Source organism: Pseudonocardia charpentierae (assembly GCF_031845345.1).
GTDB classification, from domain to species: Bacteria; Actinomycetota; Actinomycetes; order Mycobacteriales; family Pseudonocardiaceae; genus Pseudonocardia; species Pseudonocardia charpentierae.
The window spans coordinates 228,882-286,552 of the sequence record NZ_JAVREJ010000004.1 but is presented as its reverse complement, the minus strand read 5'-3'; the positions used below and the strand labels follow the sequence as shown (position 1 = coordinate 286,552).

General features: G+C 72.0%; 50 protein-coding genes (1 of these 50 only partly in view). 20 read left to right on the top strand and 30 right to left on the bottom strand.

What is annotated here, in order from left to right; all coding sequences use genetic code 11:
• From RM445_RS08970 to RM445_RS08930, 9 genes are all read right to left on the bottom strand, one after another.
• Nucleotides 1-487 carry the 5' portion of an SDR family NAD(P)-dependent oxidoreductase gene (locus tag RM445_RS08970; RefSeq protein ID WP_311555668.1) on the bottom strand. 254 nt of this gene lie to the left of the window's left edge, so 487 of the gene's 741 nt are visible here — the first part of the coding sequence; its start codon is at nucleotides 485-487; the stop codon falls past the left edge of the window.
• Between the two features lie 9 nt (nucleotides 488-496).
• Nucleotides 497-754: a DUF2530 domain-containing protein gene (locus RM445_RS08965; protein ID WP_311555667.1), complete on the bottom strand. Its 258-nt coding sequence runs from the start codon at nucleotides 752-754 to the stop codon at nucleotides 497-499.
• Between the two features lie 148 nt (nucleotides 755-902).
• The gene (locus tag RM445_RS08960; protein WP_311555666.1) at nucleotides 903-1,796 is read right to left on the bottom strand and encodes a glycoside hydrolase family 16 protein; all 894 of its coding nucleotides are present in this window, start codon (nucleotides 1,794-1,796) and stop codon (nucleotides 903-905) included.
• Between the two features lie 48 nt (nucleotides 1,797-1,844).
• Entirely contained in the window at nucleotides 1,845-2,720 is an 876-nt protein-coding gene (locus RM445_RS08955; protein WP_311555665.1) for a glycoside hydrolase family 16 protein, read from the bottom strand.
• Nucleotides 2,721-2,739: 19 nt separating this feature from the next.
• Nucleotides 2,740-3,324 carry a hypothetical protein gene (locus tag RM445_RS08950; RefSeq protein WP_311555664.1) on the bottom strand — a complete coding sequence of 195 codons (585 nt, stop codon included), beginning with the start codon at nucleotides 3,322-3,324 and terminating at the stop codon, nucleotides 2,740-2,742.
• Between the two features lie 3 nt (nucleotides 3,325-3,327).
• The gene (locus tag RM445_RS08945) at nucleotides 3,328-4,593 is read right to left on the bottom strand and encodes a hypothetical protein (RefSeq protein WP_311555663.1); all 1,266 of its coding nucleotides are present in this window, start codon (nucleotides 4,591-4,593) and stop codon (nucleotides 3,328-3,330) included.
• Nucleotides 4,590-5,306 carry a hypothetical protein gene (locus RM445_RS08940; protein ID WP_311555662.1) on the bottom strand — a complete coding sequence of 239 codons (717 nt, stop codon included), beginning with the start codon at nucleotides 5,304-5,306 and terminating at the stop codon, nucleotides 4,590-4,592. The genes RM445_RS08945 and RM445_RS08940 overlap by 4 nt, the downstream gene beginning before the upstream one ends.
• Complete coding sequence (locus tag RM445_RS08935) at nucleotides 5,303-6,118, bottom strand: hypothetical protein (protein WP_311555661.1); 816 nt, start codon at nucleotides 6,116-6,118, stop codon at nucleotides 5,303-5,305. Before RM445_RS08935 ends, RM445_RS08940 begins: the two co-directional genes overlap by 4 nt.
• 230 nt (nucleotides 6,119-6,348) lie before the next feature.
• Nucleotides 6,349-7,848: a glutamate--cysteine ligase gene (locus tag RM445_RS08930; protein WP_311555660.1), complete on the bottom strand. Its 1,500-nt coding sequence runs from the start codon at nucleotides 7,846-7,848 to the stop codon at nucleotides 6,349-6,351.
• 138 nt (nucleotides 7,849-7,986) lie between these two features.
• On the opposite strand from RM445_RS08930, the gene RM445_RS08925 reads away from it, so the two are divergent.
• Entirely contained in the window at nucleotides 7,987-8,799 is an 813-nt protein-coding gene (locus RM445_RS08925) for a TrmH family RNA methyltransferase (protein WP_311555659.1), read from the top strand.
• 4 nt (nucleotides 8,800-8,803) lie between these two features.
• Nucleotides 8,804-9,355, top strand: a complete 552-nt coding sequence (locus RM445_RS08920) for a DUF2537 domain-containing protein (protein ID WP_311555658.1) — start codon at nucleotides 8,804-8,806, stop codon at nucleotides 9,353-9,355.
• Between the two features lie 76 nt (nucleotides 9,356-9,431).
• On the opposite strand, the gene sepH is transcribed toward RM445_RS08920, so the two are convergent.
• The 3 genes from sepH to RM445_RS08905 all read right to left on the bottom strand — a co-directional run bounded on the left by sepH (nucleotide 9,432) and on the right by RM445_RS08905 (nucleotide 13,298).
• Nucleotides 9,432-10,961, bottom strand: coding sequence for a septation protein SepH (gene sepH / locus RM445_RS08915; protein ID WP_311555657.1), 1,530 nt, complete (start codon nucleotides 10,959-10,961; stop codon nucleotides 9,432-9,434).
• A gap of 209 nt (nucleotides 10,962-11,170) precedes the next feature.
• A complete protein-coding gene (gene serC / locus RM445_RS08910) occupies nucleotides 11,171-12,298 on the bottom strand; it encodes a phosphoserine transaminase (RefSeq protein ID WP_311555758.1) in 1,128 nt (375 codons plus the stop codon).
• Nucleotides 12,299-12,335: 37 nt separating this feature from the next.
• A complete protein-coding gene (locus RM445_RS08905; protein ID WP_311555656.1) occupies nucleotides 12,336-13,298 on the bottom strand; it encodes a GlxA family transcriptional regulator in 963 nt (320 codons plus the stop codon).
• Between the two features lie 145 nt (nucleotides 13,299-13,443).
• On the opposite strand from RM445_RS08905, the gene RM445_RS08900 reads away from it, so the two are divergent.
• Nucleotides 13,444-14,730, top strand: a complete 1,287-nt coding sequence (locus tag RM445_RS08900; protein ID WP_311555655.1) for an MFS transporter — start codon at nucleotides 13,444-13,446, stop codon at nucleotides 14,728-14,730.
• A gap of 81 nt (nucleotides 14,731-14,811) precedes the next feature.
• Here the strand turns inward: RM445_RS08900 and RM445_RS08895 are convergent, their stop codons facing one another.
• On the bottom strand, nucleotides 14,812-15,957 hold the full coding sequence (locus RM445_RS08895; RefSeq protein WP_311555654.1) for a citrate synthase 2: 1,146 nt from the start codon (nucleotides 15,955-15,957) through the stop codon (nucleotides 14,812-14,814).
• A gap of 205 nt (nucleotides 15,958-16,162) precedes the next feature.
• Between RM445_RS08895 and pdxH the strand changes: the two genes are divergently transcribed.
• From pdxH to RM445_RS08865, 6 genes are all read left to right on the top strand, one after another.
• The gene (gene pdxH / locus RM445_RS08890; RefSeq protein ID WP_311555653.1) at nucleotides 16,163-16,813 is read left to right on the top strand and encodes a pyridoxamine 5'-phosphate oxidase; all 651 of its coding nucleotides are present in this window, start codon (nucleotides 16,163-16,165) and stop codon (nucleotides 16,811-16,813) included.
• Nucleotides 16,814-16,881: 68 nt separating this feature from the next.
• On the top strand, nucleotides 16,882-18,231 hold the full coding sequence (locus tag RM445_RS08885; RefSeq protein WP_397469264.1) for an MFS transporter: 1,350 nt from the start codon (nucleotides 16,882-16,884) through the stop codon (nucleotides 18,229-18,231).
• A 63-nt stretch (nucleotides 18,232-18,294) separates the two neighbouring features.
• Nucleotides 18,295-19,674, top strand: a complete 1,380-nt coding sequence (locus tag RM445_RS08880; RefSeq protein WP_311555651.1) for an APC family permease — start codon at nucleotides 18,295-18,297, stop codon at nucleotides 19,672-19,674.
• Between the two features lie 129 nt (nucleotides 19,675-19,803).
• The gene (locus RM445_RS08875; protein WP_311555650.1) at nucleotides 19,804-21,105 is read left to right on the top strand and encodes a citrate synthase; all 1,302 of its coding nucleotides are present in this window, start codon (nucleotides 19,804-19,806) and stop codon (nucleotides 21,103-21,105) included.
• Between the two features lie 146 nt (nucleotides 21,106-21,251).
• Nucleotides 21,252-22,664, top strand: coding sequence for a cryptochrome/photolyase family protein (locus RM445_RS08870; protein ID WP_311555649.1), 1,413 nt, complete (start codon nucleotides 21,252-21,254; stop codon nucleotides 22,662-22,664).
• Nucleotides 22,665-22,723: 59 nt separating this feature from the next.
• Nucleotides 22,724-23,269, top strand: coding sequence for a sunset domain-containing protein (locus tag RM445_RS08865; RefSeq protein WP_311555648.1), 546 nt, complete (start codon nucleotides 22,724-22,726; stop codon nucleotides 23,267-23,269).
• Nucleotides 23,270-23,280: 11 nt separating this feature from the next.
• On the opposite strand, the gene RM445_RS08860 is transcribed toward RM445_RS08865, so the two are convergent.
• Nucleotides 23,281-25,137: a sigma-54-dependent Fis family transcriptional regulator gene (locus RM445_RS08860; protein WP_311555647.1), complete on the bottom strand. Its 1,857-nt coding sequence runs from the start codon at nucleotides 25,135-25,137 to the stop codon at nucleotides 23,281-23,283.
• Between the two features lie 265 nt (nucleotides 25,138-25,402).
• Here RM445_RS08860 and RM445_RS08855 point away from each other — a divergent pair, with 265 nt between their 5' ends.
• From RM445_RS08855 to groL, 5 genes are all read left to right on the top strand, one after another.
• The gene (locus RM445_RS08855) at nucleotides 25,403-27,040 is read left to right on the top strand and encodes a ferritin family protein (protein ID WP_311555757.1); all 1,638 of its coding nucleotides are present in this window, start codon (nucleotides 25,403-25,405) and stop codon (nucleotides 27,038-27,040) included.
• 97 nt (nucleotides 27,041-27,137) lie between these two features.
• Entirely contained in the window at nucleotides 27,138-28,181 is a 1,044-nt protein-coding gene (locus tag RM445_RS08850; RefSeq protein ID WP_311555646.1) for an FAD-binding oxidoreductase, read from the top strand.
• A gap of 27 nt (nucleotides 28,182-28,208) precedes the next feature.
• Nucleotides 28,209-29,396 carry a ferritin family protein gene (locus RM445_RS08845; RefSeq protein ID WP_311555645.1) on the top strand — a complete coding sequence of 396 codons (1,188 nt, stop codon included), beginning with the start codon at nucleotides 28,209-28,211 and terminating at the stop codon, nucleotides 29,394-29,396.
• The gene (gene mimD / locus RM445_RS08840) at nucleotides 29,393-29,803 is read left to right on the top strand and encodes a propane 2-monooxygenase effector subunit MimD (protein WP_311555644.1); all 411 of its coding nucleotides are present in this window, start codon (nucleotides 29,393-29,395) and stop codon (nucleotides 29,801-29,803) included. The genes RM445_RS08845 and mimD overlap by 4 nt, the downstream gene beginning before the upstream one ends.
• 111 nt (nucleotides 29,804-29,914) lie before the next feature.
• Entirely contained in the window at nucleotides 29,915-31,603 is a 1,689-nt protein-coding gene (groL, locus tag RM445_RS08835) for a chaperonin GroEL (RefSeq protein WP_311555643.1), read from the top strand.
• A gap of 102 nt (nucleotides 31,604-31,705) precedes the next feature.
• On the opposite strand, the gene RM445_RS08830 is transcribed toward groL, so the two are convergent.
• The 9 genes from RM445_RS08830 to RM445_RS08790 all read right to left on the bottom strand — a co-directional run bounded on the left by RM445_RS08830 (nucleotide 31,706) and on the right by RM445_RS08790 (nucleotide 40,673).
• Nucleotides 31,706-32,671, bottom strand: coding sequence for a hypothetical protein (locus RM445_RS08830; protein ID WP_311555642.1), 966 nt, complete (start codon nucleotides 32,669-32,671; stop codon nucleotides 31,706-31,708).
• A 137-nt stretch (nucleotides 32,672-32,808) separates the two neighbouring features.
• Nucleotides 32,809-34,047 (bottom strand): Nramp family divalent metal transporter, encoded by a 1,239-nt coding sequence (locus tag RM445_RS08825; RefSeq protein ID WP_397469263.1) that lies wholly within the window; start codon nucleotides 34,045-34,047, stop codon nucleotides 32,809-32,811.
• Nucleotides 34,047-34,751: a metal-dependent transcriptional regulator gene (locus tag RM445_RS08820; RefSeq protein ID WP_311555640.1), complete on the bottom strand. Its 705-nt coding sequence runs from the start codon at nucleotides 34,749-34,751 to the stop codon at nucleotides 34,047-34,049. The genes RM445_RS08825 and RM445_RS08820 overlap by 1 nt, the downstream gene beginning before the upstream one ends.
• A 140-nt stretch (nucleotides 34,752-34,891) precedes the next feature.
• Nucleotides 34,892-35,590, bottom strand: a complete 699-nt coding sequence (locus RM445_RS08815; RefSeq protein WP_311555639.1) for an iron-sulfur cluster assembly protein — start codon at nucleotides 35,588-35,590, stop codon at nucleotides 34,892-34,894.
• The gene (locus tag RM445_RS08810) at nucleotides 35,587-36,669 is read right to left on the bottom strand and encodes an amidohydrolase family protein (RefSeq protein ID WP_311555638.1); all 1,083 of its coding nucleotides are present in this window, start codon (nucleotides 36,667-36,669) and stop codon (nucleotides 35,587-35,589) included. The genes RM445_RS08815 and RM445_RS08810 overlap by 4 nt, the downstream gene beginning before the upstream one ends.
• 61 nt (nucleotides 36,670-36,730) lie before the next feature.
• On the bottom strand, nucleotides 36,731-37,759 hold the full coding sequence (locus tag RM445_RS08805) for an NAD(P)-dependent alcohol dehydrogenase (RefSeq protein WP_311555637.1): 1,029 nt from the start codon (nucleotides 37,757-37,759) through the stop codon (nucleotides 36,731-36,733).
• A gap of 89 nt (nucleotides 37,760-37,848) precedes the next feature.
• Nucleotides 37,849-38,907 (bottom strand): gamma-glutamylcyclotransferase, encoded by a 1,059-nt coding sequence (locus RM445_RS08800; RefSeq protein ID WP_311555636.1) that lies wholly within the window; start codon nucleotides 38,905-38,907, stop codon nucleotides 37,849-37,851.
• A gap of 54 nt (nucleotides 38,908-38,961) precedes the next feature.
• Nucleotides 38,962-39,588 carry an MBL fold metallo-hydrolase gene (locus tag RM445_RS08795; protein ID WP_311555635.1) on the bottom strand — a complete coding sequence of 209 codons (627 nt, stop codon included), beginning with the start codon at nucleotides 39,586-39,588 and terminating at the stop codon, nucleotides 38,962-38,964.
• Nucleotides 39,588-40,673, bottom strand: coding sequence for an S-(hydroxymethyl)mycothiol dehydrogenase (locus tag RM445_RS08790; RefSeq protein ID WP_311555634.1), 1,086 nt, complete (start codon nucleotides 40,671-40,673; stop codon nucleotides 39,588-39,590). The genes RM445_RS08795 and RM445_RS08790 overlap by 1 nt, the downstream gene beginning before the upstream one ends.
• Before the next feature lie 138 nt (nucleotides 40,674-40,811).
• Between RM445_RS08790 and RM445_RS08785 the strand changes: the two genes are divergently transcribed.
• The 3 genes from RM445_RS08785 to RM445_RS08775 are packed head-to-tail and all read left to right on the top strand — an operon-like array spanning nucleotide 40,812 to nucleotide 44,879.
• Entirely contained in the window at nucleotides 40,812-42,044 is a 1,233-nt protein-coding gene (locus RM445_RS08785; RefSeq protein WP_311555633.1) for an acetyl-CoA C-acetyltransferase, read from the top strand.
• Entirely contained in the window at nucleotides 42,041-44,206 is a 2,166-nt protein-coding gene (locus tag RM445_RS08780; RefSeq protein WP_311555632.1) for a 3-hydroxyacyl-CoA dehydrogenase NAD-binding domain-containing protein, read from the top strand. Before RM445_RS08785 ends, RM445_RS08780 begins: the two co-directional genes overlap by 4 nt.
• A gap of 43 nt (nucleotides 44,207-44,249) precedes the next feature.
• Complete coding sequence (locus tag RM445_RS08775) at nucleotides 44,250-44,879, top strand: DedA family protein (protein ID WP_311555631.1); 630 nt, start codon at nucleotides 44,250-44,252, stop codon at nucleotides 44,877-44,879.
• Here RM445_RS08775 and RM445_RS08770 read toward each other — a convergent pair.
• From RM445_RS08770 to RM445_RS08760, 3 genes are all read right to left on the bottom strand, one after another.
• A complete protein-coding gene (locus RM445_RS08770; RefSeq protein WP_311555630.1) occupies nucleotides 44,862-45,947 on the bottom strand; it encodes a glutamate--cysteine ligase in 1,086 nt (361 codons plus the stop codon). The genes RM445_RS08775 and RM445_RS08770 overlap by 18 nt on opposite strands.
• A gap of 37 nt (nucleotides 45,948-45,984) precedes the next feature.
• Nucleotides 45,985-46,107 (bottom strand): hypothetical protein, encoded by a 123-nt coding sequence (locus tag RM445_RS08765; RefSeq protein ID WP_311555629.1) that lies wholly within the window; start codon nucleotides 46,105-46,107, stop codon nucleotides 45,985-45,987.
• Between the two features lie 193 nt (nucleotides 46,108-46,300).
• Nucleotides 46,301-47,596, bottom strand: a complete 1,296-nt coding sequence (locus RM445_RS08760; RefSeq protein ID WP_311555628.1) for a lipopolysaccharide biosynthesis protein — start codon at nucleotides 47,594-47,596, stop codon at nucleotides 46,301-46,303.
• 43 nt (nucleotides 47,597-47,639) lie between these two features.
• On the opposite strand from RM445_RS08760, the gene RM445_RS08755 reads away from it, so the two are divergent.
• Entirely contained in the window at nucleotides 47,640-50,015 is a 2,376-nt protein-coding gene (locus RM445_RS08755; protein ID WP_311555627.1) for a glycoside hydrolase family 31 protein, read from the top strand.
• A gap of 3 nt (nucleotides 50,016-50,018) precedes the next feature.
• On the opposite strand, the gene argS is transcribed toward RM445_RS08755, so the two are convergent.
• On the bottom strand, nucleotides 50,019-51,821 hold the full coding sequence (gene argS / locus RM445_RS08750) for an arginine--tRNA ligase (RefSeq protein WP_311555626.1): 1,803 nt from the start codon (nucleotides 51,819-51,821) through the stop codon (nucleotides 50,019-50,021).
• Between the two features lie 5 nt (nucleotides 51,822-51,826).
• Nucleotides 51,827-52,945, bottom strand: a complete 1,119-nt coding sequence (locus RM445_RS08745; protein ID WP_311555625.1) for a glycosyltransferase family 4 protein — start codon at nucleotides 52,943-52,945, stop codon at nucleotides 51,827-51,829.
• Nucleotides 52,946-52,978: 33 nt separating this feature from the next.
• Between RM445_RS08745 and RM445_RS08740 the strand changes: the two genes are divergently transcribed.
• Nucleotides 52,979-53,740 (top strand): SDR family NAD(P)-dependent oxidoreductase, encoded by a 762-nt coding sequence (locus RM445_RS08740; protein ID WP_311555624.1) that lies wholly within the window; start codon nucleotides 52,979-52,981, stop codon nucleotides 53,738-53,740.
• On the opposite strand, the gene RM445_RS08735 is transcribed toward RM445_RS08740, so the two are convergent.
• Nucleotides 53,703-54,263, bottom strand: coding sequence for a phosphatase PAP2 family protein (locus RM445_RS08735; RefSeq protein ID WP_311555756.1), 561 nt, complete (start codon nucleotides 54,261-54,263; stop codon nucleotides 53,703-53,705). The two genes, RM445_RS08740 and RM445_RS08735, sit on opposite strands and share 38 nt — an antisense overlap.
• 16 nt (nucleotides 54,264-54,279) lie before the next feature.
• A complete protein-coding gene (locus RM445_RS08730) occupies nucleotides 54,280-55,437 on the bottom strand; it encodes a serine hydrolase domain-containing protein (RefSeq protein ID WP_311555623.1) in 1,158 nt (385 codons plus the stop codon).
• 281 nt (nucleotides 55,438-55,718) lie between these two features.
• Between RM445_RS08730 and RM445_RS08725 the strand changes: the two genes are divergently transcribed.
• Entirely contained in the window at nucleotides 55,719-57,521 is a 1,803-nt protein-coding gene (locus tag RM445_RS08725; protein WP_311555622.1) for an HlyD family efflux transporter periplasmic adaptor subunit, read from the top strand.
• Nucleotides 57,522-57,671: the final 150 nt, after the last annotated feature.

Below are 57,671 nucleotides of genomic sequence, written 5' to 3'. Positions count from 1 at the left end.
GCTCTCCGCGCAGGGTCCGGTGCAGCGCCGACTGGGCGTGCTTCGCGCCGCAGTAGCCCGCGCCGTTGTCGTAGACCTCGGTCGCGGCGACGGAGGTGACGGTGACGACGTGCCCGTCGCCGGAGGCGACCAGCGCCGGGAGCAGCGCCTTGGTCATGCGCAGCGTGCCGAGCACGTTCGTCTCGAACATCCAGCGCCACGCCTCGACGTCGGCCTCGGCGACCGGCTCGAGGCCGTGCGCCCCGCCCGCGTTGTTCACCAGAAGGCGGCAGTCGGGGACGGCGGCGGCGAAGGCGTCGACCGACTCCTGGTCGGTGACGTCGAGCCGGACGGCGATGCCGTCGATCTCCGCGGCGATGTGGGCGCAACGGTCCACCCGGCGCGCGCCCAGGACGACGGCGAAGCCGGCCGCCGCGAGAGCGCGGGCGGTGGTGGCACCGATGCCGGAGCTGGCTCCGGTGACGACGGCGACAGGACGGTCGGTCATCCGCCGAGCTTAGAGATCCACACCCTCCTGCGCCGTGCGGCTGCCCCGCCGCACGGCGGCGCGCTGCCAGGAGAAGATGCCGATGCCGAGCCCGCCGAGCACCATGCCGCAGACGCAGGTCACGAACCAGACATCGAAGGGCCGGCCCGCGACCAGATGAGCGACGAGAAGCGCCAGTGCGCCGAGCAGCCACAGCGCGGATCCGACGCCGACGACGGTGTGCACATCGGTGAACCGCGGAGGCAGTGGCGGCGGGGATTCGGGCACGGAACCAGGGTAACGGGCGAGGCTTGCGCCCTGAGGAGAAGTTAGGCTAACCTCATCTCGTCGCTTCGTGGTGGGAGCGGCGCGTCAGTTCGGGAACACGTCGGGCCCTGCCGATCGGCAGGGCCCGACGTGTTGACGGGGGAACTCCTCAGGCGGCGTAGATGCGCACCCAGTCGACCTCGAAGGTGCACGTCTCCGGCGTCGAGTCGTCGGGGGCCGGGATCCAGTCGTCCCCGTAGGGCCCGATGTCCTGCTGCATGGCGAAGTGCATCGGCCCCGGCGGGTTCGCGTCCTTGTCCTCGTTGCGGTAGACCTCGACGCCGTCCAGGTAGCCGGCGATGTGGTCGGGTGTCCACTCGACCGCGAAGATGTGCCACTGGGTGAAGTCGCCGGTCATCGTCTTGCTGTCCTGCTTGTTGTCTTCGCTCCAGTGCAACGTGAAGTGCGCCCTCGTCCGGTCGCCCTTCGGGATCTCCATGATGTCGATCTCACCGTCTTCGGGCCAGTCTTCGGAGTCCGGCCAGAGCAGCAGGACCGGTCCGTAGCCGGTGCCCTGCTGGGACCGGACCCGCGCCTCCCAGCGGCCGTACTTCTGCCCGTCGTCCCAGGCCATCCCGGCCGAGGTGTCGCCGCGGCTGGTGAGCTTCAACGTGCCGTCGGAGACGCTGAGGTTGTCCGGGTCGTGCTGCCCCACGTCGTCGGTGGTGCGGCCCTTGTAGGGCGACCAGATCTTCTCGTCGAGCTTGTCGCCGTCGAACTCGTCGTGCGCGCTCAGCGTCCAGCCGTTGCGGACTGCGGCCTCGGTGTCGAGCCGCTGCGAGGGGTCCAGCTCGGTGCCCGACTTCGACTGGTTGCTGCTCCCGGCGGACGACGTGCTGCCACCGCTGCCCGAGCTGCTCGTGCCGCCGCGCAGGGAGACGACCAGCACGGAGACGAGAGCGGCGATGGCGATGCAGGCCAGGACGAGGAGCGCGACCCGGCGACGGCGTGGTCTCCCGGGGGGACCTTCCGGGACGGCGGCGCGCTCGTGGAGATCGGACACCGGGACGACAGTAGGCCCAGTCGGCTGAACCGGCGCTGAGAGACTGGATCATCGGCCGCCGTCGTCGCTGCTCACGCCGTATTCGCGGACCCAGTCGACCTGCATCGTCGACTGCTTCACCGTGCCGCCTCTCGGGAACCAGTCGAGCTGGATGCACAGGTGCATCGGGCCGGGTGGTTGCACGGCTCGGTCCGTGGTGCCGTACCACTTCCGGCCGTCGAGGAAGGTCGTCACGGACGTGGGAGTCCACTCCACCGCCCAGTTGTGCCACCGGGTGGCGTCGACCTGCGCCTGCCCGTGTTCCTGCTCGTCGTCCGGTCCGTGGTGCAGGAAGACGTCGACCTTCTGCCGGGCGGGGTCGCCGATCTCCATGAAGTCGATCTCGCCGCCCTCGGGTCCGTTCTCGGCGTCGGGCCACAGGAGCAGCACCGCGTGGTATGACGGGTCGGCCGCCGAGGCCCGGACCCGCGCCTCCCACCGGCCGTAGCGGCGTCCGTGCCCCCACGACATGCCCGCGGTGGTGCCCGAGGAGTCGCCGGTGACCGTGAGGACGCCGTCGCGCACGGCGACCGCGTCGGGCGAGCGCCTGCCGTTGCCGCCGTGTCCCGGGCCGTCGTAGATGCTCCACTGCCCGGTGCCGGCGTCGAACTCGTCGGCGCGTACGGGCGTACCCCAGCCGAGCGTCGCGGCGGCCGTCGCGGTCGCCGGTGCAGGTTGCACGGTGGCGACCGCCGAGGCCGTCGCCGTGGTGCGGCTGGTGGCGGTGGCAGGGGCGGTGGCCGTCGTGCCCGGCCTGTTCCCGGCGTCGGTCCCCGCGCCCGTTCCTGCGCCCGTCCCCGGCGCGAGGACGACGACCACCACGGCCGCGCCGGTCGCGACGGCCCGCTTGACGATCTGTTCGAGCTGATCGATATCGATGGTCATGCCGTCCGCCCCGGGCGCATCAGTCGTCGCCCTCCCCGAGGTCGGGAGCGTCGGCGACGACCAGCCAGCGCCCGTCCGGTTGCCGGGCGAGCACCACGTACGCCGATGCGGGAACGGTGGAGGCGACGGCACCCGGCGGTCCGGTCGCCGTGGCGACCGTCGCCCGGTAGCCACGCCGCCGGTCGTCGTCCGCCACCGCGACGAGCTCGAGTGCCGTGACGGAGGCCGTACGGATCTGCCCGGGCGGTGGCGGGTCGAGCACCACCACGCCCACCGAGCCGGGCGGGCTCTCCGGCGCCGCGTAGGCCGCGGCCCGCAGGCGGGTACGGCCGTGGTCGTCCGGCGTCGCCGACCGTGCCCCGGCGAGGTAGGCACGGGCGACGGCCGTGGGGTCGGCGAGGTCGACGGCCGGGTCGGCAACCGGCGGGTCGGTACCGCGACGGACCGGCACGGCACCGAGCACCCGCCGGTCGGCGTCGTCGAGCACTGCCCCGAGCGGCGGGCCCAGTCCGCGGTCGTGGCCGCTCCGGACGAGGAACGCGGTGGCGACGAGCAGTACCACGACTGTCAGTGCGGCGGCGGCGATGATCGTAGGTCGGCGCACGGGTCACTCCCGGAAGCTGATGTGGACATGGTCGTAGTGGCCGCCGGTGGCGTCGCGCACGTCGTAGACACCGGCTCCGGAGTAGCGCCGGCCCCAGCCGTCCTGGTCGGCGACGCGCGGGTCCCAGTAGCGGCCCTGCCAGATGACGTACTTGACCTGCAACGGCTCCGCGTGCCCGCGGACCCAGCGCGCCACCCGCCAGCCCTCGGCGAGCTCGGCCCCGCCGGCGAAGCGGCCGGGCCTGGTCGCGAACAGGTCGCAGGCCCGGCCCTGCGGGTGGTCGCTCCTCGGGTTCCAGGCGTGCCGGTCCCAACAGCCTGCCGACCTGATGACCGGCCCGTCCTGCCACCCGTCGAAGGCCGCCGACACCTCGTCGAGCCCGTGCCGCGTTGCGCCGGTGACGCAACGGCCCCCGGTCGGATCGGGTAGGGAGCAGCCGGTCGCACCACCGGTCCAGGCGCGGGGATCGAGCAGCCCGGCAGGCGCGCCGGTACCCGGGCCCCGGGTTCTCGGTACCCCGGTGGTCGGTGTGGGTCTCGGGCTGCGGGACGAAGACGGCGTGGGCCGGCCCACCGACGGCCGTGCGCCGGCGGACGGCTGAGCACCGCTCGACGGCCGTGGAGACGGAACCTCGGCTGTGGTCTCCGGGCCGACGACGGCGTACCGGCGAACGAGCCCGTGGACGGCGTCCACGAAGCGGGCCACCAGGGCGGCGCAGCGCTCGTCGCATCCGGCCTCGCCCGCCTGCGGCACCCCGGAGGCGCTGCCGGCGACCCGGCTGCAGCCCGCGACGTGGCAGACGAGCATCGCGTCGAGCGCGGCGGTGGGCTTACCGGTGTCGCTCAGGTGGCCCGTGACGGCCCGCAACGTGCTGCACAACCAGGGCACCGCGATCCGCAGGTGGGCTCGGGGGTCGAGTACCGGGTCGCCGCGCTGCGGGGTCCGGGCCGACCACGGCGCACCGCCCGCCGCCATCCACGTGAGCTGGTCGAACTGCAGCAGGCCGCCGACGCCGTCGCCGGTCGCCGCCGGGTCCCAGCCGGACTCGGCCTCGACCTGGGCGACCACCCACAGCGGCGGGAGTTCCGGGCACTGCCGGGCGGTGAGGTCGGTGACCAGCGGCAGGTACCGGCGGGCGTCGGCCGGGATGCGGGCGGTGTCGACCCCGGACGACGGCGCCGTGACGTCGCCACCGGGAACCAGCCCGAGCGTCAACCCGAGCACCGCGAGGAGCGGGCCGCGCAGGACCTTCGGCACGTGCACGCTCACCCGACTCGCTCGGTCGTGATCCGCGCATGGGCGGGCGACACGGCGGTCGCCCGCGGGCCGTCCGGCGGCACGATCTGTACCCCGCGCAGTCGCGGTGCTCGTTCCGGCGCGATCGGATCCGGCACGCGCTGGGCGGGCGGTGGGGGTCCCGGCGGCGTGGCCAACGGGAATCGGGCCGAACGCGCCGGTCCCACGCCGTCCCGACGAACGGCGTGCTCGTCGGAATCCGTTCGGCGGGCATACCGCTCGTGGGGCCGCGCGTCGAGCCGGCCCGACGACGCCACCGCCTCGACGAGCTCCCGCAGCGCCGCGGTGTACGCCCGCAGCGGCCGGGGCAGCCGCTCGGCCGGGTCCGCCAGCAGCCGGGTGGTCTCGGCCAGCGGGTCCGCGAGCGTGCCCCATCGCCTCACGTGCGGTAGCAGCACGAGTGCGCCGGCGTCCGCCTCGAGGAGCTCCAGGCGCGCCCGCAGCGGTCCGCGGAGCATCCGGGCCCCGTCGAGGGTCACCGCCACCACGGGTACCGGCTCCGGACCGGCGTCGTCGAGGACGGCCGCGGCCCGCCGCAACGAGTCGAACGTTCCGCGGCAGACGAGGATGTCCGGCAACCGGCCGGCCATCCGACCGGCGTCGTGCGCCCGCAACGCCGCCGCCACGGTGGTGGTGCCGACCCCTCCGCCGACGCCCGCCACGACCGGGACCCGCATGCCCTTCACCAGGCACCGTCCGGTTCGGGCTCGTGATCCGCGACCCCCGGCCGCGACGGTGCCGGTGTGTCGAGGAGATCGGACCGCGGATCGTCGTCGGCCCCCTGTCTCTCGTCGGCCAGGGCCTCCTCGCCGGCGTCGACCACCAGCCGGCCGTCGTCGCGCACCACGGGCACGATCAGCCGGACCCAGTACGACGCGCAGCCCTGCCAGCCGGCCACGGCGGGCGCGGGCGCGGCGGCGGGCACGCCCGGCACGTCCGGCTCCGAGCCGGGCTCGTCGGCCGTGCGCTCGCCCACGACGCGGTAGGGCGTCACCCGTACCCGGACGTCCACCAGCACCCGGTCGTCGCCGTCCGGGCGGACCGCGCCGGGCAGCACGATCTCCGCCCGTTGCCGGCCCACTCCGGTCCAACCGAGCAGGGCCGGATCACCGGCGGCCGCGCCCAGGTGGTCGGCCAGTGCCCGCCCGCGCCGCCCCGCGTCGTCTTCGTCCCACGACAGGTAGTCGGCGGCGAAGGCCCCGGCGAGGGCCGCGGCCTCCTGTGCATCCGGCGGAGGCCCGCACGAGCCCTTCGGCGGCGCCGACCAGGAGGGCGGCAGCCCGGAAGGGATCGGGGGGAATCCGTACGGGTCGGTCGGCGGGTCCGGCAGGTCGCGTGGTGCGGAGCGGACGTCGAGGCCGACCGGCCGGGCATGCCGCGTGGCCGGCGCCGGATCGCTCGCCCATGCTCCGGGCGCCCAGTTGACGGAGCCGGTGTCGGCGAACGCGCCGACCGGCTCGGACTCCGGCGTGGGACCGAAGAGGCGGAAGGGTGACATGGCGATCACCAGTCGCGGTTGGTGTCGGGCACGGTGGTTCTCCGTCCGTGAGCGCGCAGCACCGACACCCGTGCCGGCGACACGGGTCCGGAGCGGTGCGGGATCGGCCGCGGAGATCGGGCTCCGGCGGCGTCTCCGACACTAGGAGCGGGTCGGTCGCACCGAGGCCGAACGGCAGAACCGTTTGCACCTGCGAACATCCGGCTGCGCGCGCACCGCCGGAGGGAGCGTCAGGACGGCAGGGGCCAGCTGTGCACGGGCTCGTTCGCGGCCGAGTGCTCCAGGTACTCCCCGAACATGCCGTGCAGCGCGGCGGTGCGGGTCGCGCCCCGGTTCTCCAGCGCCTCCACCGCGGCGACCTGCCACGCCGCGCCCGTCCGCCTGGTCAGGCACCGCTGCTCGACGACCGGCAGATACCGGTCGCACACCTCGGCCGCCACCCCCCAGCGGGCCAGACCCTCGGCGGCCATCGGGAGCAGCTTGCGCAGCACCAGCTCGTCGGGCTGGATCCAGCCGGTGCCCGGCCAGTACAGGGTGGCGTCCATGCCGTTGCGCGCCGCGCTGACGAAGTTCTCGTGGGCCGCGTCGAAGGACATGTAGCTCCAGAGCGGCCGCTCCGCCTCCACCATCACCCGCAGCAGTCCGTAGAAGAACAGCGCGTTCGCCACCATGTCGACCGCCGTCGGGCCGGCCGGCAACACCCGGTTCTCGAGGCGGACGTGCGGGAGCCCGTTGGCGATGTCGTACACCGGGCGGTTCCAGCGCCAGACCGTGCCGTTGTGCAGCTTCAGTTCGGACAGCTCGGGGATCCGGCCCGCCTTCAGCTCACCGATCGGGTCGACGTCGTCAGTACGGGGGATCAGGCCGGGGAAGTAGCGGCTGTTCTCGGCGAACAGGTCGAGCACCGACGAGATCCACCGCTCGCCGAACCACACCCGGGGCCGCACACCCTGGTTGCGCAGCTCCGGCGGACGGACGTCGCACGACTGCTCGAACAGCGGGATCCGGGTCTCCGCCCACAGCCGCGAACCCAGCAGGAACGGCGAGTTCGCGCCGACGGCGAGCTGCACGCCGGCGAGGCACTGCGCGGCGTTCCAGTAGGCGGGGAACACCTCCGGCGCCACCTGCAGGTGCAGCTGCATCGACGTGCACGCCGCCTCGGGGGCGATCGAGTCGAAGTCGGCCAGCAGGTGCTCGGGCGCGGACGCGAGCGGGTCGCCGCCGGTGATGTCGAGCCGGATGGGCTCACCCCGGTCGCTGAGCATCTGCTCGTTGAGCAGCAGGTATCGATCGTCGGGGGAGATCGCCTCCTCGACGAGGTGCCGGGCGGCGAGCGTCGGCAGGATCCCGATCACGGCCAGCTGGGCCCGGTGGTCCTGGGCCTTGGCGCGGGCCATCGCGAGCTCATCGAGAAGCTGCTGCTCGAAGTGGCGCCACTGCTCGCCCGGCAGCGGCCGCGGCGGCAGGTTGAGCTCGAGGTTCCACCGGCCCAGCTCCGTCTGGAACTCCGCCGAGCCGAGCGAGTCGAGCACCGCCTTCGCCACCAGCGCGGGCTCCAGGTCGTCGCCCACCAGGTTCAGCTCGACCTCGATGCCGGTCATCGGCTCGTCGCGGGCGAACGGATGGTCGCGCAGCATGGTGGTGAGCGCGTCGACACATCGCTGGACGTTCGAGCGGTACTGCTGCCGGTCGTGTCGACTGAACGTGGTCCGGTCGACCTCCTGGCCCATGCCCTTGCCGTTCCCTTCACCTCGCCGCCCGGCGGCCCACAACGGTTGCACACGGCCCAACCGACCGCGACCGCCGTACGGATGACGCGTCGTAACCCGCCTGACCTGCGGCGATGTCGCACTGCGACGATCGTCTCCGTGGCCACACTGATCGAGGTCGGCGACGCCGGCGACCCCCGTCTCGACGACTACCGCGACCTCACCACCGCGGATCGCCGTCCCGATCGCCCAGGTGGGCGCGGGTTGGTGATCGCCGAGGGTGTCGTGGTCGTCCGCCGATTGATCGATTCACCGTACCCCGTCCGGTCCATTCTCGGCGTTCCTCGACGGCTCGCCGAGCTAGCGGCCGACCTCGCCGGTCTCGACGTGCCCGCGTACGCCGTCGACGCCGACACGATGGCCGCCGCCGTCGGCTTCCACCTCAACCGCGGCGTGCTCGCCGTCGCGGACCGGGCCCGACCACCAGAGGTGCGCGCACTCGCGGCGGGTGCGCAGGTGCTGGCCGTCGCGGAGGGCGTCAACGACCACGAGAATCTCGGCAGCCTGTTCCGCAACGCCGCGGCCCTGGGCGTCGACGGGGTGCTGCTCGGACCGCGCTGCGCGGATCCGCTGTACCGGCGCAGCGTTCGCGTCTCGATGGGGCACGTGCTGCGGGTGCCGTTCGCGGAGCTGCCGGGGGAGTGGCCGAACTCACTGCACGTGCTGCGGGCGGCCGGGCTGCGCGTGGCGGCGCTGACCCCCGCACCGGACGCGCTGCCGCTCGCCGCGGCCGGCCTGGCGGGCGTGCGCACCGCGCTGCTGCTGGGTGCGGAGGGCCCTGGTCTCACCCCCGAGGCACTCGCTGCCGCCGACCTCCGGGTACGGATCCCGATGGCCACGGGGGTCGACTCTCTCAATGTCGCAACGGCTGCCGCAGTGGCCTTCCACGAGGTGATGCGGTCCGTACGCTGAGATCGTGCTGCACCTCGGGGGAAGTGCACTGTTGCAGGAGAGCGACGTCGGCGACGTCCGGCTGACCGACGACCTGCGCGACGCGCTGCGCGAGTGGGTGACGGTCGCGGAGACCGTGCGCCGTTCGGGGGATGCGCACGAACTGGATCTGCTGAGCCGGCGCGGCCGGCAACTCGCCCTGCGCGTCGCGGACGCGTTGGGCAGGCCGGTGGAGTTCGTCGACCCCGTCTCGGGGGAGGTGGAGTCGATCCGCATCGAGGCAGCCGCGCGGTTGACCCCGGTCCGCGAGTCGCCGTCGTCGACGCCCTGGGGTACCGGTCTCGCGGTGGCGGCGTTCTTCGCCGTGCTCGTCACGGTCGCCGACGTCGTGCTGGCCCGGGCGTTCGCGGGTGCGTTCGGGCTGCTGTGGATACCGGCGAACCTGCTGGTGACGGCCGGGACGGCGCCGTCGCTGTGGATGGCGCGCGAGGTGCCGTTCTGGCGGTGGCCGGCGCTCGGTGCCGCGGCCGGCGTGGTCGTCGCGTGGGTCGTGATGCTGCTGGGGCTGCTCGGCTGAGCTCGAAGATCGACGAAAAGGGGACATGAGGCTCGTATGCGAGCCTCATGTCCCCGAATCGCTGATCAGTAGGGGCTCAGCGCGGTCCGCGGACCCCCAGGAGCACCTCGTCCCACGACGGCATCACCGGCTTGCCCTTGCGGGTGCGCTTCGACGCGGCGGGCGCCTTCTGCTCCGCCGGCTCGGTGGGCTCGGCGGCCGGAGCCGCCTCGGCCTCGGCGGGCTCGGCTGCGGTCGCCGGCTCGTCCGCCGCCGGTTCGCTCGGGGCCGCCGTGCTCTCCGCGGCGACCGCCGTGTCGGGGACGTCCGCTTCCGCGGCGGCCTGCTCCGGCTCCGGCGCGGCCGGAGCCGCTGCCGAGGTGATCCGGGCAGCTGCTGCGGACGCCGCTTCGAGCTCCGACGCGATCGGTGATTCCGTGGCCGGGGTGGGCTCCTCAGCAGGAGCGGCCGCGCCAGCCGTCTCCGCGGGCGCCGTGTCGTCGGCGACCGTGACCTCGTCGGTCGCAGCAGCGGGCGTCGGCACGGCGGTCCGTGCCGCGGGCACGGTGACCTGGTCGCCAGGTGCTGATGTGGTCGACGGCGCGGGTGCGGTCGACACCCCCGACCGGTTCACGCCGCGTTCCCAGGGGGCCCATTCCGCCGTCGTCCGGTCTGCGCGCCGCTCCGTCGTGGTCGGCGGGACGGCGTCCGACCGGGGGGCCGCCGGACGGGGGTCGGCGAGAGGTTCGGCCGACCGGTAGGGGTCGGGCCGCACCGCGGGACGGGGATCGGGGGTCGGCTCCGTCGGCCGGTAGGTACCGGCACGTTCGACCGGGGCCTCGGTCTGCCGCTGCGGTGGCGGCGTGGGGCGCCACGGCTCCGACGGGGTGCGGCTCGCGGTCCGTGCCGGGTCGGGGCCGAACGGCATCCGCTCGCGGTAGCTGTCGGACGCGGCCGCGCGCCACTGCTCCACCGGCGACGGCGTGGGCGGCGGCTCCTCCTCCGGCCGGGTCATGTCGACCACCGCACCGACCGTCCGCAGCGGCCGCGCCGGCAGTCCCTCGACCAGGTCGCTCGCGTGCTCGTCCAGCGCGGTGACCGTGCCGCCGTGCGCCCCCGGCTGGAACACCCAGTGCGCCCGGTTGTCCGAGCGTCCCGCGCGCCAGCTCAGGGCGACCACCCAGCGGCCGTCTTCGCCCTTCCACGAGTCCCACTTGGCGCCCTCGTAGGTCTGGCCGCGCAGCCCGAGCGTGTGCGCGACGACCTCGGCGAGGGTGCGGTTGTCCGGGCCGTCGGCGCGCATCGGGTGGGCGCGCTGTGCGTTGTCCGCGGTCCGGAAGCGTTCGGTCAGCACCGGATAGGCGAAGCGTTCGATCTTCTGCTCCGGCACCCCCGCTGCCGTGGCCACCTGCTCCACGGACGCTCCGGCGCGGATCCGGGCCTGGATCTCTCGTGGTCGCAACTGGCTCTCCAACTCGATCGCAATCTGGCCGAGACGGGAGAGATCGCCCCGCGCGGCAGCGCGCAGCCGCTCGTCGGCCGGCACTGTGTAGCGCTCGAGCCGAACCGGGTCTTCGAGGACGACCTCACCGTCCTCGGTGAGCCCGACGACCCGCAACGCCCGCATGGGTCGCTCTCCCCCCGCTCGTCGTCCCCGTGTGGGTGACCGTAGATGCCGAATTGCAACCTGCGGCGGAGGCGCGCCGAGTGCAGGTCGCACGCACTATCGGCCCCTACCGCAGTGATCTTGTCCAGGTTTGCACACCTGCGGGGGGAATATGATCACGAGAAGGGTGTGGTCGCCGAACGGTCAGCGTGTCGCGCGCCACGCCCCCGTCAGGAGAGGTGCTCGACCACCCAGTCGACGCACGCCGTGAGGGCGGAGACGTCGTCCGGGTCGACCGCCGGGAACATGCCGACCCGCAGCTGGTTGCGGCCGAGCTTGCGGTAGGGCTCGGTGTCGACGATCCCGTTCGCCCGCAGCACCTTCGCGACGGCCGCGGCGTCCACCGCGTCGTCGAAGTCGACCGTGCCGACCACCTGGGAGCGGTGGGCGGGCTCCTGGACGAACGGCGTGGCGTACGCCGACTTCTCGGCCCAGCCGTAGAGCCGCTCCGCCGAGTCGGCGGTGCGGGCGGTGCATCCGTCGAGGCCGCCGAGCCCGAGCATCCAGTCGATCTGCTCGGCGAGCAGGTAGAGGGTGGCGACCGCGGGCGTGTTGTAGGTCTGGTCTTTGCCGGAGTTGTCGACGGCGGTGGCCAGCGACAGGAACGGGGGGATCCAGCGGTCCGACGCGGCGAGCTCGGCGACGCGCTCCAGCGCGGCCGGGCTCAGCAGAGCGATGAAGAGGCCGCCGTCGGCGGCGAAGCTCTTCTGCGGCGCGAAGTAGTAGGCGTCGGCCTGCGCGACGTCGACGGGCAGGCCGCCCGCGCCCGACGTCGCGTCGATCACCACGAGCTGGTCCGCCGTCGCACCCTCGGGCCGCACGACCGGCACCATCACACCCGTCGACGTCTCGTTGTGCGCCCAGGCGAGGACGTCGCAGGCCGGGTCCGTCCGCGGCGCCGGTGCGGACCCGGCGTCCGCCTTGACGATCACTGGGTCGGCCAGGAACGGCGCGCCCGCGGTCGACTCGGCGAACTTCGCGGAGAACTCGCCGTAGGTGAGGTGCAGCGAGCGCTCGCGGACCAGGCCGAACGCCGCGGCGTCCCAGAAGGCGGTGGAACCGCCGTTGCCCAGCACGACCTGGTAGCCCGCGGGCAGGGAGAACAGCTCGGCGAGCCCCGCACGGACCCGGCCGACCAGCGACTTCACCGGCTTCTGCCGGTGGCTCGTGCCCATGAACGCCGCGCCGGGACCCGCCAGCGCCGCGAGCTGCTCCGGGCGCACCTTCGACGGTCCGCAGCCGAAGCGCCCGTCGGCGGGCTTGAGGTCTGCGGGGATCTTCAGCTCGGCACTGGTCACGGCGGTCACGGATTCCAGTGTCCCAGCCGGTGCGGCGTCAGCCTTGTGGCCCCCGGTACATCCGCCGATAGGCCCCGGGCGAGACCCCGATCGCGGCCCGCAGGTGCTGGCGCAGTGATGTGGCGGTGCCGAACCCGGCGTCGGCGGCGATCCGCTCGACAGGGAGGTCGCTCGTCTCCAGCAGCCGGCGGGCCAGCGCGACCCGCTGTGCGGCGAGCCACGTGTGCGGGCTCTGGCCGGTCTCGTCGCGGAAGCGGCGGGTGAACGTGCGCACGCTCATCGCTGCGTGCCCGGCGAGCCGGGTCAGGGGGAGCGGCTCGGCGAGGCGTTCGAGCGCGAAGGTGCGCGCCGCACGGATGCTCGGCCCCGCTTCTGCAGGAGGCGCCTCGACGCTGAACTGCGACTGCCCGCCGTCGCGCCACGGTGCGACGACGTTGCGCCGCGCCACCCGGTTCGCGACCTCCGTGCCGTGGTCGCGCCGGACGAGGTGCAGCAGCAGGTCGATCCCCGCGGCGTTGCCCGCGGAGGTGAGCACGTCGCCGTCGTCGACGTAGAGGACGTCGGGATCGAGGCGCACCGAGGGGAAGAAGGAGTGGAACGGCTCCGTGCGCATCCAGTGCGTGGTGGCGGGACGCCCGTCGAGCACGCCGGCGGCGGCGAGCACGAACGCGCCGGTGCAGATCGACACCAGCCGCGCGTTGGGCTGCCGCGTGGCGAGCGCGGCCGCCAGCGCAGGCTCGAGCCGACCCTCGGCGACCGGCGGCCCGCCCACGATGCCCGGGACGACGATCGTCGCCGCCGTGCGCAGGATCGACGCGTCGTGGTCCGGCAGCACCGAGTAGTGCGCCGACGTGCGGACGGGGCCGCCGTCGACCGTGCACGTCCGCACGCGGTAGAGCGGGCGGCCGTCGTCGTCCACCGCGCCGCCGAGGAACCGGTGGGGTAGGCCGAGCTCGAAGGCGACGACGTGGGGCAGGGCGAGGACGGCGACCTCCGTCACCGGGGGTACGAGATCGGGGGACTTCGCATGATCCGTCCGATCGGCCGGAACGCCCCGATCTCGTACCCCCGTCATGGCCGGATCTTTTCACATGTTGGCTTTCGGGCCACTGTCTGAGGCCGACGAAGTTTGCGAATGTGGAGCCGTGACGCAGACCGCCGCGCCGGCTCCGACCACCCGCCGCATCCATCCCGCCTGGTGGGCGGCCGCCGCGACCTTCCTGGCGCTCCTCGGCGCCGCAGCCTTCCGGGCCACGCCCAGCGTGATGATCGAGCCGTTGCGGGCGGAGTTCGGCTGGTCGATCGGCACGATCTCGGCGGCGCTGTCGGTCAACCTGGCCCTGTTCGGGATCACGGCGCCGTTCGCCGCCGCGCTGATGGAGCGCTTCGGTGTGCGGCGGGTCGTGTCGATCGCGCTGCTGATGGTCGCTACCGGCAGCGGGCTGACCGTGTTCATGACGGCGTCGTGGCAGCTCGTGATGCTGTGGGGCGTCATCGTCGGGCTCGGCACGGGCTCGATGGCCATGGCATTGGTTGCGACGGTGGTCGGGCGGTGGTTCGTCGCCCGGCGTGGCCTCGTCTCCGGCATCCTCACCGCCGCCAGCGCCACCGGGCAGCTGATCTTCCTCCCGACGATCGCGCGCATCGTGCTCGCCGACGGCTGGCGCGCGGCGTCGCTGACGATCAGCGTGTGCGCGCTCGCCGTCATCCCGGTCGTGCTGCTGTTCCTGCGCGAGCGGCCGGCGGACCTGGGCGAGCTGCCCTACGGCGGCACGCCTGCGGACGTCGTCCCGCCGATGCGCACCGGAGCGGCGCGGCTGGCGGTCGGGACGCTGGCGCACGCCGCCCGCGTCCGAACGTTCTGGCTGCTCGCGGGCGGCTTCTTCGTCTGCGGCGCCACGACGACGGGGCTGGTCCAGCAGCACTTCATGCCGGCGGCGCACGACCACGGCATGCCGGTGACGACGGCGGCCACCCTGCTCGCGCTGGTTGGGGTCTTCGACCTCGTCGGCACGATCGGGTCGGGCTGGCTGACCGACCGGTTCGACCCGCGGATCCTGCTCGGGGCCTACTACGGCCTGCGCGGGGTGTCGCTGGCGCTACTGGTGCCCCTGTTCGGCGCCGACCTCAACGCGAGCGTGCTCGCCTTCGTCATCTTCTACGGACTCGACTGGGTCGCGACCGTGCCGCCGACCTTGGCGCTGACCCGCGAGGCGTTCGGAGCTGCGTCGCCGATCGTGTTCGGCTGGATCTTCGCCTCGCACCAGCTCGGTGCGGCGTGCGCGGCGCTGGTCGCCGGCATCACGCGCGACGCGCTGGGCAGCTACGACGCGGCCTGGTACGGCGGGGCGGTGCTGTGCGTAGTGGGCGCGGCGCTGTCGCTGTCGATCCGGCGGAACCGCCCGGTCGCCCTCGTCGCGCCCCTGGCGTGAGCGCCCGCCCCGTTGCCAGGAAGGCCACCTTCATGACGTGTGGTGCCCTGAAGGTGGCCTTCCTGACATCCCCGGTGCGGCTCAGGAGTGGGTGATCTCCGCCCAGCCCTCGACCTCCGTCGGTGTGCGCGGCGCCGGGCCGATGTACTGCGCCGACGGGCGCACCAGCTTGCTCTCCTGCTTCTGCTCGAGGATGTGCGCCGACCAGCCCGCGGTGCGCGCCGCGGTGAACATCGACGGCATCATCTGCGGTGGCACCTGCGCGAAGTCGAGGATCACCGCGGCCCAGAACTCGACGTTCGTCTCGATCGCCCGGTCCGGGCGCCGCTCGCGCAGAACCGTCAGCGCCGCCTGCTCCAGCGCCGCCGCGGCCTCGTAGCGGGGCGCGTCGAGCTCGCGGCAGGTGCGCCGGAGCACCCGGGCCCGAGGGTCCTCGGCCCGGTACACCCGGTGCCCGAAGCCCATCAACCGTTCCCCGCGGTCGAGGATGCCGGCGACCAGGCCGGCCGGGTCGCCCGACCGCTCCACCTCCTCGATCATCGGCAGCACCCGCGCCGGAGCCCCGCCGTGCAGGGGCCCCGACATCGCGCCGATCGCTCCCGACAGCGCCGCCGCCGCGTCCGCGCCGGTCGAGGCGATCACGCGGGCGGTGAACGTCGAGGCGTTGAGCCCGTGCTCCGCGGCCGACACCCAGTACGCGTCGACGGCCCGCACGTGTGCGGGGTCGGGCTCGCCCCGCCAGCGCGTCATGAACCGCTCGGTGATCGTCGCGCACTCGTCGATCCGCCGCTGCGGGACGGCGGGCACCCCGATCCCGCGCGCCGACTGCGCGACGTACGACAGCGCCATCACCGACGCCCGCGCCAGATTCTCCCGCGCCTCGTCGTCGGTGACGTCGAGCAGCGGCTTGTAGCCCCAGTACGGGGCGAGCATCGCGAGGCCGGCCTGGACGTCGACGCGCACGTCGCCGCTGTGCACCGGGATCGGGAAGGGCTCGGCGGGCGGCAGCCCCGGACCGAAGCGCCCGTCGACGAGCAGGGCCCAGACGTTCCCGAACGTCACTCGCCCGGCGAGGTCCTCGACGTCGACGCCGCGGTAGCGCAGGGCCCCGCCGTCACGGTCCGGCTCGGCGATCCGGGTGCGGAAGGCGACATGCCCCTCCAGTCCGGGGCGGAACCCGGCGGGCGGTGGTGGAGTGGTGGAGACCGGGGAATTCGTCGGGGACATCGTTGGCCCTCCTCGTTGGTCCGGGGCGATCGCCGACCCGTACGGCTGACGCCGCTGCCCTCGCCGGGTGACGGCGCGGACGTGCAAGAACGGTCCCTCCGCCACACGGGTACAGGCAATGGCCGTGTGGGTGGTATAGGTCACCGTGCTAGCTATCCCAATCGGGTACCTCTAGCGTCGGATCACACGACGACGTGGAGGTGCCATGGAAGCCCAGCTCGCCCAGATGCGTGTCGACTACCGCCGGGACGAGCTGGACGTCGGCGATCTCGCCGACACCTGGTACGAGCAACTGGCCCGCTGGCTCGACGACGCCACCGCGGACGGGGTCGTCGAGCCGAACGCGATGGTGCTCGCCACCACGTCCGACGACTGCATACCCAGCACTCGCACCGTGCTCTGCAAGGACGTCGACGAGCGGGGGGTGGTGTTCTACACCAACTACACCTCGGCGAAGAGCCACGACCTGCGCACGATGCGCCGCGCCGCCGCGACCTTTCCCTGGTACGCGCAGCAGCGGCAGGTGAGCCTGCGCGGTGAGGTCGAGCGGGTCAGCAACGAGGAGACCCGCGCCTACTGGGCGACCCGCCCGCGCGGGTCGCAGCTCGGCGCGTGGGCGTCGGCGCAGTCGGCCTACGTGCGCGACCGCGACGCGCTCGACGCCGCGCTGGCGGTCACCGAGCGCCGGTTCCCCGAGACCGCCGAGGTGCCGGTGCCGCCGCACTGGGGCGGATGGCGGATCGTCCCGGACCGCGTCGAGTTCTGGCAGGGCCGGGCGAACCGGATGCACGACCGGCTGCGGTTCGAGCAGAACGCGGTCGACCGGTCGTGGCAGGTGCGCCGGCTCGCGCCCTGACCATTCGGGCGTACCGGGCAGCGGCCCGGCGACGCACCGGAGCCGGTGGTAGTCCTGGACGGGTGACGATGCGCGACGAGGACCCGACCCGGCCCGTTCCGGAGGGTCGCGACGATGGTCCGACGCGTCCGTTGCGCAAGGGGCCGGACGCGCCCACCCGCCGGTTCTCGACGGCCGTGCGGGGGGCGCTCGCCGACACCCGCCCCCTGCGCACGCCGGCCTACCGGCGGCTGTGGACGGCCGGGATCGTGACGGTCGTCGGCGCGCAGCTCACGGTCGTCGCGGTGCCCACGCAGATCTACCTGCTCACCGGCTCGTCGGCGTACGTCGGCCTGACCGGCATCTTCGGGCTCGTCCCGCTCGTGTTCTTCGGCCTGTGGGGCGGCGCGATCGCCGACGCCGTCGACCGGCGGGTGCTGCTCCTGCTGACCGGCGCCGGGATCGCCGCCATGTCGCTGGTGCTGTGGGTGACGGCGGCGACCGGGGTCGGCGGGGTCTGGCTGGTGCTGTGCCTGTTCGCGGTGCAGACGGCGTTCCTGGCGGTCAACCAGCCGACCCGCAGCGCGGTGATCCCACGCCTGCTGCCCGCCGAGCAACTACCGGCGGCGAACGCGCTGAACATGACGGTCGTGCAGGCCGGGGCCGTGGCGGGCCCGCTGCTGGCCGGGGTGCTGATCCCGGTGATCGGCCTGCCGACCCTCTACCTGCTCGACGCCGTCGCGCTGCTCGCCACGCTCTGGGCGACCTGGCGCCTGCCCCCGGTGCCGCCCGCCGCCCCCGAAGGGCGTCGGCAGCGGGCCGGACTCCAGGAGATCGTCGACGGGTTCCGCTACCTCGCCCTGCACAAGGTGCTGCTGGTGTCGTTCCTCATCGACATCGTGGCGATGGGTTTCGGCATGCCACGTGTGGTCTTCCCCGAGATGGCGGAGCGGACCTTCGGCGACCCGCGGGGCGGCGGAATCGCGCTGGGCCTGCTGTTCGCCGCGATCCCGATCGGCATGGTCGCGGCCGGGCTGTTCTCCGGCTGGCTGCACCGGGTGAGCAGGCAGGGTGTCGCGGTGACAGTGGCGATCTGCATCTGGGGAGCGGGGGTGGCCCTCTTCGGGCTGACGCACTCGCTCTGGCTCGCCGTGCTGTTCCTCGCCGTGGCCGGTGCGGGCGACCTGGTCAGCTCGGTCTACCGGTCGTCGATGTTGCAGACCGTCGCCACGGACGAGATGCGCGGCCGGATGCAGGGCGTCTTCATCGTGGTCGTCGCCGGCGGGCCCCGGATCGCCGACCTGTGGCACGGCCCGGCCGCCGCGGGCTTCGGCCCGGGGACGGCGGCGACGGTCGGCGGAGTGGCGGTGATCGTCGCTGCGCTCGCGGTGGTGGCCCGCTACCCGCAGTTCTGGCGTTACCGGGGAGCTACCGCGTGACGAGCCTGTACCGAAATCCCGCGAGGCCGTGACGTCGGGACCGCCGGGCAGGACCATTCCGACATGGCGGACGCAGTGGCGGATCAGGATATCGAGTCCACTTCGGGGCAACCGGAGCTGAAGCGGGCGATCGGCCCGGGGTTGCTGCTGTTCTTCGTGATCGGCGACATCCTCGGCACCGGCATCTACGCGCTCACCGGCTCGGTGGCCGGCGTCATCGGCGGTGCGCTCTGGTTGCCGTTCCTGCTCGCCTTCGCGGTCGCCTTCATCACGGCCTTCAGCTACCTGGAGCTGGTCGGCAAGTACCCCCGAGCAGCCGGGGCCGCGCTCTACACGCACAAGGCGTTCGGGATCAACTTCCTGACGTTCATGGTCACCTTCACCGTGATGGCGTCGGGGGTGACCTCGGCCGCCACGGCGGCGAAGGCGTTCGGCGACACGTACCTGCGGCAGTTCGTCACGCTGCCGACCTGGGCCGTCGCCACCGTCTTCGTCATCGGGCTCGCAGTGATCAACTTCCGCGGGGTGGGGGAGTCGGTCAAGGCCAACGTGGTGTTGACCTGCATCGAGCTCTCCGGCCTGCTGCTGATCATCGGGGTCGGGGTGTACGCGGTGATGCAGGGCCGGGGGGACGCCTCGCGCCTCGTCGAGATCAACACGGGCGACACCTCGGCGTTCCTCGCGATCACGGCGGCGACGTCGCTGGCGTTCTTCGCGATGGTCGGGTTCGAGGACTCGGTGAACATGGCCGAGGAGTGCCACAACCCGCCGCGGATCTTCCCGCGGGCCATGCTGCTCGGCATGGGCGTCGCTGCGGCGATCTACGTGATCGTCGCGGTGCTCTCGTCGATGCTGGTGCCCGCGGACGTGCTCGCCGCCGCGAAGAGCGACGCCCTGTTCAAGGTGCTCGACGCGGGTGCGCCCGGCTTCCCGCTGGCCGTGTTCGCGGCGATCGGGCTCTTCGCCGTCGTCAACTCCGCCCTGATCAACATGCTGATGGCCAGCCGGCTGCTCTACGGCATGGCCAACGAGCGGATCATCCCGCGCCCGTTCGGCCGCGTGCACCAGAACCGCCGAACGCCGTGGGTCTCGATCGTGTTCACCAGCGCCGTCGCGATCGTCCTCGTGATCTCGGCGGACATCACGCTGCTGGGCGGCACGACCGCGTTGCTGCTGCTGGCGGTCTTCACGATCGTCAACGTGGCGGTGCTCGTCCTGCGCAGGCGCGACCCCGTCGACCGCCCGCACTTCCGCGCGCCCGGCTGGGCGCCGTACGCGGGCATCGTGCTCTGCGGGTTCCTCGCGACGCCCCTGTCCGGGCGACCGTTGCAGCAGTTCCTGGTGGCTGGGATCCTGTTGGCGGTCGGTGTCGTCCTCTGGGTAATCAACCGGCTCGTCGTCGGGCGTGTCGACGTGGACCCGACCCATCTGACGAAGGGGTGACACCCGACCGGTGTGACCCATGTCAACGAGTGGCGTTCGAGCCACCCGAACGGAGCCGCGGCGGATTAGCGTTGCGACCGGGAGCACGACTCAGACGGAGTTCGACTCATCGGTGAGAGGGACCGACACATGGCCGACGAGCCTGGCAAGACCGCCACCCTGCACACCTCGGGTGGCGAGCTCGAGATGACGATCCGGCCCGCCACCGAGGGCGCATCGGCGTTCGAGATCGGCAAGTTGCTGTCGACCACCGGCCTGACGACCTACGACCCCGGCTACGGCAACACGGCTCCGGTGTCGTCGGCGATCACCTACATCGACGGCGACGCAGGGATCCTGCGCTACCGCGGCTACCCGATCGACCAGCTGGCGGAGAAGTCGACGTTCCTGGAGACCAGCTACCTGCTGATCTACGGGGAGCTGCCGACCAAGGACGAGCTGGACGCGTTCACCAAGAAGATCAGCCGGCACACGCTGCTGCACGAGGACCTCAAGGCGTTCTTCTCCGGTTTCCCGCGCGACGCGCACCCGATGCCGGTGCTGTCGTCCGCGGTGTCGGCGCTCTCGACGTTCTACCAGGACGCGCTGGACCCGTTCGACGAGGACGCGGTCGAGCTGTCCACGGTGCGGCTGCTGGCCAAGCTGCCCACGATCGCGGCGTACGCCTACAAGAAGTCGATCGGCCAGCCGTTCCTCTACCCGGACAACTCGCTGGGTCTGATCGAGAACTTCCTGCGGATGACCTTCGGCTTCCCGGCGGAGCCCTACGAGGTGGACCCGGAGTTCGTCAAGGCGCTGGACCTGCTGCTGATCCTGCACGCCGACCACGAGCAGAACTGTTCGACCTCGACGGTGCGCCTGGTGGGTTCGGCCCAGGCGAACCTGTTCGCGTCGGTGTCGGCGGGGATCAACGCGTTGTTCGGGCCGCTGCACGGCGGGGCGAACGAGGCGGTGCTGTCGATGCTGGGGCGGATCCGCGATGTCGAAGAGGGCAACGTCGATGCGTTCGTCGAGCGGGTCAAGCAGAAGGAGAAGGGCGCGAAGCTGATGGGCTTCGGGCACCGGGTGTACAAGAACTACGACCCGCGCGCGAAGATCGTGAAGGCGAGCGCGGACGAGGTGCTCAAGAAGCTCGGGGTGACCGACCCGCTGCTCGACATCGCCAAGGCGTTGGAGGAGCGGGCGCTGGCCGACGACTACTTCATCGAGCGCAAGCTCTACCCGAACGTCGACTTCTACACCGGCGTGATCTACCGGGCGATGGGCTTCCCGACGAAGATGTTCACGGTGCTGTTCGCGCTCGGCCGGCTGCCGGGGTGGATCTCGCACTGGCGGGAGATGATCCAGGACCCCGAGAACCGGATCGGCCGCCCGCGCCAGCTCTACGTCGGCCCGACGGAGCGCAGCTACGTCTCGATGCCGGAGCGCTGACCCGGCCCCTGACGAGGTGGACCCGGCCGCGAGGTTCGCAGCATGGTGGCTTTGCTGCACTCCCACCGCAGCAAAGCCACCATGCTGAGTTCCCGACGGGCCCCGGTCGGCGCGCGCGGGCACGCCGGGGTCGCTAGCGTCGCGGCATGAGCGCCGTCGACGACCCTGCGCCCTACGGCACGGCCGTCGTCTGGTTCCGCCGCGACCTGCGCGTGCGCGACCAGCCGACGTTCCTCGCCGCCGCCGACGGTGCCGCTCGCGCCCTCGCGCTGTTCGTGCTCGATCCCGCGCTGCTCGACCCGTCGGGGGCGCCCCGGCGTACGGTGCTCTACCGCTGCCTGCGCGAGCTCGACGAGAAACTCGGCGGGCGGCTGCTCGTCGTCCGCGGCGACCCGGCTGACGTCGTGCCCCACGTCGCTGCGGCTGTCGACGCGCGGCAGGTGCACGCCGCCGCGGACTTCGGGCCCTACGGGCGCACCCGTGACGAGGCCGTCGAGAAGGCGCTCGCCGAGCACGGGCGCGAGTTCGTGCGCTCCGGGTCGCCGTACGCGGTCGCGCCCGGACGGGTGACCAAGCCCGACGGCACGCCGTACAAGGTGTTCACCCCGTTCCGTCGGGCCTGGCAGCAGCACGGCTGGCGGCGGCCCGCCGACACCGATGCCCGCACGGTCGAGTGGCTCGATCCCGACGACAAGCACGGCGGTCCCCGCCGCACCCGGATCCCGGACGACGACCGCGTCGAGGCCGAGCTCCCGCCCGCGGGCGAGCAGGTGGCGCTGGCGCGGTGGCAGGAGTTCCTCGACGACGGCGCGACCGCCTACAAGCGCACCCGAGACCGTCCGGACCGGCCTGGCACGTCGCGGATGTCGGTGCACCTCAAGTACGGCACGGTGCACCCACGCACGCTGCTGGCCGACCTCGCCGGCCGTAGTGGGGACGGCGTGGAGAGCGTGCGCTCCGAGCTGGCTTGGCGGGAGTTCTACGCGGACGTCCTGTGGCACCGCCCCGATTCCGCCCGGAAGAACTTCGACCGCCGGTTCGACGCCCTGCCCTCGGACTCGGGGCCCGCCGCGGACGAGCATTTCGCCGCGTGGGCGGAGGGCCGCACCGGGTTTCCGATCGTCGACGCCGGGATGCGCCAGCTGCGTGAGATGGCGTGGGTGCACAACCGGGTGCGGATGATCGTGGCGAGCTTCCTCGTCAAGGACCTGCACCTGCCGTGGCAGCGCGGCGCCCGGCACTTCATGCACTACCTCGCCGACGGCGACCTGGCGTCGAACAACCACGGCTGGCAGTGGGTCGCTGGCACGGGCACCGACGCCGCGCCGTTCTTCCGAGTGTTCAACCCGGTGGTGCAGGGGGAGAAGTTCGACCCGGAGGGCGACTACGTGCGGCGCTTCGTCCCGGAACTGCGCGACGTGCCCGGCAAGGCGGTGCACCGGCCGTGGGAGCTGCCCGGCGGGCCGCCGAATGGCTACCCCCGTCCCATCGTGGACCACGCGGAGGAGCGTCGAGCGGCGTTGGACCGGTACGAGCAGGTCAGGGGCGGCTCGGCCTGACCGCCGACGGTCTTGTCGGTGCGGTCCCCTACCCTTTCGGCGCAACGGGGAGGTGCTGCATGACCGAGAAGCAGACCCGGCGCCGGCGCGCAGTCCTGGTGCCGCTGCTGGCAGTCGGAGTAGCCGCCTGGGCCGTCCGGTCCCGGCTCACCGAGCGTCGCACGCTGCACGACAGCTGGCAGGCGCTCCCGCCGCGCCCGGTTCCGGCCGCGGAGCCCGTCCTGGCGGCAGCGCCCGTCGCCGTTGACGAGCCCGCCGAGCCGGACGCGCAGCTGGAGCTCATGGTGTCCGAGCCGGTCGTGGAGCCGGTGTCCGAGCCGGAGCCCGTCCTCGCCCGGGCGCGAGCCGTTCCCGCCGCCTCCGCCGTCGCGTCCGTGACCGCGCCTGCGCTGCCCGACACGCCGTTCGGTCCCGGCTCCGTGCGCGCGTCCGCCGACGGCTCGTCGCCGGACGCCGACCACGTCGTCAAGGGCAAGTCCGCCACGCGGGTGTTCTACGCACCCGGCAGCCCGTACTACGCGCGCACCCGCGCCGACGTGTGGTTCCGCACCGCGGACGACGCCCGCGCCGCAGGCTTCACCCCCCGGGCGCCCCGCCGATCGTAGGGCCGCGCGGTCTACGCGGTCTCGAACGGGATCGTGAGGCCGTACCCCCGGATCTTGCGGTAGATCGTCGCCCGCGACATCCCGAGCTGGCGGGCGGCCTCGGCCTTGTTGCCGTCGGTGTCCAGGAGCGCGTCGACGATCGCGTCGCACTCGATCGCCTCCAGCGGTGTGAGCACCCTGCGGGTGGTCGCGCGGCACTCCGGGGGCAGGTCGGACAGCTCGATCGTGCCGGACCGGCGGCGGGCCACCGTCGTCCGCAGCACCTGGTAGAGCTGCTCGACGTTGCCGGGCCACAGGTTGCGCATGAGCACCCGCATCACCGCGGGTGAGACCGACAGGCACCCGCCCCGGGTCAATCGGGTCAGCAGGTGCGGGACGAGCTCCGCGACGTCTTCGACATGGTGGCGCAGCGGCGGCACCTCGACGGTGCGCGGGAACAACGTCAGCAGGTTCGCGAGGTCGCCGTCGCGGTCGCCCCGCTGCCTGCCGGTGGTGACCACCACCCAGTGCCCGTCGACGTCGGTCGACTCGCGGTAGGGCTCGAGCACGTCGGCGAGCACGGCCATGGCCTCCGGCGGCAGCGTGTCGACGTGGGTCAGCAGCAGCGTCCCCCCGCCGGTGGCCAGTTCGTCGATGACGTCCGCGATCCAGCGCGGCCCGTACTCCGCGGCGTCGAGCACCCGCAGGTGGGCCGCCGGTGTGCGGCTCTGGTGGACCGCGCGGGCCAACGTGGCCTTCCCCGCGCCGGGCTCACCCTCGAGCACCAGCCACTCAGGCGTCCGGAAGGCCCGGTCGACGGCCTGGCGGCACTTCGCCCACAGCGGTCCCGACCCCACCGCGGCCGGGAGCGCGGGCGGCAGCGTCGAGCGGGAACTGGTCACGGCGGTCTGGCCGATCACCTGAACGAGGGCGACGCCGCCGAAGCGGGCTCCCTCGATGAAGCTCGGCTTGCACTGCACCCGGGCGATCAGGCCGCTCGGCAGGTCGACCAGCAACTGCTGGCGACGCCCCGTCCCCAGCGCCTCGGCGATCTCGGCGAGCAGCGGCCCCTGGTCGGCGGGGGCGAGCAGTTCGCGTGCGCGGTCGTTGAGCATCAACAGGTCGTCGCCGACGGCGAGCACGGCGTCGCGGTTGCGCCGGCAGGCGGTGAGGTAGTCGTGCAGCAGCGTGTGCTCCCGACGCCCGGACTGCTCCAGCAGCATCGCCTCGATGCGCCGGGCCAGGGCCGTCACGGCCGCCGCCATCATCGGGCCGGCCTCGCGACGCCAGCAGGTGAGGTCGACGACGCCGAGGACCTTGCGCGTGACCGGGTGCCGGACCGGCACCCCGGCGCAGGCGAACTCCTCCAGGTGCTCGACGTAGTGCTCGTGGCCGAACACCCGCGCCGGGCCGCCGCCCTCCAGCGCCGTCCCGATGCCGTTCGTGCCGACGTGCTCTTCGGAGTAGCTGAAGCCGGGGGCCAGCCACACCCGGTCCAGGCTCCTCTCGAGCCGTGTGTCGCCGGTGTCGCGGGTGAGCACGATGCCGTTGGCGTCGCAGAGGATGACGCTGACGGGCTCGGAGGCGAACTGCTCGGCGGCCTCGGCCAGCACGGGCCGTGCGGCGCGCAGCAGGGTGGTCTCACCGTCCAGGTCGGACTCGAACGGGACGTCGAGGTGGTCGAGCGGGACGCGCCAGAGCCGCGACCGGGTCCACGACGCCAGGATCGGCTCCCGGACGACGTCGCGCGGCGCGGCGCCGTCGGAGAGGAACGAGGCACGGGCGAGCGCCAGGCGGGCCGAACCGGGGTCTTCCGGGGCCAGGAGTGCCTGCGCACCTCCCGCCGGCGTTCCCGGTACGGGATGTCCGTCGTGCGTCGCTTCGGCCAAGCCGACCTCCTCGGAGCTGCAACGGTCCGTGGTCGAGCGCGATCTGTGACCCCCGTCTCGGTCCACGATAGGCAGACGCACGAACCCACGAGTCTCATATTGAGACCTCGGCCTCGCCACGGGAAGGGTGTGATCCGAGCCACGAGGCCACACCGGTTCCCGCGACCGGTGCGGCCCCGGACCGCTGTCGGAGTCGACGACGCCCGCGTCCGTCGTGACTCACGGCCATCCACCACCGTGAGGAGTCCACGTGAGTCGGCAGAGTCTGGCGAAGGCTCATCAGAAGATCCAGGAGCTCGCCTGGGAGCCGCAGTACCACGAGCCGTACATGAAGTACGGCACCGACTACACCTTCCGGAAAGCCGCGAAGAAGGACCCGCTCAAGCAGGTTCTTCGGTCCTACTTCCCGATGGAGGAGGAGAAGGACAATCGCGTCTACGGCGCTCAGGACGGCGCCATCCGCGGGAACATGTTCCGCCAGGTGCAGGAGCGCTGGCTGGAGTGGCAGAAGCTCTTCCTCTCGATCATCCCGTTGCCCGAGATCTCGGCGGCGCGCTCGATGCCGATGCTGTTCCACGTGGTTCCGAACCCGGAGCTGCACAACGGCCAGGCGATCCAGATGATCGACGAGGTCCGCCACTCGACGATCCAGCAGAACCTCAAGCGCCTGTACATGAACAACTACATCGACCCCGCAGGCTTCAACAACAGCCTGCGGAACTTCCAGAGCGACTACTGCGGCACCATCGGCCGCCAGTTCGCCGAGGGGTTCATCACCGGTGACGCGATCACGGCAGCCAGCATCTACCTGACGATCGTCGCCGAGACGGCGTTCACGAACACCCTGTTCGTGGCCATGCCGGCCGAGGCCGCGGCGAACGGCGACTACCTGCTGCCGACGGTGTTCCACTCGGTCCAGTCCGACGAGTCGCGGCACATCTCCAACGGTTACGCCACCCTGCTGATGGCGCTGTCGGACGAGGACAACCGCCAGCTGCTCGAGCGCGACCTGCGCTACGCGTGGTGGAACAACCACCGCGTGGTCGACGCCGCGATCGGCACGTTCATCGAGTACGGCACGAAGGACCGCCGCAAGGACCGCGAGTCGTACGCCGAGATGTGGCGTCGCTGGATCTACGACGACTACTACCGCGCCTACCTGGTGCCGCTCGAGAAGTACGGCCTGACGATCCCGCACGACCTCGTCGAGGAGTCGTGGAAGCAGATCTGGGAGAAGGGCTACGTCCACGAGGTCGCCCAGTTCTTCGCCACCGGTTGGCTCGCCAACTACTGGCGTATCGACGGGATGACCGACGAGGACTTCGAGTGGTTCGAGTACAAGTACCCCGGGTGGTACGACAAGTACGGCAAGTGGTGGGAGAACTACTCGCGCCTGGCCAAGCCCAACGGGCACAACGCGATCGTGGCCGAGGACGTCGACTACGTGTACCCGCACCGCTGCTGGACCTGCATGGTGCCGTGTCTGGTCCGTGAGGACATGGTCATGGCCGAGGTCGACGGCCAGTGGCGCACGTACTGCCACGAGGTGTGCCGCTGGACCGACGTCGAGGCGTTCCGGCCCACGTACCAGGGCCGGGAGACCCCGAACATGGGCCGGCTCGTCGGCCACCGTGAGTGGGAGACGCTCTACCACGGGTGGAACTGGGCCGACGTGATCACGGACATGGGCTTCGTCCGTGACGACGGGAAGACGATGACGGCGCAGCCGCATCTCGACCTCGACCCCAAGAAGATGTGGACGCTGGACCACATGCGGCGGATGGGCCCGCTGCTGAGCCCCAACGTGATCCTCAACGAGATGAGCGACACGGAGCGGGATGCGTTCCACGCCGACTACATCCGCCAGGGACCGGCCGGACGACCGGCACCTACCGACGCCTGAGCGCGGGTCAGGCGAGGGGGGAGGGCCGGCCCGACCGGCCCTCCCCTTGCCCAACCCTGCCCGGGTCCACCCGACGACCACATGAGGACGGGTTTCCGTGGGTGACAAGCACGTCGTCCGGTTCGAGCCGGTCGGTATCGAGATCGAGGTCGACGAGAACCAGACCATCCTGCGCGCGGCCGCCGAGCAGGGCGTGCAGCTCATGCACGGCTGCAAGGAGGGTCAGTGCGCCGCCTGCAAGTCCTTCGTCCTCGAGGGTGAGGACATCGAGCTCGACAGCTACTCGACGTTCGCCCTGCCGGACTACGAGAAGGAGGAGGGCTCGACCCTGCTCTGCCGGGCGCACGCCTACGAGGACCTGGTGATCGAGCTCCTCAACTACGACGAGGAGATCATCCGGGGCGGGCTGCCGCTGCGCACCGGCGTCGTCGAGGTCGTGTCGAACGAGCCGGTCACCCACGATCTCCGCCACCTGGTCGTGAAGCTCATCGAGCCCGAGGAGATCAAGTTCTTCCCGGGCCAGTACATGGACTTCGTCGTGCCCGGCACGGAGGAGACCCGGTCGTTCTCGATGGCGAACACGCCGAACAGGGACGGCCACTTCGAGTTCGTCATCAAGATCTACCCCGGTGGGCTGTTCTCGGAGTTCCTGGCCGAGAAGGTGCAGCTCGGCGACCAGTTGAAGGTGGAGGCGCCGTTCGGCACCTTCACCCTGCGCGAGAGCCGCACGTCGGACCTGCTGTTCCTCGGCGGCGGCGCCGGTATGGCCCCCATGCTCGGCCTGCTGCGGTCCATGGCCGAGCGCGGGGTCGACCGCAAGGTCAGCTTCTACTACGGCGCGCGCACGCAGCAGGACCTGTGCTTCATCGGGGAGCTTGCGGAGCTGTCGGAGCGGCTGTCCGAGTTCACCTACATTCCCGCGTTGTCGCACGCCCCGGACGACGACCCCTGGGACGGAGAGCGGGGAATGATCACCGATGTCGTCCGCCGCTGCGAGTCGGGGCTGGCCGGGGTGGACGCCTACGTCTGCGGTCCGCCCCCGATGGTCGACGCGGCCATCGAGACGCTGACCGCGCTGGGAGTCAAAGAGAACAACATCTTCTACGACAAGTTCACCACCACCGGTGAGCCGGAGGCCTGACCCCGACCGGAGAGGCGGAACTGCTCCATGTCCACCACGGAACGTCCCGAACGCAGCGTCCCGAAACCCGTCTTCACCGATGCCGAGGCGGGTGCGCGCGAATTCCCTGACTCGGGCGCGAGCGCCCGCCGGTACAACTACTTCACCCCGGCCAAGCGCAAGCAGACCCACTACGAAGACGTCACCGTCGACGTCCAGCCCGACCCGCGGCACTACCTCTCCCAGGGCTGGATCTACGGCTTCGCCAACGGCGAGGCCGGATATCCGCTGCACTGGACCAAGCTGAAGGCCTGGGGCGTCGACGAGCCCGAGCCGGCACGCGGAATCGGCAGCGGCGGGTTGCACGTGAAGAACTGGCCGGCGCACGGCTGGCACGAGTTCCGCGACCCGAACGAGGAGTGGGAGCAGACCCTCTACCGCTACAACGCCAATGTCGTGCGGCAGACGAACCAGAACGTCGAGAACGCCCGAAACTCCAAGGCGTTCGACTTCTGGTCGCCGAACTGGGTGCATTTCGTCGAACGGCACGTCGGCGCCTGGATGCACATCGAGCACATCCTCGGGCTGTACGTGTTCGGCTCGAGCGAGCGCTCCGCGCCGACGAACATGCACAACACGGCGCTGGCGGCCAACAGCACCCGCAAGATCCGGTTCGCCCAGGACCTCGCCCTCTACAACCTCACCCTGAGCGAGGAGATCGAGGGATTCGACGGCGCCGCGCACGTCGAGGCCTGGAACTCCGACGCCGAGTGGCAGGGTGCACGCAGGCTGACCGAGGCGCTCACGGCGATCGAGGACGACTGGGCGGAGTCGGTGTTCGCCACGAACGTCGTGTTCGAGCCGCTGGTCGGCGAGCTGTTCCGGAGCAACCTGGTCATGCAGACCGCCGCGCCGCACGGTGACTTCATCACCCCGACGGTGATCGGCGCCGGTGAGAACGACTACGCCCAGCGCGACCTGCGCTGGACCGTCGCCTGCTTCGCCCCGCTCGTGTCGGACAAGGAGTTCGCCGACCACAACCGGCAGCTCATGAGCGCGTGGCTGGCGAAATGGGTGCCGCAGGCGCTGGAGGCCGCCCGGACGATGCAGCCCCTGTGGTCGGCGGCCGACCACAAGCCTCCGCGTTTCGAGGACAGCCTCGACAAGGCGAAGAACCGGTTCTCCGGGATCTGCCGCGATCTCGGTCTCGACACCCCCGAGGAGCTGAAGCAGTGACCTCCGCCAGGACCTCCTTCAAGACCGCCGAGAGCCCGTACAAGGCGGACAACACCGCGTCGGGCAAAGCCGGTGTGACGCTGATGAACAGCCAGGTCGGCGTTGTCGTCGCCGACGTCATGAACCGGCAGGACAACGTGACTGTCACGTACCTGCCGTCCATGATCCGGGTGGACTGCGTGGGCCGGATGGACTTCGTCTACGCCGAGATCTCCGAAGCACTCGGCGAGGAGGAGGGCTTCTACACGGCCGCCGAGTTCGAGGAGAACATGTCCACGCACTACGGGAAAATGATCCACATGGACGACCGGACCGTCATGTTCGGAAATCTCGAGGAGGCGGCCGAGTTCATCGGCGACATGCTCCCGCCCGAGGTGGCGAAGAACGCCATCGAGGAAATTCAGTAGTTCGCTCGGTACGGGTCGCCGTCCGCGCACGCCCGTGCGGGCGGCGGCCCGTTCTCGTTGATTTGCACCCGCGCCGCAGACCAACGCTCGTCTTAACAGGAGGTCCCGTCAATGGCGAAGGAACTGAGATTCGGCGAGGAGGGCCGCCGGCTGCTCCAGGCCGGCGTCGACCAGCTCGCCGAAGCCGTGAAGAGCACTCTCGGCCCGAAGGGCCGCAACGTCATCCTGGAGAAGATCACCGGGTCGCCCGAGGTGACCAACGACGGCGTGACCATCGCCCGGGAGATCCATCTCCGCGATCCCTTCGAGAACATGGGTGCCCAGCTCGTCAAGGAAGCGGCGGTCAAGACCAACGACACCGTCGGCGACGGGACCACCACCGCCACCGTGCTGGCCCAGGCGATCGTCAACCAGGGCATGCTCGCGGTGCACTCGGGCGGCAACCCCGTGCTGGTCAAGCGGGGCATCGACATCGCCGTGAACACGGTGGTCGAGCATCTCGCGAGCGTCGCGCACCCCGTGTCGTCCGAGGAGGACTACGCGCGCGTCGCGGCGATCTCGGCCAACGACGACTACGCGATCGGGCGCGTGGTGGCCAAGGCCCTGCACACCGTCGGCGACGACGGCACGGTGACCGTGGAGGACTCCTCGCAGCTCGGGATCTCACTCGGCTTCGTCGAGGACTTCGAGTTCGACAACGGCTACCTGACCCCCTACATGGTCACCGACCCCGGCCGGCTCGAGGCCGTCCTCGACGACCCGTACCTCCTCTTCTCCGCGGAGAAGATCAAGGACGTGCAGCAGCTCATGCCGGTGCTCGACAAGATCATGCGTGGTGACCGGCGCCCGCTGGTGATCGTCGCGGAGACCGTCGAGGGCACCGCCCTGCAGATGCTCGTGCACAACCACGTCAACCGGGTCTTCCAGACCGTCGCGATCAAGGCGCCCGGCTTCGGGCAGAAGCGCATCCACCTGCTGGAGGACATGGCGGCGCTGTGCGGCGGCAAGGTGCACAGCAAGAGCTCGTCGTTCGCGCTGGAGCAGATGACGACCGAGCACCTCGGCCGCGCCCGGCAGGTCCGGGTGACCGGCGACAACACGACGATCATCGGCGGCGGTGGGGACCGCGAGGCGCTGGAGCTGCGGCTCACCCAGCTGCGCGCCGAGCTCAACCGCGCCACGATCGGGACGGACGAGGACTTCTTCGGCGACCGCATCGCCCGCCTCTCGGGCAAGGCCGCGATCATCGGGGTGGGGGCGCCGACCAACGCCGAGTCCAAGGAGATCCGCCACCGCGTCGACGACTCGCTCCAGGCCACCCGGGCCGCCATCGCCGAGGGCATCGTCGCAGGTGGCGGGGCCGCGCTGCTGCACGCGGAGGTGTCGCTGGACGCGCTCGACGTCGCCGGTGACTACCGGATCGGCGTCGAGATCGTCCGCTCGGCGTTGAGCGAGCCGGTGCACCTCATCGCGGCCAACGCGGGCTACGACGGCGACGACGTGGTCAAGCAGGTCTCCGCCGCGGGGGTGGACGAGGGCTTCGACGCGCTGGAGGGCCGGTTCGGCAACATGGTCGAGATGGGGATCATCGACCCGCTGCGGGTGGTGCGGTCTGCGCTGCAGAACGGGGCGTCGGTGGCGGGGCTGATCCTCACCACGAACTCGTTGGTGGCGGAGGAGGTCACGCCCTGGAACAAGTCGCTGATGACGGAGTTCGGGCAGCTGGACGAGGGGATCCCGCAGCCGAGCCCGGACTCCTCGACACCGCAGTCCATGGGCCTGGGCCCGTCGATGGGCTGATCTCCGTTCGACGCGCGGCTCGGGTGGGCGGCCGGATGTAGCGAAAGCGGCGTTGGGTGCACTGAACGCACCGAACGCCGCTTTCGCTACATGAGGGAGGGCTCAGTCGACGGTGCGTATGGCCCGCACCGGGGGCCGCGGTCGCCGTGCCGCCGCCGCGTAGGTGGCGACGAGCGTCGCCATCGACCCGGCCGGGTCGCGGTGGAGCGCGGTCGGCAGCACCGGAAGCACCATGACGTTCGCGGCCGTCATGTCGGCGGTGCGCGTGATCTCCCGCGCGTACGACTCGGGGTGCAGGTGCCAGGCGTAGGAGTTGATCTCCCAGTTCAACGCGACCTCGTCGAACCACGCGTCCGCTATCCCGAGCAGCCGGCCACGGTCGTCGTACACAGGCACGTTCCACCATGGGGCGGGCAGCCCACTGCGCGCCACCAGGCGCTTGGCGTCGCGTTCGGCCGTCGATCTGACGCCCTCTGAGACGTCGACGAGAACGCGGCGTGGTGTCGCCGACCCGCGCTGGCTGCCCTCTCGCAGCTCAGCCGCCAGCTGCGCCGGGGTGCACAGGCGGCGCTGGACCGTGTCGGCTATCAGTTCGGTGATCTCGGCAGCGGAGTGGAGGCGCCGTGCGCCATCCAGGCAGGCGCGGACCACGGGGGTCAGCGGCACGCCGTCGCGCACGATCGCCGGCGGGAGCCGCGTGGTCCGCTCGACGACCACGAACTCCGACCCCTTGAGCTGCCGCTCCTCGGGCACGAGCAGGTGGACCTTCCGCGGCGGCTCGGGCCCGCGGCGCACACCGTATCGACGGCAGGCCTCCAGGCCGGTCACGAGCGCGTCGGGGCCGCCGTACATCAGCGCGGCGGTGATCTCCTGCTGCCGTGTGGCCGGTCCGCTGCCGAGCAGGACGATGCCGGGCAGCAGGCGTCGCCACGGCCCGCCGTCTTGGCATCGGCGGGCGACGGTGGGCCCCGGCACGCCGAGACCGACGAGCGCCGCCACGGGGATCACGCGGTCGCGTGCCGAGCGCCGCAGCGCCTCGGGGTCGCTGGCCCAACGTCCACGTCGCATGGCCCGGATCGTGACCTGCCGGTGGTGGTCCACGGGGCCGTTCGGGAGAACGCGTGCAGCGAAAGCGGCGTTCGGTGCACTCAACGCACTGAAAGCCGCTTTCGCTACATCGGGGCCGCGCCGGGGCGGAGCGGGGCTCAGGCGAACGTGTGCCAGAGGAGCACGGCGTTCAGGGCGATGATCACCGCCGCCGCCAGCGAGGCCACCGCCGTCGTGAGCCGCCGGTTCACCAGCTCGCCCATCAGCCCGCGCCTCCGGGTGAGCAGCACCAGCGGCACCAGGGCGAACGGGATGCCGAACGCCAGCACCACCTGCGAGAACACCAGGGCCGCGGTCGGGTCGACGCCCAGTGAGAGCACCACGAGCGCCGGCGCCAGGGTCAGTGCGCGGCGCGCGAGCAGGGGGATCCGCCGCTGTACGAAGCCCTGCATCACCACTTGCCCCGCGTAGGTCCCCACGCCCGACGACGCGAAGCCGGACGCCAGCAGGGCCAGCGCGAACATCGTCGCCGCCGGGGCGTCGAGGGCCCGGGCCAGGCCGGCGTGCACACCCTCGAGGGTGTCCGTGTCCGGGATCGAGGACCCGTGGAACAGCGCCGCCGCGACCACGAGCATGGCTGCGTTGACCACTCCGGCCAACCCCATCGCCACGAGTACGCCCCGCCGGTGCGCCCGAAGCAGGCGGTGGCGCAGCTTCGCCGTGTGCCGGGGATCGCGTCGGCTCGTCAGCGCCGAGTGCAGGTAGATGACGTGCGGCATCACCGTCGCGCCCAGAATGCCGGTCGCCAGCAGCAGGCTCTCGGAGCCGGCGAAGGCCGGCACGAGGCCCGCGGCCAGCGGCCCGACCTCGACCGGCACGCGCAGCAGCGTGACGACGAAGCCGACGACGATCACGGCGAAGAGCCCCGCGACCGCGCGCTCGAACGGCCGGTGTCCGCGTTCCTGCAGCGCCAGCAGCCCGAACGCGACCACCCCCGTCACGAGGCCGCCGATCGGCAGGGGGAGCCCGAAGAGCAGGTAGAGCGCCACCGCGCCGCCGATGACCTCGGCCAGGTCGGTGGCGATCGCGACGAACTCCGCCTGCACCCAGAGTCCGATGTTGACCCGGCGCGGGAAGGTGTCGCGGCAGACCTCGGGCAGGTTGCGGCCCGTCGCGAGGCCGAGCTTGGCTGACAACGACTGGATCAGCATCGCGGTGATGTTGGCCGCGACGATCACCCAGAGCAGCAGGTAGCCGTACTCGGAGCCTGCGGCGAAGTTGGTGGCGAAGTTGCCGGGGTCGACGTAGGCGATCGCGGCGACGAACGCCGGCCCGAGAAGGGGGGCGGTGCGCAGCATCCGGGCCGGGCGGGCGGCGGCGGTGCGCATGGCGCTCATCATGCGAGCACGTCCACGTGCACCTCACGCCCGTGCACCAGGCGGGTCAGCGATTCGCCCAGGGCATGGTCACGACCGTCGAACCGCACCCAGAGCGGGCCGCCGGGTCCGCGTTCGAGCACGACCAGGGTCAGGCCGGGGACGACGCCGAGGTCGTCGAGGTGCGCCAGCGCGGCGGCGTCCCAGTCCTGCACCCGCTCGACCCGGAACTCCCCGCCGACCGCGGCGTCGGCGAGCCGGGTGCCCCAGCCCTCGACGTGGGCGTCGCCAGACCGCGGGATCGGGTCGCCGTGCGGGTCGTGCGTGGGGCGGTCGAGCAGGGCGTCGATGCGGTCGAGCAGCCGGTCCGACACGGCGTGCTCCAGGGCGTCCGCCTCGTCGTGCACCTCGTGCGGCGCGAGCCCGACGACGCGGACGAGGAAGGTCTCGAGCAGTCGGTGCCTACGGACGACGTGCCGGGCGTGCCCGGCGCCGTGCGGCGTCAGCGTGGCGCGGTGGTCCGTGCGCTCGACGAGCCCGTGCTCGGCGAGCCGCTTGAGCATGATCGACACGGTGGGTGGGGAGACGCCCAGGTGCCGGGCCAGGACCGACGTGCTCACCTCGTCGCCGCGACCCGTCAGCACGAAGATGGTCCGCAGCGCGTCTTCGGTCGGGGCGGTGGGCACGAGCCCGCAGCAGGCTCGTGACGAGCGCAGATCCTCCATCGGGCAACCTCTCACACCGGTGTTAGAGCGGTCTAATACCCCGAACCTAGGAGCGCACACCGGCAGTGGATGTCTCATCGCGAGACGGACATGCCACGGCCCCGCCGGCGACGCTGCCGACGGGGCCGTGGACGAACTCTTCAGGACGTGGCGGCGTACCGCTTGGCGAGCAGGTCGCGGCACGTGCCGCCGTTCGCCTCGATGCTCACGCCTGTGAGCCGCGCCCGCCGCAGATGCAGTGGGACCTGCGCGGCCGTGACGGGCTCGCCCTCCGGATGCAGCAGCAACGGCGCGTCGTCGCCGCACGGCAGCCCGACCTCGGCCCGCCGCGCCCGCAGCCGGTCGAGGTCCTGTGACGGCGGGACCTGCCCGAGCCGCAGCGCAGCCAGCTCGTCGGGGCCCATTCCGGAGTTGACCAGCGGCCGCGCCACCCGCTCCTGGCCGGCGAGCGCGGCCTTGCGGAAGAACGTGGCACGCAGGTCGTCGAGCTCCGCGACGGCCTCACCCGGGAACGCGGCGACGAATCCCGCCCGTGCCGCGACGCCCTGGTTGATCACCTCGGAGACGAAGTGGTCTTCCAGCGCGACGTCCACCCGCGTGATCCCTGGGACCGCCGACACCGCGTCGTGCGCGTCGGCGACCATCAGCCACGAGAAGTTCGGCGAGCAGAAGAACGTCGGGAGCCGCAGTCGGACGACAGCGACTGCGCCAGATCCGTCCGGGTCTTCGGACACGGTGCACGACGTCACGAACTCGAGCGAGGTGATCGGCTCGTCGAGCTCGGGGTCGAGCACCGTGTCCAGCGCGGCCCAGACGGCGTCCCGGAGGACACCGCTCATGCCTGCGACCCCGCGGCCAGCCCGGCGTCGATCAGCAGCTCCTCACCGGGCTGCTTCTGCTCGTCCGCGGTCGTGCCCGGAGCGGGCAGCTGGCACTCGGCGGGCACCTCGATGTCGTAGAGCTTCGCCGAGTTCAGGCCCATGATCTTCTTCTTTGCCGCGGTGGTGAGGCGCGGGTAGTCGGAGAACGCCTCGTCGTCCGGCATCTGCCAGTCGATGAAGCCCTCGACCTGCCACTTCGGCTCCCAGATGCCGTAGTCGCTGCCGAAGACGATGCGGTCTTCACCCACCCAGAACAGCAGTTCGCCCATGACCTTCGCGAAGAACTTCGGACGGGCGTACATGTGGGCGCCGATCACGACGGACAGCCCCGCGTACACGTTCGGCTCCTGCACCGCCGTGTAGCAGAAGTCCTCGATCCGCGGCAGGCCGACGTGCTCGACGATGAAGTTCATCTCGGGGAAGTCGGTGGCGGCGTGGTCGACGTCCTCGATGTTGAACGCGTCCTTGTCCAGGGGCCAGATCGTGGGGCCCTTGTGCAGGTGGACGTTCTTGATGCCGAGGTCCTGGGTCCGCTTCAGGAAGTCGCGAGCCTCGGGCTGGTCGATCTTGTAGCCGCGCGAGTCGCCGATCCACTCGGCCGTGTAGACCTTGACGCCCTTGAAGTTGTACTTCTTGTGGTCAGCTTCGAACTGGCGCCAGCCCTCCTCACCCTCGCGCGGGTCCCAGCGCCCGTTCACGATGACCTTCTCCGGGAAGGCGTCGGCGATCTGCCGGTTGCGCTCGACGGTGTTGAAGCCCTCCTTGTACCAGTACTTCAGGTAGGTCGACTGGAGGACGGCCACGTCGACGTGGCCCTCGTCGAAGACGTCGTGCTTGTAGTCGTCGACGGTCCAGCGCTGGTACTTCTCCATGTCCCAGTGGGTCTCGGGCGGGCCGAGCTGGTGGTACCCGTAGAAACAGTCGATCCAGCCCTTGGCGAGGTTCTCCCGGCCCTCGACCCAGTTGTCGGGCCGGGCGTTCCAGAAGTGCTGGTGCTCGTCGACGATGAAGTACTTCTCGCCGTCCTTCTCGTACATGGTGGTGGTCCTTCGCGTCTGTGGTGGTGGGCGCGTCAGTTCGGGCGTGCAGGTGGACGGGTCAGGGGACGAGGATCGCCCGGCCCCGGACCCGCCCGGCGTCGAGGTCGTGCAGGGCGTCCAGGGCGGCATCGAGCGGGTACTGCTTCGTGTGCAGCGTGACCTTGCCCGCCTGGGCGAGGACCATCAGTTCGGCGAGGTCGTTGTAGGTGCCGACGATGTTGCCGATCACGTTCTTCTCGCCGCCGACGAAGTCGAGCGTCGGGGCCGTGAACTGGCCGCCGTACCCGATGACGTACATCGAGCCGGCAGGGGCGGTCATCGCCCAGGCGTCGAGCTCGGCGCCCTGCTCCGCGACGAAGTCGAACACGACGTTGCCGCCCCTGCCGCCGGTCAGGTCTTTGACGGCGTCGACGTGACTGCCGTCGGCGACCACCGTCTCGTCCGCACCGATCTGCTTGGCCAGCGCGAGGGCGTCGGGGTTGCGGTCGACGACGATGATCCGGGTGCCGGTGATCGCGGCGAGGGCCTGGATGCCGATGTGGCCCAACCCGCCGGCGCCCTGCACCACTGCGGTCGTGCCGGGGTAGAGCGCGGGGACGGCCTTGCGGACGGCGTGGTACGCGGTGATCCCGGCGTCGGCGAGCGCGGCGACGTCGGCGGGCTTGGTGTCGGGGTTGAGCTTGACGCAGGCCCGCGCGGTGGTCCGGAGGTACTCGGCCATACCGCCGTCGTTGTTGCTCAGGCCCGGGAAGAACGCGTTCTCGCACTGCATGTCGCGGCCGGCGCGACAGGCCAGGCACAGACCGCACGAGGGCTGCGGGTGCAGGATCACGGTGTCGCCGACGGCGACGTTCGTGACGCCCTCGCCGATCTCGTGCACCCAGCCGGCGTTCTCGTGCCCGATGACGTAGGGCAGGTCCGGGTTCTGGATCTCCGCCCAGTCGCCGTTGACGATGTGCAGGTCGGTGCGGCACACCCCGGCGCCGCCGATCTTGACGATGACGTCGAGCGGGCCCTGGAGCGTGGGCTCCGGGATGTCGTCGATCCGCGGATCGCTGTGGTACTCGTGCACCCGTACTGCCTTCACGCAGTGACCTCCTCGTCGATTCCGCGGTCAACCGATCCGACGCTACGTAGCACCTATGGTGACCGGAGTCTCATGTTGAGACACTTCGATCACCTTGTCCACCCTGCCGGAAGCGCTTGCAGTGATCCCTCGTCCGCCGCCCACGCGTACGTCCAGCAGGCCGTCCCCGGTCCGCTACCCGAGGTCGCCGCGACGCGGATGCGCCGGTACTCCGGGCCCTCGTAGCGGTCGAGATCGCCGAGCGCGGAGACGGGATCACGCATGGTGACGACCCATCCGGGCGCACGCGACGACCCGTCGGGAAGCAGCGCCGGATAGCCGAAGCCGGTGTCCCATACCTGCCCGGCCACAGTGGCGCGCCGGGGCCGTCCGACGGAGTGCTCCGCCAGCAACGGCCAGGCCCGGTGGCCCGGCTGCAGCGTCCCGTAGACGAACACCGCCGACGGCCACGCGTCGGGGTCCGGCGCACCATGCACGGTGGTGGCCGACAGCCCGTCGTCCGGGGCCGGCACGCCGTCGAGCGCGAAGGCCGCGGCCTGGTCGAGGTCGGCGCAGCGCACCGGGCTCCCGTTCACCAGCAGTGGGCGGCGGATGGCCGACAGCCCGAGGTAGCACCACGGTGCCTCGATGCGCAGGCCGTCGTCGGTGTGGACCGCGCCGGTGCCCAGCCGGGCCAGCCGGTAGCGGTCGTCGCGGCCCTCGCAGCGGTCGAGCACGGCGACCTGCTCGGGCGTGGCCAGCCAGACGGCGTGCTTCTCGGTCGCCCCCGGTGCGGCGCCGAGCACGGAGGTCCGCTGCCCGTCGCGGGCCCGGAACCCGCTGGCCCACACCGCCGCCAGATTCTCGGTCCGGGCCCGCAGCACCACGACCGGCCCGGTCAGCCCCAGCGACCGGCGCAGCCACGTGATCTTGCTCGGGTTGCGGTTCGAGCCGTAGGAGAGCAGGGGGATGCGCGCCGCGAGCGGGGGAGCCCCGTGCCCCGCCAGCCACAGATCCAGCTCGGCGCCACCCGCTTCACCGACGCGCCAGCAGACGTCGAAGGTCAGCGGGTGGCTGCACTCGTCGAGGTGGACGAAGGAGAAGGGCGGGACGGCGCCGGGGTAGGGGTCGGCGGGGAAGTCGGCGTCCGGGTAGGCGCGGCTCGGCACGTTCCTACGGTAGGCATCGGCCAGGTAGCACCTCAGGTGCTACCTGGCGGTGACTCAGTGACCCCGGACGATCCACTCCTCCAGGTGCGGCAGCTCCGTGCCGATCGACGTCGAGTCGCCGTGGCCCGTGCGGACCGTGGTGTCGCCGGGCAGCGTGAGCAGGCGGTGGCGGATCGAGTCGATGATCGTGTCGAACGACGAGAACGACCGCCCCGTCGCACCCGGGCCGCCCTGGAACAGGGTGTCGCCGGTGAACACCGTGGATAGTTCGGGGACGTGGAGGCACGTCGAACCGGGGGAGTGCCCGGGTGTGGTGATCGCGTGCAGCTCGATCCCGCCCGCGGTGAGCACGTCGCCGTCGCACAGGTCGTGGTCCGGCTTGCGGTCCGGGTGCGCCATCGCCCAGAGGGGCGCCTCGGCGGGGTGTACGTAGACCGGGGCGTCGAAGCGGTCGGACAGGGCAGGTGCCTGGTTGACGTGGTCGTCGTGGGCGTGCGTGCACACGATCGCCACCACGCGCCTGCCGCCGATCGCGGTCGCGATCTTCTCCAGGTCGTGCGCGGCGTCGACGACGATGACCTCGTTCTCGTCGCCGACGAGCCACACGTTGTTGTCGACGTCCCAGGTGCCGCCGTCGAGGGAGAACGTGCCGGAAGTGACCACGTGGTCGACCGGGCCCATCAGAACACCACCACCGAGCGGAGGACCTCGCCCTTGTGCATCTTGTGGAACGCCGCCTCGACGTCGTCGAGCCCGATGGTCTCGGACACGAACTTCTCCAGCGGCAGCCGGCCCTGCAGGTGCAGGTCGATCAGCATGGGGAAGTCGCGCGAGGGCAGGCAGTCGCCGTACCAGGACGACTTGGTGGCCCCGCCGCGGCCGAAGACGTCGAGCAGCGGCAGTTCGACGCGCATGTCCGGGGTGGGGACGCCGACCAGGACGACGGTGCCGGCGAGGTCGCGGGCGTAGAAGGCCTGGGTGAAGGTCTCCGGGCGGCCCACGGCGTCGACGACGACGTTCGCGCCGTTGCCGTCGGTGAGCGCCTGGACCCCCTCGACCGCGTCCTGCTCGCGGGAGTTGATGGTGTGGGTGGCGCCGAAATCCTTCGCCCACGCCAGTTTCGTGTCGTCGATGTCGACGGCGATGATCGTCGACGCGCCGGCGAGGCGGGCGCCGGCGATGGCGGCGTTGCCGACTCCGCCGCAGCCGATGACGGCGATGGAGTCGCCCCGGCCGACCTTGCCGGTGTTGATCGCCGCGCCGATGCCGGCCATGACCCCGCAGCCGAGCAGCCCGGCGACCTCGGGCTTGGCGGCGGGGTTGACCTTGGTGCACTGCCCGGCGTGGACGAGGGTCTTCTCGACGAACGCGCCGATGCCCAGGGCGGCGGAGAGCTCCTGGCCCGAGGTCAGGGTCATCTTCTGTGCGGCGTTGTGGGTGGTGAAGCAGTACCAGGGCTCGCCGCGGCGGCAGGCGCGGCAGTTCCCGCAGACCGCGCGCCAGTTGAGGATGACGAAATCGCCGGGGGCGACGTCGGTGACGCCCTCGCCGACGGCTTCGACGATCCCGGCGGCCTCGTGGCCGAGCAGGAACGGGAACTCGTCGTTGATGCCGCCCTCGCGGTAGTGCAGGTCGGTGTGGCACACCCCGCAGGCCTGGACCGCGACCACGGCCTCACCCGGCCCCGGGTCCGGGATCACGATCGTCTCCACCGACACCGGGTCGCCCTTCTTGTGCGCGACGACCCCGCGGACCTCCTGCGGCATGGCTGCTCGCCTCCTCCTTCTCGACTCATGCGCAGCCTGCCATGCACCCCCGACAGTCGTCGTGGGCAGGACGGTGGGTGAAGTGCCGGAATCGTCGGCCGGCTGGGGTATGAAGGAGCGGAGAGACGGAGGGCGGCCATGGCGGCATCCACGACACCGATTCCCGAGGCCTACATCTACGAGGCGATCCGCACACCACGCGGGCGGGGCAAGGCCTCCGGCTCGCTGTACGAGGTCAAACCGATCGCGCTGGTCGTCGGCCTGATCCACGAGCTGCGCAGACGGTTCCCGACGCTCGATCCGGCGGCGATCGACGACGTCGTGCTGGGCGTCGTCACCCCGGTCGGCGACCAGGGCGGCGACATCGCCCGGGCCGCGGCGCTGGCCGCGGGGCTGCCCGACACCGTCGCCGGGGTGCAGCTCAACCGGTTCTGCGCATCGGGGCTGGAGGCGGTCAACACCGCCGCCATGAAGATCCGCTCCGGTATGGAGGACCTGGTCCTCGCGGGCGGCGTCGAGTCGATGTCGCGGGTGCCGATGGGTTCCGACGGCGGTGCCTGGGCGATGGACCCGGAGACCGCCTACGACACGGGCTTCGTCCCCCAGGGCATCGGCGCGGATCTGATCGCCACCCTCGACGGGTACTCGCGCACGGACGTCGACACGTACGCCGTCGAGTCGCAGACGCGCGCCGCGAAGGCGTGGGCGAACGGCTGGTTCGCCCGGTCGGTCGTGCCGGTGCGCGACCGCAACGGGCTCACGGTCCTCGAGCGCGACGAGCACCTGCGTCCCGGCGCCACGCTGGACGCCCTCGCCGGGCTGACGCCGTCGTTCGCCTCGATCGGCGAGGCGGGCGGGTTCGACGCCGTCGCCTTGCAGCGCTACCACTGGGTCGAGCGCATCGAGCACGTGCACCACGCCGGCAACGCCTCGGGCATCGTCGACGGTGCGGCGCTCGTGCTGGTGGGCAACGAGGTGGCAGGATCGGCGGCCGGGCTGGCGCCTCGCGCCCGCATCGTCTCCGTCGGGCTCTCCGGGTCGGACCCGACGATCATGCTCACGGGGCCCACCCCGGCCAGCCGCAAGGCGCTGGCCAAGGCCGGCCTCACCGTCGACGACATTGATCTCTTCGAGGTCAACGAGGCGTTCGCGGCCGTGCCCATGCGGTTCATGCGCGAGATGGGCGTGCCGCACGAGAAGGTCAACGTCAACGGCGGCGCCATCGCCATGGGTCACCCGCTCGGCGCCACCGGGGCGATGATCCTCGGCACGCTGCTGGACGAGCTGGAACGCCGCGAGCTGCGCTACGGGCTGGCGACCCTCTGCGTCGGCGGCGGCATGGGAATCGCGACGATCGTGGAGCGGGTATGACGAGCACCGGGAGCGCCGAGGAGAAGGCCGTCCGCTGGGAGCGCGGCGACGGGGCACTGGACGGGATCGCCGTCGTCGTCCTGGACGACCCCGCCCGAAGCGCGAACACGATGAACGAGGCCTACCTCGCCGGGATGGCGCAGGTCCTCGACGAGCTGTCGGCGGCCCGGAGCGAGCTGCGCGGCGTGATCGTGACCTCGGCCAAGAAGACGTTCTTCGCCGGCGGCGACCTGGAGACCCTGATCGGGTACGGCCCGGACGACGCCCCGGCCGTGTTCGAGCACGTCACCCGGCTCAAGGGGCAGTTGCGCCGGCTCGAGACCCTCGGTCTGCCCGTGGTCGCCGCCCTGACGGGCAGCGCGCTCGGCGGCGGCCTGGAGATCGCGCTGGCCTGCCACCGCCGCATCGCGGTCGACGCTCCGGGCGTGGTCTTCGGGCTGCCCGAGGTGACGCTGGGCCTGCTCCCCGGCGCGGGTGGCGTCACCCGGATCACCCGCATGCTGGGCATCGCGGACGGCTTCATGAAGGTGCTGGCCCAGGGGCAGCGCCACAAACCCGCGGCGGCGCTGGAGATCGGCATCGTCGACGAGCTGGTGGCGGGCCGCGAGGAGGCGCTGGAGAGGGCCCGCGCGTGGATCGGCGAGCATCCGGAGGCGCGGCAGCCCTGGGATTCACCCGGCTACCGCATCCCGGGCGGCACCCCGTCGACGCCGAAGCTCGCGGCGGTGCTGCCGGCGTTCCCCGCCAACCTGCGCAAGCAGCTCAAGGGCGCACCGCTTCCTGCGCCGCGCAACATCCTGGCGGCGGCGGTCGAAGGCGCGCAGGTCGATGTCGACACCGCGCTGCGCATCGAGACCCGGTACTTCGTCGAACTGGCCACCGGGCAGGTGGCCAAGAACATGACCAAGGCGTTCTTCTTCGACATGCAGGCGATCAGCGGCGGCGCCTCGCGCCCCTCCGAGTACGACCGGTGGACGCCCACCCGGGTCGCCGTCCTCGGCGCCGGGATGATGGGCGCGGGCATTGCCTACTCGTGTGCGCTGGCCGGCTGGGAGGTCGTGCTCAAGGACGTCGACCGCGACGCTGCGGCAAAGGGCAAGGCGTACTCCGAGGGCTTGGTCGCGAAGGGCGTGCAGCGCGGGCGGACGACACCCGAGAAGGGCGCGGCCCTGCTCGACCGGATCACCCCGACCGACGACTACGCGGCCCTCGCCGGGTGTGACCTCGTGATCGAGGCCGTCTTCGAGTCGGTGTCGCTGAAGAAGGAGGTCTACGCCGAGGTCGCGAAGGTCGTCGCGGCGGACGCCCTGCTGTGCTCGAACACCTCGACCCTGCCGATCACCTCGCTCGCCGAGGGTGTCGACCGGCCTGCCGACTTCATCGGGCTGCACTTCTTCTCCCCGGTCGACAAGATGCCGCTCATCGAGATCATCCGCGGTCGCGGGACCTCGGACGCGACGCTCGCCAGGGCGTTCGACGTGGCGGTCGGCCTGCGGAAGACTCCCATCGTCGTCAACGACAGCCGCGGCTTCTTCACCAGCCGGGTGATCAGCACCTTCCTCAACGAGGGCGTCGCGATGCTCGCCGAAGGCATCGACCCGCAGACCGTCGAGCAGGCCGCCGCGCAGGCCGGCTATCCGGCGCCGGTCCTGCAGTTGATGGACGAGCTCACCCTCACGCTGCCGCTCAAGATCCGCGACGAGGCCCGTACGGCGGCAGGCGACGCGTACGTCCCGCATCCGGCGGAGGCCGTGCTGGACCGGCTCGTGGAGGAGTTCGGCCGGAAGGGCCGCAGCAGCGGGTCCGGGTTCTACGACTACGAGAACGGCCGTCGCACGCGGCTCTGGCCGGGCCTGCGCACGGAGCTGGGTGCGACGAACCACGACGTCGACCTGCGCGAGCTGGCCGAGCGCATGCTGGTCGTCGAGGCGATCGAGACCCAGCGCTGCCTCGACGAGGGAGTGCTCACCAGCGTGGCCGACGCGAACGTGGGCTCGGTCCTGGGCATCGGATTCCCGCCGTGGACGGGCGGGGTCGTGCAGTACGTCGAGGGCTTCCCGGGCGGGGTGGCCGGGTTCGTGGCCCGGGCGGACGCCCTCGCGGAGCGGTACGGCGAGCGGTTCGGCGTTCCCACGTCGCTGCGTTCTCGAGCCGCCGCCTGAGGCCGCTGGGTGGATCTTCGGACGAATCGGGCACTCTGGAGGGGTGGTGGCGGAGTGGGTGTTCTCGATCGTCGACAAGCTGGGCGAGATCGGCGTCGGTCTTCTGATCCTCCTGGAGAATCTGATCCCTCCCATCCCGTCCGAGGCGATCCTCCCTCTGGCCGGCTTCCGCGCCCGCACCGGCGCCCTCAATGTCTGGTTGGTCTGGCCTGCGGCGACGCTCGGCTCCGTGCTCGGCGCGCTCGCGCTCTACGGCATCGGTGCGTGGCTCGGCTACGACCGGCTGCGCACGCTGGCGGGCAAGCGCTGGTTCTTCATCACGAGCCAGAAGGACCTCGACCGCGGCGAAAAGATCTTCACGCGGCACGGCGGCAAGATGGTGCTGTTCGGCCGCTGCGTCCCGCTGATCCGCAGCGTCGTCTCGATCCCGGCCGGTATCGACCGGATGCCGCTACCCCGCTTCCTACTGCTCACGGCGATCGGCAGCGGCGTCTGGAACGCGATCTTCATCGCGCTGGGCTGGATCCTCGGCGACAACTGGGACCGCGTGCAGGGCTGGCTCGGCCCGGTCAGCTACGTGGTGCTCGGGCTCGTCGTCGTCGGGCTCATCTGGCTCGCGGTCCGCAAGATGCGCGAGCGGTCCGGGAAGCAGACCTCAGCCGGCGTCCCCTGAGGTCCGGCGCACGGCCAGCGCCACCGCCTCCTGCGGGTCCGCGGCTCCGCGCTGCGCCCGCGCCCCCGTGCCGCGGCGCAGCACCGCGGTGAGCCGCTCGCGCACCTCGTCGAGGTCGCCCGCATCCTCCAGCGCGGGGGTGACGTGCGTGACCAGCCGCCCGAGCACGTCCGCGGCCGGGGCCGGGCGCCACGTGCAGGGATCGAGCAGCGTGTCGTCGACGCCCGAACGGGCCGCTCGCCATGCCGCCAGCCGCAGCAGTTCCAGCCGCACGGGGTCCGCCGGCGCTCCGGTCCGCCAGGCCTGCGCGGCCGTCTCCACCAGCGCCCGGACCAGTGCGGCGAGCAGCACCGCGTCGTCGACGTCGAGGCACACGTCGCCGACGCGGACCTCCAGGGTGGGGTGCTGCACCGAGAGCCGGGCGTCGAAGTAGATCATCCCGCGGTCGAGCAGCGTCTCGGTGTCGATCATCGCCTGCACGGTGTCGTGGTAGACGGCCGGCGAGCCGAAGGGTGCGTACGGTCCCGCTGACGGCCATCGCTGCCACACCTGGGTGCGGTAGCTCGCGTACCCGGAGTCGGCACCCTGCCAGAAGGGCGAGTTCGCGGTGAGCGCGAGCAGGGATGCGAGCCACGGCCGGATCCGGTCGAGCGCACCGACGCCCTCCTCGTCGGAGTCGACCGCGACGTGCACGTGGCACCCGCAGGTGAGCTCCTCGGACACCGTCAGGCCGAACCGCCGCCCCATCTCGCGGTAGCGCTCGCTTGACGACAGCGTCGGCTCGACGGCCAGCGGGGAGGTGCCGAGCGCCGCCAACCGCGACCCGGCGGCCGCCGCCGCCCGCGCCGCCACCGAGCGGGCCCGGCGCAGCTCGCGATCGACCTCGGCGAGGGTCGTGCACGGACGTGTTGCGCTCTCCACCTGCTCGCGCTGCAGCTCACCGGTCAGCCCAATGGTGGATTCAGCCGCGGGGTCGGCGGCCAGCGCCACGTGGGAAACGGCCCGCGGGTGCCCGGTGTCCGGGTCGACCAACAGGTACTCCTCTTCGACCCCGACCGTGCGCGTCACTGCAGGAGTATCGCGGTGTAGGCGGGCCGCGAGTCGATCAGCCCCGCCGGCGCTCCGCCAGAACCGTCTTGATGTGCAGGCCGACGCGGTCGCCGAGCATGACGCCGCCGATGCCGGCGAGCGCTGCGGGGACGATCAGGAGGAGGTCGGCGAACACCACGGTGGTCTCCTTCGCACCCGGTCCGGGGATCCGGGTTGCCTCGTGGAGCCGCGCCGTCGGGGTCGGGCGTGCTCCTGCGCGTGTGCGTCGTGCCCGACGCATTGATTGACGGTTACTGTGCGGCACCGGCACTCGATCGTGAACTGGATCGTGTGCGACATCACGTTTGAACAACGGCACAGTAGCGTACTGGTCACGGTGACTCGGCTGTGGCGCGTCCGCTGCGCAGCCAGCGGACGACGGACGGTCCGAGCAGCAGTGCCGGTAGCCCCTCCGCCACGAGCGCCGACCAGCCCACCGCGGTGAGCCCGACGGGGCCGGCCAGGAGCGCCGTCCCGCCGACCAGCACCACGGCCTGCAGCGACTGCAGGACCGCGATCCGGCCGGTGCGGTTCTGCAGGCGGCTCCGCGTGTTGAACAGCGAGGTCACCACCTTGGGGAAGACGGTGAGCATGAGCAGCTGCAGCAGGAACGTCGCGTTCTCCCGGTACTCCGCCCCGAACAGCATGAGCAGCCACGGCGCACCGACGGCGACCACGACCGCGGCGGGCCAGACGGTCACGGCGATCCGCCGCAGCATCGCCGCCGCGTAGTGCGATGCCCGCTCCTCGTCCTTAGCGGCCTCCACCACGAGCGACGACACGATGGCCGAGGAGAGCAGCGTCATCGCCGCGAACGCCGTCTGCGCCGGCAGGAAGAAGCCGCCCTGGGCCGAGCCGAGCAGCTGCACGACCAGGACCGGCAGGAACGTCGACGACATCTGCCCGGCCAGATGCCCGACGTACCCGCCCGCGAGGTACCGCGTCAGCACCGTGCGCGTGGGCACGTACGGATCGACAGTCGACGCCGCGTGCCGAGGTATGAGCCGCCGGAACAGCAGGAGGTTCACCGGCACCAGGAGCGCGAGCACCGGCAGCGTCCAGGAGGTGAACACCCCGTCGGAGAGCGACGTCCGGGCCACGACCACGAGCAGTCCGAGCTTGACGACCCCGTACACGGCGTTCTCGAGCGGGATCCACATCGACGCGCGCAGGCCCGTGAGTGCCGAGTCCTGGAGGTTGAACACCGACCACGCCACCGTCGACACCACGAACCAGCAGGCGAACGGCAGCGACACGTGCAGCGGGTCCGAGGCGTCGAGCAGGAGGTGGCACCAGGCCATCGCCAGCGTCGCACCGAGCACGGCGAGCCCGACCGCGACGCCGTACGACACCATTACCAGCCGCCGCGTCCCGCCACCGGCACGCGGGAGGAACCGGATCAGTGCCTGGCCGAAGTCGGCCTGGGTGAGGATCGACACCAGCAGCATCAGCGAGATCAGGGCGTTGCCGCGGCCGACGTCGTCGGGTGTCGACGTGCGGGCCGCGACGATCCAGTAGAGCAGCCCGAGCCCGGAGTTCACGATCGTGTTGAGCATGAGGGCGTAGGCGTTGCGGTACATCGGCACCGACACCTCGCGCCGCAGACGCGCGACGCGGCCCGTTGTCACGGGCCCGACGGTACCGACGCCCTAAGATCGGCAGCAGATCGACATGGAGGGGGAGGTGCTCGTGCGGGAGCAGCTCCGTTCCGCCGGGAGACCGGTCGCCGATTCCCGGAACGTCCTGCAGGGCGCCGACTACCGGATCACGGTGCTGGCCGACGGCCTCGTGCGGCTGGAGTACAGCGCGTCCGGCGAGTTCGAGGACCGGGCGAGTCAGGCCGTCGTCGACCGCGCGTTCCCGCCCGCCGAGTTCCAGGTCGTCGAGACCGACGACCGGCTCACGGTCCACACCGCCCGGCTGCAGCTGGTCTACGACAAGCGGCCGTTCAGCACGGAGGGCCTCTCGGTGCAGGCCAAGGGCGGCTACCGGTCCGACGAGAGTGTCTGGCGCTACGGCCTGCCCACGTCGAACCTCGGCGGCACGGCGCGGACCCTCGACGAGGCCGACGGCCCGGTGCCGCTGGAGCCCGGGTTGCTCTCCCGCGAGGGCGTCACCTACTACGACGACTCCCACACGGTGCTCCTCACCGACGACGGCTGGATCGCACCCCGCCGCCCGGACACCGTCGACCTCTACGTCTTCGCCTACGGCCGCGACTACCGCGCCGCGCTGCGCGCCTTCTACCGCCTGACCGGTCCCCAGCCGCTGCTGCCGCGCTTCGCCCTGGGCAACTGGTGGAGCCGCTACCACCCCTACTCCGCCGACGAGTACCTCGGCCTGATGGACCGCTTCGCCGCCGAGGGCATCCCGCTGTCGGTCGCGGTGCTGGACATGGACTGGCACCTCGTCGACATCGACCCCCGCTACGGCAGCGGCTGGACCGGATACACCTGGAACCGCGACCTGTTCCCCGACCCGCCGGCCTTCCTCGCCGCCCTGCACGAGCGCGGGCTCGCGACGACCCTCAACGTGCACCCGGCCGAGGGCGTGCACGCCCACGAGGAGCACTACGCCGCGATCGCGCGACGGATGGGCGTCGACCCGGACAGCGAGCTGCCGGTCGACTTCGACCCCGCGGACCCGGCGTTCCTGGAGGCCTACCTCGAGGAGCTGCACCATCCGCGGGAGGCCGAGGGCGTCGACTTCTGGTGGGTGGACTGGCAGCAGGGCGGCGTTACCCGCATCCCGGGGCTGGACCCGCTGTGGCTGCTCAACCACTTCCACTTCCTGGACTCCGGTCGGAACGGGAAGCGCCCGCTCACGTTCTCCCGCTACGCCGGGGTCGGCAGCCACCGCTACCCGATCGGCTTCTCCGGCGACACGGTGATCACCTGGGAGTCGCTGGACTTCCAGCCGTACTTCACCGCCACCGCGAGCAACGTGGGCTACGGCTGGTGGAGCCACGACGTCGGCGGGCACTTTTTCGGCTACAAGGACGACGAGCTCACCGTCCGCTGGACCCAGCTCGGCGTCTTCTCGCCGATCACCCGGCTGCACTCCAGCGACAGCCCGTTCAACACCCGCGAACCGTGGCGCTTCGGCGAGCGGGCGCAGCGGATCATGACCCGCTTCCTGGCGCTGCGGCACCGCCTCGTGCCCTACCTGCACACGATGAACCGGCGCGCGCACCTCGACGGCGAACCGCTGGTGCAGCCGATGTACTACGACCACCCGGACGACCTCGACGCCTACCGGGTGCGCAACCAGTACCGCTTCGGCGACCGGCTGCTCGTCGCCCCGATCACCACGCCTGCGGACCGGGCGACCGGCCTCGGGGCCGTGCGCGCCTGGCTGCCGCCCGGGCGGTGGACCGACGTGTTCACCGGCCTGACCTACCGCGGCGGCACCACGATCCAGCTGCACCGCGACCTCGACACGATCCCCGTGCTCGCGCCCGCCGGCGCGATCCTGCCCCTCGTGGCCGACGGGGAGGCCGGCTTCGGCACGGCCAACCCGGAGGCGCTGGAGCTGCGCGTGTACGCGGGCCCGGACGGCGAGTTCACCCTCGCCGAGGAACACGACGACGAGCGCTGGGCGTTCACCCACATCGTCCGCACCGGCGACGAGCTGCGGATCCATCCCGCCGACGGCGACCTCGGCTCCGTCCCCGCGACCCGCCGCTACGACGTCGTGCTGTGCGGGTTCGCCGGGGTCACGGCGGTCGAGGTCGACGGGGCCGCGCACCCGGCCGTCCCGGGCCCGGTCGCCGGCAGCGTGGCCGTGCGACTTCCGTCGGTCGCCGCGACCGAGGGCGCCGTGCTCCGGCTGGTCGGCGACACCACGCCGGCCGACAACCGGGACGTCCCGGAACGGCTCTTCGCCCTACTGGACGCCGCGCAGATCGAGCTGACGACCAAGGAGCGGGTCCACCGGGCCGTGACGACCCACGACCCGGCCCGCGCCGTTCCCGCGCTCGCGGCTCTGGACCTGCCGCGGCCGCTGTTCACCGCCGTCGTCGAACTCCTGCTGGCCGACGCCGGCTGATCCCTACATCCGGTCCGGCGCCGCAATCCCCAGCAGGCCGAGCCCGTCGTGCAGCGTCGCCGCGGCGAGCCGGCACAGCGCCAGACGGTTCGCCCGTACGCCCTCCTCCGCCGAGAGCACCGGGCAGTTCTCGTAGAAGTCCGTGAACGCCTTCGCCGTCTCGAACAGGTAGGTGCACAGCCGGTGCGGCTCACTCGCCGCGTCGACGTCGCGCAGGACGTCGCCGAACTCGTCGAGCGCCAGCACGAGCGCGCGCTCGGCGGGGTGCATCGGGAGAGTTGAATCCACTTGGGCCGGGTCCGGCGCCGTCGTCGAGTCGCCCGCCTTGCGCAGGATCGAGCGGATCCGGGCGTGCGCGTACTGCAGGTAGACGCTGGTGTTGCCGGTCAGCGACACCATGCGCGCGATGTCGAACGTGTAGTCCTTGACCCGGGAGGTCGACAGGTCGGCGTACTTGACGGCGCCGACGCCGGCCTGCTCGGCGATGCGGTCCAGCTCGGCGGGCGACAGGTCGGGCTCGCGCTCGGCGACGGTGCGTCGGGCGGAGTCGACCGCCTCGTCGATCAGGTGCATCAGCCGCACGGTGCCGCCGGCCCGGGTCTTGAACGGCCGCCCGTCCGGCCCGAGCACGGTGCCGAACGCGACGTGCACCGCCTCGACGCTGTCGTGCCCATTTCCTCTGGCTAGCCAGCCCATCCGCCGGGCCGCCTCGAAGATCAGGCGGAAGTGCAGCGCCTGCCGGGCGTCGACGACGTAGAGGATGCGGTCGGCCTTGAGGTCGCGGACGCGGTAGCGCAGCGTGGCGAGGTCCGTGGTGTCGTAGCCGTAGCCGCCGTCGCGCTTCTGCACCATCAGCACGGCAGGCTGGCCGTCGGGGGCCTTGACCTCTTCGGACTCGACGACGACCGCGCCGTCGCTGTGCTTCGCGACGCCCGCAGCGAGCAGTTCCTCGACCACCTCCGGGAGCCACTGGTTGTAGACCGACTCACCCGCGGAGTCGCCCGGCTCCAGCAGCACGCCGAGCCGGCCGTAGATCTGCCGGAAGGCGATCTCGGACTCGTCGACGATCTCGCGCCAGCGCGCCAGGGTGGCTTCGTCGCCGGCCTGCAGGGCGACGACCCGGGCCCGCGACCGGTCGGCGAACGCCTCGTCGGCGTCGAACTCGGCGCGCGCCACGCGGTACAACCCGTCGAGCGCGGAGACCGTCGACGCACCGGGCTCGACCTCGCCGGATTCGAGGTCGGAGTGGCGCCACCGCGCCTCGGGGTGCTCGTCGATGTACTGGATCAGCATCCCGAACTGGGTGCCCCAGTCGCCGAGGTGGTTCTGCCGGATCACGGTCGCACCGAGGTGGCCGAGCACCCGCGCGAGGCTGTCGCCGATGATCGTCGTGCGCAGGTGGCCGACGTGCATCTCCTTGGCGATGTTGGGCGCCGAGTAGTCGATCACCACCCGCGCACCCTGCTCCGACCGCTCGACGCCCAGCCGGTCGTCGGCGAGGCGGCGGTCGAGCTGCCGCCAGAGGCCCTGGTCCGCGACCGTGATGTTGAGGAAGCCGGGGCCGGAAACCTCCACGTCGGCGATCCCGTCGACGTCCTGCAGCGCCTCCACCAGCTGCCCGGCCAGTTCGGCGGGGCGCGCCTTCAGGCGCTTGGCGGAGGCGAGGGCGACGTTGGACTGGAAGTCGGCGCGGTCCGAGCGGCGCACCAGCGGGTCCGCGCCGTCGAGCTCGGGTCGGACCCGGCCCAGCGCCGTCGACACCGCCGTCTCGACCTGCCGGGCCAGTGAGGTGACCTGCTGTTCCACGCCTGTCATTCTCCCAGGTCGGCTCGGCGGCCTCGCGCGCGGTCGTCGGGCGTGAGGAGCGTCTCCAGGTAGGTCTTCCACACCCGCTCGCCGTCGGTGCTGCCGACCGCCGCGCGCAGTGCCTCCAACCGGCCCGGTGCGTACAGCTCGTGCAGGGCCCGGGCCAGGTCCGCGACGTCGCCGGGGGTGCAGAGCAGCCCGTCGACGCCGTCGTCGATGGTGTCGGGGAAGTTGCCGACGCGGGTGGCGACCACGGGGAGCCCGTGCCGGTGCGCCAGCGCGACGTGCTGGGACGCCGTCGCGGTGCGGTAGGGCAGTACGAGCGCGTCCACGGAGGCGAACAGGTCGGGGATCCGGGCCGCCGGCAGGTAGCCGGGATGCAGATCGACCCGGCCGCGAAGGCCGAGCCGGTCGACGAGGGTGTCGACGTCGGCGGCGTCGGGATAGATCTCGCCGACAACCGTGAGGCGCACGTCGTCGAGCTCCGCGAGCGCGCGCAGCAACACGTCGACACCCTTGTAGCGGCGGACCTTGCCGAAGAACAGCAGTCGCCCGCGCACGCCGGCTCGCGGCGGCCGAGGTGGCCCGTCAGGCAGGTGCGGCGGCAGGGCAGCAACGGAGATCGGCCGATCGGTCAGGGCCGCCAGTGCCGTGCGCTCCGCGGCGGTGTGCACCACGGCGGCGTCGACCGCCCGCATCAGCAGCGCGGTCAGCAGACGGTCGCCGGCTCGTCGCTCGTGCGGGACGACGTTCGCGCAGATCGCCACCACGCGTGCGCCGCGCCGGGCCGCGCGCGCCACCGTCCACAGCACCGGCGCCTGGATCGTCGTGTAGTGGACGACCACGACCAGATCCGACGACGCGGCGGCTCGCCCGAGCCGCCACCCTCGGACGGGGTTGCGCCACGACAGGGAGGGTTCCGCCGGGAACACCGCGCCTTCCGGGGCGGTGAGCGGCCGGGTCGGCAGCAGCCGGGCCGGGCCCTGGCGGCTCCAGGTCTGCACCGTCACCTCGTGCCCCTCGCCGGTGAGCCGGTGCGCCAGGTCCGTCACGAGCAGCGGAAGGCCTCCGCGCCACGGGTACGCCGGACCGACGAGCGTGATGCGCAGGCTCCGGTCCGACACGCCCCGATCCTCCCTGTCGGGCAGGATGCCGACATGGCGAACCCTCTGGACGGCACCGTCGCGCTCGTCACGGGCGCCAGCAGCGGCATCGGTGAGCAGACCGCGGCCACCCTGGCCGGGCTCGGGGCCGCTGTGGTCGTCGCCGCCCGGCGCGTCGACCGCCTCGACGCGCTCGTGCAGCGGATCGGCGACACCGGCGGCCGCGCCGTGGCGGTCGCCGCGGACGTCACCGACGAGGACCAGGCGCACGCGGCCGTCGCGGCGGCCGTGGACCGGTTCGGCCGGCTGGACACCGTGGTGGCGAACGCCGGGGTGATGCTGCTCGGCCCGATCGTCGGCGCCGACACCGCGGAGTGGCGGCGAATGCTCGAGCTCAACACCCTCGGCGCGATGTACACCGCGCACGCCGCGCTGCCGCACCTGCTCGCGGCCGCGGAGCAGGACCCCCGGAACGTCGCCGACCTCGTGATCACCAGCAGCGTCGCCGGACGGCAGGTCCGCCAGGGCAGCGGTGTCTACAACGCGAGCAAGCACGCCGTCGGGGCGTTCGCGGAGGCGCTGCGGATGGAGGTCACGCAGCGGCATGTCCGGGTGAGTCTCATCGAGCCCGGCGCGGTCGCGACGGAGCTGGCGAGCCACAACCGGCCGGAGGTCCAGGAGCAGATCCAGCAGCGCTTCGAGGGCGGCGATCGGCTGCAGGCCGACGACATCGCCCGCACGATCGCGTTCGTCGTCACCAGCCCGCGTCACATGGCGGTCAACGAGGTGCTGATCCGGCCCACCTGGCAGGTGTGACCTCGGCGGCGTGCCTACCCGCTGCGACCCCGAGGACCGCGCCGCCCAGCACGTCCGTCGGCCAGTGCACCCGCAGGCGGATCCGCCCGTAGGCGAGGGTGAGCGCGAGCGGGACGAGCGCCGCGCCCAGCTTCGGGTCGCGGCGCGCGACCGCGGTGGTGAAGGCCGCGGCGACGGCGGTGTGCGACGACGGGAACGACGGCGCGAGCGGCTGGCGGGGGAGCGCGCGGCACGCGGGGTGATCGGCCGACGGCCGCGGCCGGCCCACGAGGCGGTTGAGCACCTGCGTGACGCCGGCGGCGAGCAGCGCCGCCATCACCCCCTCGGCCGCGGTGCGGCGCAGCGACGGCCGCAGGGCCATCAGCGCCGCGATGCCGAACCACAGCCGGCTGCCGTTGGCCGCGACGCTGACGGCGAGCAGCGGCCGGGGTGGGGGTCCGGGCGGCACGAGGCGTTCGACCAGCTCGGACTCCCGACGGTTCAGGTCGTCGAAGATCGACGCTGGGAAGATCGGCCCGGGCATGATCGGCACAGCCCCATCATGCCGCCGCGGCCACCGCCGTCCAGAAGTCGTCGAAGCCGTCGAGCGGGCCCGTCATCGCCCGCTGGGTCATGAGCACGGCGACCGTCCCCCGGATCGGGTCGACGTACGCCGTGGTCCCGGTCCCGCCCGTCCAGCCCCAGCGGCCGGGCGCCTGCCACGGTTCGGTCACCTGGACGTCCACCCCGGTGCCCAGACCCCACGACTCGCCCCCGGCGAGGAAGGCCCGCGCGGACCTCCGCTGCTCGGCGGTGAGCGCGTCCGCCGTCATGAGTGCGACCTCGTCCGCCGTCAGCACGGGCGCGCCGCCGTCGGCCATCGCGCAGAAGAACCGCAGGACGTCCGGCGCGGTGGACACCAGCCCGGAACCCAGTTCCTCGAACGGCGGCGGGACGGCGAAGGTGCCGTCCGGCGGGTCGAGCACGGTGAGCCCGTCGGGTCCGGGGATGTAGGCGGTCGCCAGCAGGGTGGCGTTTGTGGCCCGGAACCCGGTCGAGGCCATGCCGAGCGGGCCCGTGACCCGCTCGGCGACCAGGTCGGCCAGCGAGCGCCCGGTGGCGCGGGTCAGCACCATGCCGAGCAGGTCGATGCCGGTCTCGTAGAGCCAGCCCGCACCAGGTTGGAAGGCGAGCGGCAGGCTCGCGATCCGTTCGACGAACTCGTCCGCCGACACGTCGCGGTGCAGCGGGCTGCCGTACACGCCGCGTTCGATCATCGCCGCCTGCAGCGGCGTCCGCTCCATGACGATGCCCCAGCCGGAGGTGCCGGCGAGCAGATCGCGGACGGTGACCGGCCGCTCCGCGGGCACGGTGTCGTCGAGGGCGCCGTCGGGCGACACCAGCACCCGCGGCTCCGCCGCCTCCGGAAGCCACCGACCGATCGGGTCGTCCAGGGCGACCACGCCGTCGCGCACCAGGGTCAGTGTGAGCGCGGCGCCCATGGGCTTGGTGATCGACGCGATGCGGAACTGGGTGTCGTCGCGCATGGGCGGGCTCGCCGGCTCCAGCGCGGTGTGGCCGCCGGCGCGTACGTGCTCGGTTCCGCGGATCCGCACCGCGGCCACGTACCCGGGGAAGCGGCCGGCCTCCACCTGTGTGTCGAGCACCTGCCAGACGCGATCCACACTGGTGACGGTGCTGTCGATCCACGGTGTCATGCGGTCCTCCGAGTGCCGTGTCGATCCGTGTCGATCCGTGTCGACCGTCCGGCGGCGCGTGAGTCATCGGTTGCCTGCCGATCGGCGGTTTCACCGGATCTCGACCGGTCGTACCCGACCGGTACCGCCGTCGCCGCGGTCCGTCACCGTATCGAGTCCCGCCGCTTCTCTTTCAGGTCGTGCTGTCTGACCAGTCGTTCCACGCTGCGCGCCCCCTCGTTGGCCGACACATCCGGAGAGTTCGACGCGCGATCCGCGCGGTGGGGAAAGAGGAGTGCGGCGTGGCCGAGCATGTGCCTGCCCAGGTGTCGACCGGCCCGCGGTCGCGGGCTGCGTCGGCCGCTTCCGCCCTGCGAACCTGCGGTGCCGGGCTGCGGTGGTTCGCCGGAACCCCCGGCCCGGGGCTGCTGGTCGTCGCGGTCGCTCTCGCCGCCTGCACGAGCTCGTCGGCACCACCGCAGCCGCAGACCGCCCGCGTGGAGCGCACGACCGTGTACACCGCCGTGTCGTCGTCCGGTGCGCTGTCGGCGTCGAGCGAGCAGAACCTCGGCTTCCTCAAGGGCGGCAGGCTCACGGCCGTCAACGTCAAGGTCGGCGACCGGGTCACCGCCGGGCAGGTGCTCGCTAACCTGGACGACGGCCCGGCGCGCCGGACCCTGGAGCAGCAGCAGGCCCAGCTCGACGCGCAGCGGGCCGTGCTCGACCGGCTGGTGAACAGCACGACCGTGACGGGTGCGGAGAACTCCGTCGAGCAGGCGCAGGCGATCCTCGACGCGACCGAGGACCAGGTCGACGCCACCGTCGACGCCGACGAGTCGGCGCTGGACCGCGCCCAGAGGCAGCTCGGCTTCGACGAGGACGCCCGCGACGACGCGAACGACCAGCTCGACGCGGACGAGAAGGCGTGCGAGACGACACCGGGAAGCGGCACGGCGACGACAGGGACGTTCACCTTCCCGTTCACGCCCGTCTCGCCGCTCGCCGCGGCGTCCGCGCCGGGCACGACGGGCACGACGGGCACGACGGGCGGTACCGACACCGGGGCCGGTGCCGCGCACAAGCGGACGAGCTCGTCGACCGACTCCACCGCGGGGACCCCCGCGCCCACCGGTACCGGGACCGCGACCTCGCCCGGAACGTTCTCCGCGACCACCACGCCCATCGGCGGTGCGTGCAGCGCCGTGTCCTCGGACCAGTCGGCGGTGACCGCGGCGGACCGGCAGGTCGAGGCCAGCCGCACCGCCCGCGACGCGGCACGGCAGAAGCGCGACGTGGACGCCGCGGCGGGCCAGGTGTCGATCGAGAACGCCCGCCAGGGAGTGGTGAACGCGCAGAACAACCTCGACTCGGCTGCCACGGACCGCCCGTCGACGATCGCCCAGCAGCAGGCCCTGGTCGCCGCACAGGACGCGGTGGTGCGCCAGGCGCAGCAGGACGTCGACGAGACGGTGCTGCGGGCCCCCGTCGACGGGACCGTGGCGGCGCTGAACGGCGCCGTCGGCGAGTACGTCGCCGCCAGCTCGGGGACGAGCGCGTTGGCCCCCGGCAGCTCGGCGGCGATCCCGGGCACCGGGGCCTCGGCCGCGGCGGAGGGCTCGGAGGTGGCGCGGCCGGGCGGCACGCAGTTCCTCGTCCTCGACGGGGTCGAGACCTTCCAGGTCGTGGTGCCGTTCGCGGAGGCGGACGCGTCGCGGATCTCGTCGGGCCAGAACGTGGACGTCACGTTCGACGCGGTTCCCGACCTCACCCGCCGCGGAACGGTGCTCAGGGTGGGCCCGGCCGCCAGCGCGTCGTCCGGCGTGATCAGCTACTACGTGACCGTGCTGCTCAACGAGACCGACCCCCGGCTGCGGAACGGCCAGACGGCCCTGGCTGCGATCCGCACCGAGGAACTGCGCGACGTCCTCGCCGTGCCGAACTCGGCGGTGCGCCGGTCGGGGGGGCAGACGACGGTGATGGTGGTCGGGCCGGGCGGTGTCCGGCGGACCGTCCCGTTCCAGGCGGGCGAGGTCGGCGACACCATGACGCAGGTCGTCTCGGGGCTGTCGGAGGGCGACCAGGTGGTGGTCACGGACCAGCGGTAAGGCTCGGGCATCAGCCTGGCCGGGCTGGACGACGTGGTGCAGGCGGCGACGGGCTGAAGAAGGTCGTCGGTGTGGCCGGGCGCGCGGGTGTTCGGGAGGCACTTCGCAGAGAACGTGGCGTCGTCGCAGGCGCGATCGTCCCTGCGACGC

Coding starts and splice junctions, on each gene's coding strand:
- sepH (WP_311555657.1), bottom strand. CDS start 10,961: ATGCGGGCGTTGCGGGTCGTCGGGCTCACCGAGGACGGTGAGGTCGTC.
- RM445_RS08755 (WP_311555627.1), top strand. CDS start 47,640: ATGGAGGGGGAGGTGCTCGTGCGGGAGCAGCTCCGTTCCGCCGGGAGA.
- RM445_RS08955 (WP_311555665.1), bottom strand. CDS start 2,720: ATGACCATCGATATCGATCAGCTCGAACAGATCGTCAAGCGGGCCGTC.
- RM445_RS08865 (WP_311555648.1), top strand. CDS start 22,724: ATGACCGAGAAGCAGACCCGGCGCCGGCGCGCAGTCCTGGTGCCGCTG.
- RM445_RS08935 (WP_311555661.1), bottom strand. CDS start 6,118: ATGTCACCCTTCCGCCTCTTCGGTCCCACGCCGGAGTCCGAGCCGGTC.
- RM445_RS08785 (WP_311555633.1), top strand. CDS start 40,812: ATGGCGGCATCCACGACACCGATTCCCGAGGCCTACATCTACGAGGCG.
- RM445_RS08875 (WP_311555650.1), top strand. CDS start 19,804: ATGGCCGACGAGCCTGGCAAGACCGCCACCCTGCACACCTCGGGTGGC.
- RM445_RS08830 (WP_311555642.1), bottom strand. CDS start 32,671: ATGCGACGTGGACGTTGGGCCAGCGACCCCGAGGCGCTGCGGCGCTCG.
- RM445_RS08780 (WP_311555632.1), top strand. CDS start 42,041: ATGACGAGCACCGGGAGCGCCGAGGAGAAGGCCGTCCGCTGGGAGCGC.
- RM445_RS08845 (WP_311555645.1), top strand. CDS start 28,209: ATGTCCACCACGGAACGTCCCGAACGCAGCGTCCCGAAACCCGTCTTC.
- RM445_RS08740 (WP_311555624.1), top strand. CDS start 52,979: ATGGCGAACCCTCTGGACGGCACCGTCGCGCTCGTCACGGGCGCCAGC.
- pdxH (WP_311555653.1), top strand. CDS start 16,163: ATGGAAGCCCAGCTCGCCCAGATGCGTGTCGACTACCGCCGGGACGAG.
- RM445_RS08810 (WP_311555638.1), bottom strand. CDS start 36,669: ATGTACGAGAAGGACGGCGAGAAGTACTTCATCGTCGACGAGCACCAG.
- RM445_RS08730 (WP_311555623.1), bottom strand. CDS start 55,437: ATGACACCGTGGATCGACAGCACCGTCACCAGTGTGGATCGCGTCTGG.
- RM445_RS08825 (WP_397469263.1), bottom strand. CDS start 34,047: ATGAGCGCCATGCGCACCGCCGCCGCCCGCCCGGCCCGGATGCTGCGC.
- RM445_RS08735 (WP_311555756.1), bottom strand. CDS start 54,263: ATGCCCGGGCCGATCTTCCCAGCGTCGATCTTCGACGACCTGAACCGT.
- RM445_RS08930 (WP_311555660.1), bottom strand. CDS start 7,848: ATGGGCCAGGAGGTCGACCGGACCACGTTCAGTCGACACGACCGGCAG.
- RM445_RS08815 (WP_311555639.1), bottom strand. CDS start 35,590: ATGAGCGGTGTCCTCCGGGACGCCGTCTGGGCCGCGCTGGACACGGTG.
- RM445_RS08870 (WP_311555649.1), top strand. CDS start 21,252: ATGAGCGCCGTCGACGACCCTGCGCCCTACGGCACGGCCGTCGTCTGG.
- RM445_RS08880 (WP_311555651.1), top strand. CDS start 18,295: ATGGCGGACGCAGTGGCGGATCAGGATATCGAGTCCACTTCGGGGCAA.
- RM445_RS08790 (WP_311555634.1), bottom strand. CDS start 40,673: ATGCCGCAGGAGGTCCGCGGGGTCGTCGCGCACAAGAAGGGCGACCCG.
- RM445_RS08820 (WP_311555640.1), bottom strand. CDS start 34,751: ATGGAGGATCTGCGCTCGTCACGAGCCTGCTGCGGGCTCGTGCCCACC.
- RM445_RS08885 (WP_397469264.1), top strand. CDS start 16,882: ATGCGCGACGAGGACCCGACCCGGCCCGTTCCGGAGGGTCGCGACGAT.
- RM445_RS08795 (WP_311555635.1), bottom strand. CDS start 39,588: ATGGGCCCGGTCGACCACGTGGTCACTTCCGGCACGTTCTCCCTCGAC.
- groL (WP_311555643.1), top strand. CDS start 29,915: ATGGCGAAGGAACTGAGATTCGGCGAGGAGGGCCGCCGGCTGCTCCAG.
- RM445_RS08895 (WP_311555654.1), bottom strand. CDS start 15,957: ATGTCCCCGACGAATTCCCCGGTCTCCACCACTCCACCACCGCCCGCC.